This window comes from Paenibacillus sp. R14(2021) (genome assembly GCF_019431355.1).
Classification (GTDB): domain Bacteria; phylum Bacillota; class Bacilli; order Paenibacillales; family Paenibacillaceae; genus Paenibacillus_Z.
In genome coordinates this window covers 3,310,343-3,368,013 of record NZ_CP080269.1, presented here as the reverse complement: position 1 = coordinate 3,368,013, position 57,671 = coordinate 3,310,343, and the positions used below count along the sequence as shown (strand labels likewise).

The window sequence follows — 57,671 nt, the reverse complement described above, 5'->3', positions numbered from 1 at the left end:
GTGCCGCAGTTTATCATCATTAAAGAGATGGGATGGCTCGGCAGCTATAAGGCGCTGATCGTACCGGGCATGGCCAGCGCATTCGGGATCTTCTGGATGAGGCAGTACGCGCTTGCAATCCACGACGACATGCTCGAGGCGGCCACGATCGACGGCTGCAACAAATTCGGCTTGTATTGGCGAATCGCGCTGCCAATTCTTAGACCCGCGCTGGCGTTTCTGGCGATTACGATCTTCATGGGGGTATGGGAAGATTACTTATGGCCGTTAATTATTCTGACGGACACGTCCAAATTCACACTTACGCTGGCGCTGCAGCAGCTCAAGTCCGCGCATACGGCCGACTATTCCATGGTTATGACTGGCACCCTGCTTGCGACTGTTCCGCTCATTATCTTCTTCTTATTGGTGAGCCGGCAGTTTATTGCAGGCATCATGGAAGGTGCAGTTAAGAGCTAGTGCTAGACGCAGCAATCGATCCTTAGAAAACAAAGGCAGGATGATAATCATGGCGCCCAAAATCAAGGATGTCGCAAAGCACGCCGGCGTGTCCGTAACGACGGTGTCGCGCGTATTGAACGGCGAGAAGTACGTCAAAGACGATCTCAAGGAACGAGTGAAACGCGCGATCGATGAGCTGGGCTATTCACCGAGCCATATCGCAAGAAGCCTAGTGCTGAAGAAAACGAATCTGATCGGCGTCATTGTGCCCGATATTACGTCGAGCTTCTATTCCACGATCTTGAGCACGATCGAGCGGACGGCCAGCCGCAACGACTATAACCTCATGGTCTGCAACATTCTGGAGGAGACCGATAAAGAGCTTAAATATTTGCAGGTGTTTAAGCAGATGCGCGTGGACGGCATCATTATTATGCATGAGAAGCTAAACGAGGAAATCCGCGAACTGATTCAGAGCTTGGATATTCCGTTCCTGTTCTCCAGCGTGAAACCGGCGGATCAGGAGTTTGTCTCCGTCATTATCGATGATTATGCTGCATCTTATGACGTTACCCGTCACTTGATCAGCCTTGGTCATACGCGAATCGGATTTATCGGCGGGGATATGAGAGACGTAACGTCCGGGCAGAACCGCTATCTCGGCTATCGCGATGCGCTGACCGATTGCGGGCTTGCGATCGTCAGCGATTATATCCGGTTCGGTGATTACAAGACGCAAAGCGGACATGCCCTCATGAAGGAAATCTTGGCGAATGAGACGCCGCCAACGGCCGTCTTCGCGGTGAGCGACGATATGGCGGTCGGGGCAATGAACTGCATTCATGACCATGGGCTGAAGGTGCCGGATGATGTATCCATTATTGGATTTGACGGAAGCCAGCTGACGGAGCAGGTCCGTCCGCGCTTGTCCTCCATGGAGCAGCCCATATTAGAAATGGGAGAGGTCACGGTCGAAACGCTGCTGGCGATGATCAAGGGCGATCCAAACAGGACGTTTACCGACGTGATCCTACAGCATAATCTTGTTGACCGGGACAGCTGCAAGGCTTATAACGGGCAACCCTAACATACTGGGATTGGAAGAGGGAGAGCAGCTTGGAAACAACATTCGACGCAGTTGTCATTGGTGACGCTAATATTGATCTTGTGGTGGTTGGGTGCGATGAGGTTCCCCAGCCGGGCCAGGAAGTTTTTGTCGATAACATGATGATGCACGTTGGCGGGGGGGCTGCTTTATTCGCGGTCTCTCTCGCGAAGCTCGGCCTGCAAGTGGCGTTTAACGGCGTTTTGGGAGACGACGGCAATGGCCGTTTTATTCGCGAACGCTTCGCCAAATATGGTATCGATACCACAATGATTAAGACGAGTACGGTTCATAATACCGGCGTTTCGATCGCGTTTAACCCCGATAAAGACCGATCCTTCATTACCTATGCAGGATCCAATCTGGAGCTGCAGGTAGACGAGCTCGATCTGGAGCCGATCACGCGGGGCCGGCATGTCCACGTAACAGGTTATAGAGGAAGACGTAATCATGAGACATATATGGCATTCGTGCAATCCTTGAAGGAAAAGGGGGTCACCTTGTCCTGCGACGTAGGCTGGGATGATTCGGGCGAATGGGACAGCTGCATCTTCGACTATATGCGCCATTTCGACGTGTTCTTAATGAACGAGACCGAGGCGCTTCATTATACAGGATCGGATGACGTCGAAGAGAGTCTTCGGTACATGTCCACGTATTGCAGCCATGTCGTTATCAAGCTGGGAGCGGATGGCGCCATTGCCATGAAAAACGGTGTGGTGACGCGTCAATCGGCTTATCGGGTGAAGGCGGTCGATACGACCGGTGCCGGAGATTCCTTCAATGCCGGTTATCTCTATGGTTATCTGTCGGGGATGGACGTCGTAACGAGCCTTCAATATGGAAACGTCTGCGGCGCGCTTTCCGTCGGTGCATACGGCGGAAGCACAGGCACACCGAATCTGGATGGTTTGAAAGCTTTTATCCTTCGGCATGAAGCAGAAGCGGCCGTATCCGATGCGGCGATGTAAGCGAAGAGAGGGTGGAGAACGATGACGATGATCTTGCCGGATTCCGTAACGGCCTTGCTCGAAGAATCGGAAACGACGCTGGCCGCTAATCCGAAGCTGCTCCGCATGTTCAAGAATTGCTATCCCAATACGCTGGAAACGACGACGAAGCTGCTGGCCGATCAGTCGGCCTATGTGATTACGGGCGACATTCCTGCCATGTGGCTGCGGGATTCAAGCGCCCAAATCCGGCATTACCTGCCCCTCGCCGCCGGCGACGTCCGGCTGCAGGACGTATTCACGGGCTTGATTCGCAGGCAAATCGCCTACATTCAAATCGATCCGTATGCCAACGCGTTCAACGAGGAAGCGAACGATAACCGGTACGATCAGGATTTGACCGAGCTTGATCCTTGGGTATGGGAACGCAAATACGAGATCGATTCGCTCTGTTACCCCATTCAGCTGGCGTATTTATTCTGGAAGGAGACGGGGAGAACGGATGCCTTCGATGCCGCCTTCCGCAGGGCCGTGGATACGATCATTTCGCTGTGGCGGACGGAGCAGCGGCATATGGAGCAATCGCCGTATCGGTTCGCCCGCGTCGATTGTCCGCCAAGCGATACGCTGCGTAACAACCGGATGGGCATGCCGGTGAACTACACGGGGATGACTTGGTCAGGCTTCCGGCCAAGCGACGATGCCTGTACGTTCGGCTACTTGATTCCTTCCAATATGTTCGCTGTCGTAGCGCTCCGTTACATCGAAGAGATCGCCCGCGACATATGGAACGATGCGGATTGCGCCGCGCAGGCTGCCGAGCTGCGGGAAGAGATTGATTACGGCATCCAGACCTATGGGACGTACCTGCATCCGAAATACGGCAGGATCTATGCCTATGAAACGGATGGTTTCGGCAATTACAACTTGATGGATGACGCGAACGTACCGAGCCTGCTGTCAATTCCTTACTTAGGCTATACGTCCGCCGATGATCCGATTTATCAGAACACGCGCAGCTTTGTGCTCAGCGCCGATAACCCGTATTACTTCGAAGGCACGCATGCCAAGGGCATCGGAAGTCCCCATACGCCGAAAGGCTATATTTGGCCGATCAGCCTAGCGATGCAGGCACTGACGTCGCAGGACGAAGCCGAGGTACGGGAAATCTTGACGATGCTGACGGAGACGGATGCGAATACAGGCTATATGCACGAAGGCTTCGATAAAGACGACCCCGAACGCTTTACGCGTCCTTGGTTCGCTTGGGCGAATAGTTTATTCGGTGAATTGATCCATGGACTGATGAGAAACGGGCATAAGGAGTGGGTTTGATGATTCAGATCGACAAATACTGGGAAGACCTGAACGTTCTTCAGGTCAATAGGCAGTCGCCTCGTGCTTATTATATTCCTTATGCGGACGAGCAATCGGCGAAATCCGGGAAGCGGGGACAATCCCCCTATTATCAAACCTTGAACGGCAGCTGGAAATTCCAATATCACCGTACCGTTCACGCGGTGGAAGAAGCCTTCTATGAAGAGGCTGCGGATATCAGCGCTTGGGACGATTTAATCGTTCCATCCTGCTGGCAGATGAAGGGCTATGACCAGCTTCAATATACGAATTTCAACTATCCCTTCCCTTGCGATCCGCCTTATGTCCCCGAAGACAATCCGGCGGGACTTTATGTGAGGGAATTCAATTTGTCGCAGGAGATGACGGATAAAGAACGTCATATCGTCTTTGAAGGCGTCAATGCGTGCTTTTATTTGTGGGTAAACGGGAAATTTGCCGGATACAGCCAGGGCAGCCGGGTGCCGGCCGAATTCGATGTATCTGCTCTTCTTCGCGAAGGGAAGAACCGAATCGCAGTCATGGTGCTGAAGTGGTGCGACGGCTCGTACCTGGAAGATCAGGATTTGTGGCGGTATACGGGCATATTCCGGGATGTTTACATCCTTGCGCGCGACACGATTCACGTAAGGGATGTATTTAATAAGCAGACGTTCGAAGACGGCTTCCGCAAGGCGGCCTTGGCCGTGGAGCTTGAAACGACGGGCTGCATCGAGGTTCGCGGCGAGTTGAAGGATGCGCAGGGAAATAGCGTGGGCTCGGTTCGGCAGGTTGTGGATGGCAAAGGAACGCTGCGGTTCGAAGTGGCGGATCCGATACTATGGAATGCCGAGCGGCCTTACCTGTACCGGCTTTACATCCACAGCGGCGGGGAAGTCCTTTCGTTTCCTGTCGGATTCAAACAGGTTGCGATCGAAGACGGCGTGTTTCTCATCAATGGCCAAGCGGTCAAGCTCAAAGGCGTCAATCGGCATGACTCCCATCCGGTTCTCGGACAGACCATTCCGATCAACCATATGATCAAAGACCTTGCGCTCATGAAAAGGCATAACATCAACACCGTCCGCACCTCTCATTACCCGAATGATTCCCGGTTCATGGAGCTGTGCAATGAATACGGATTTTATGTCATCGATGAAGCGGACTTGGAATGCCATGGAATCGGAAGCGCAGGCGATTTTCACGGCGGGTTCCATAGGCTTTCCCGCGACCCTGAATGGAAAGCCGCTTTCGTGGAACGTGCTGTTCGGATGGTGGAGCGGGATAAGAATCACCCGTGCGTCGTGATGTGGTCGATGGGCAATGAGTCCGGCTATGAAGCCAACCATATCGCGATGGCCGAGTGGACGAGATCGCGCGATGCGTCCATTCCGGTTCATTACGAAGGGGCGGCACCGCATTACGAGGGCAGCCCGCAAGTGGATTGCTTGGATGTGGAGAGCCGCATGTATGCCTCCGTCGAGCAGATCGAAGCGTACGCCCGGGACGAGAAGCAGACGAAGCCGATGTTCTTGTGCGAATATAGTCATGCGATGGGAAATGGACCCGGAGATTTGCTCGATTACTGGAAGGTGATCTATCGGTATCCTAAGCTGATAGGCGGCTGCGTATGGGAATGGTCGGATCATGGCATCCAGGCGCAAACCGAAGCGGGCACGCCTTATTATGCGTATGGCGGAGATTTCGGCGATACCCCGAATGACGGGAATTTCTGCATAGACGGACTTGTTACGCCTGACCGCAAGCCCCATACGGGGCTGCTTGAGCTGAAGAAGGTGCTGGCTCCGATCCGGATCGAGGCGGAAAACGTGCCGAACGGCGAAATAAAAGTGACGAACTTATACGACTTCATCGATCTATCCCATGTCGGCGTTTTCTGGAAACTGGAAGCGGACGGCAAGGTGATTCGCCAAGGTCAATCGGAAGTTGCCGGGATCGCCCCGCACGCTTCTCGAATCGTACGTCTTCCTTATACGGTGCCGGCTGAGGGAGCGGAGGATTATGTGCTTACGTTGTCCTGCTGGTCGAAAGAGGAAACAGCGTGGGCGGCAGCCGGACATGAAATCACCTTCGAGCAGTTTGAATGGAAAGATGGACTTCAGCATGAGCCTGCGCCTGAACGCAAGCCGATCCTGAAGGCTTTCGTTCTTGCCAAGCAGCACGGGCAAGAATTAACCATTGAAGGTTTTGATTTCGCCCATGCATTCAATCTGATTGACGGCTCCCTGCATCGCGTATCCAGGCATGGCGTGGACATGCTGGGTGCCCCGGCCCGATTCTCGATCTGGCGGGCGCCGACGGATAATGATATGCACGTGAAGGAGAAATGGCTCGAGGAAGGCTATGACCGGGCCATTACGAAGGTGTATCAATCCGAGTGGGAACAAACAGAGGAGGGTTCCGTTGACATCAGATGCCGGTTTTCAATCGGCGCGGTGAGCCGGTTTGCCTTCCTTCGGGGAGAAGCCTGCTGGAAGGTGGACCCGAGCGGAGCGATCGATCTCTTGGTGACAATCCAAGTTCAAGAAGAGCGCGAGCTCCCGTATCTTCCGCGGTTCGGACTCCGTCTTGCCATGCCGCAGGGAATGGAAGAGGTGGAGTACGCCGGTTTCGGGCCGCATGAAAGCTATATCGATAAACGTCAAAGCGTTCGAAGAGGCCAATTCCTGACGACCGTTGACGACATGTTCGAAAACTACATCATGCCTCAAGAGAACGGATCGAGGTACGGAACGCAGTGGGCGATCGTATCCAATGAGCAGGGCATGGGCCTGCGGTTCTCTTCGCCGGAAGGTTTCTCCTTCCACGCGTCGCACTACGCGCCGGAAGATTTGACGAAAGCGGCCCATTCGTGGGAGCTGGCAAAAAGAAAAGAAACCATCGTTCATTTGGATTATAAGATGAGCGGCGTCGGTTCCAATTCCTGCGGACCGGAGCTGCTCGAGCCTTACCGACTGAACGAGAAGGCATTCCGGTTCGGTCTTCGCGTAAATCCCGTCTTCAAAGAGGATGAATAAGGCTCTATCTCAGTTAGTCCAAAGGAGGAGTATGGCTATGCAATATATGCAGATAGAAGGCGTAAACAAACCGATATCCCGATTGTTCATGGGCACGGGGGATTTGAGAAATTTGGGCGAGTCCGAGCGCAGCATGCTGGATGCTTTCGTTCAGGCCGGAGGCAATGCGTTCGATACCGCGCATCAATACAGGGGCAGGGAGCAGCTGCTCGGACAATGGCTGGAAGAGAAGAAGCTTCGGGATAAGGTCGTCATTATGACGAAGGGTGCGCATCATGATGACGGCAGCCCGGGCCCACGGGTCAATTCGCAGGCGATCCGCAAGGATCTGACGGAAAGCCTGGAGAGGCTCGGTACGGACTACGTCGATCTGTACGCGCTGCACCGCGATGATCCGACTGTAGAAGTCGGCCCAATCATGGAGGAGCTGAATGAGCATCTGCAAGCGAAACGGATCCGGGCGATCGGCGCTTCCAACTGGTCGCACCAGCGCATCCAGGAAGCGAACCAATACGCTTCGGCGCATAGCCTGAGCGGATTTGCGTTCAGCAGCCCTAACCTGAGCTTGGCAAAGCCGAACGAACCGAGATGGGCGGGCTGCGTATCCGCCGATGAAGACACCTGCGCCTGGCACGAGGCTAACCAGCTTCCGCTGTTGTCTTGGTCCGCACAAGCAGGCGGATTCTTCTCGGGGAACTTTACGCCGGACAATCCTTCGGACCCGGAAATGGTCCGCGTCTACTATAGCAGCAGCAACTGGGAACGGTTCAGACGTACCGCCGAGCTGGCGGCCGTCAAGGGGGTCACGCCTATTCAGCTCGCCCTGTCGTATGTGCTTTGCCAGCCGTTCCCGACCAGCGCCATCATTGGACCGCGCAATCCGGAGGAGCTTGCTTCTTCGATCAAATCGATGAATCTGTCATTGACCGCACAGGAAGTCGAATGGCTGGATCTGAAGCGGGAGGAGATTTGAATATGATTAAACAACAATTGGCAGCACAGCTGTATACCGTAAGAAACGAAGCGAAGAAGGATTTCGAAGGCCTGCTGCGGGAGCTGAGCGCCATGGGATGGGCAGCCGTGCAAATCGACGGGCTGCATGGCAATTCCGCCCGCGACCTGTCAGCGCTCATGAAGGAGCTTGGACTTAAAACCGCAGGCATGCACGTGGGCCTGGAGCGGATGAAGAATGACCTGAAGGCGGTATTGGAAGAAGCCGACCTGTTCGGAACCAAAGACTTCATCTGCCATTCGCTTCCGGATGGCCTGCAGAATCCCGAAGGCTACGCCAGCGTGAAGAAGGATCTGCTCGAGGTTGCCGCCAAAGTGGACGGAACCGGCTACCGGGTTGGCTACCATAACCATGATTTCGAATTCCACACGTCTATCGACGGGAAATTCGCCCTGGAGTACTTGCTGGAGAATCCGGCAGTCTATGCGGAAATCGATACGTATTGGGTGAAGAAAGCGGGTCAAGATCCGCTGTCGTTCATCCGCAATTATGCGCATCGCATGCCGATCCTTCATCTGAAGGACATGACGGCAGACGAACGGCAAACCTTCGCCGAAATCGGAACCGGCGTGATCGACTTTGCTCCGATTCTTCGATGGGGCTTGAAGAGCGGCGTCGAATGGTTTGCGGTCGAGCAGGATTACTGCCCGGGCAGCCCGCTCGACAGTCTGGCGCTCAGCCTGGAGAACTTGTTGAAGCTGGAGAAGACGCTCTAAGGTTGATTTCCCTGGAAAGGTGAGGATAACGTGTTATTTACAGAAAAGAAGCTGAGAGCGAGGCTTCGCGAGATCGACGAAACCCGCTACCGTGAACCGCTGCCGTTGACGAGCTTCTCCGCGGCCGAGGATGAGCCCGGAGCGCCCGGCACAAGGCCGCCGGAAGTCATAGAAGCGTTCGAATTGAAAACCGGCGAGTCGTGGCAGGGCCGCGACCGTTATATTTGGCTGACCTGCACCGTCGAGGTTCCGCAGGCATGGGCCGGTAAAACCGTGCTTGGACGCTTCGATTTCGGCGAAACGGGCGGCGGCGGCAACGAGGGCTTCGAATCGCTGCTCTATTGGAACGGCGCGCCTTACCAAGGCGTCGATTCCTATCATCAGGAGGTTTTCCTGCCGGAGGACGCGGCCGGGACGACCGGCAGACTGGATGTCCGCCTGTGGTCCGGGCTGGACGGGGGCGGCAAGCCCCGCGAAATGAAGCATACGATCAACCGGGCCGAGCTGTGCTGGCTGGACGAACGGGTTGACGATTTCTACTATACGGGACGTGCCGTTCTCGAGACCATTCAGGTGCTGGAGGCGGGTGACCCGGTCCGCGTAAGTCTCGTCAAAGCGCTTGACCGCGCTTTCCTGAAGGTGGACTGGTCCAAGCCGGGATCGGCGGCGTATTTCGAATCCGTGTACGAAGCAAGAGAGCTGCTGCAGGCCGAGCTGGACCGGTTCGAGAAGCAGCATCCCGTTACGGTGACCTGCGTCGGACATACGCATATCGACGTGGCATGGCTGTGGCGCCTAAAACATACGCGCGAGAAATCGGCCCGTTCCTTCTCGACCGTCCTGCGGCTCATGGAGCGATTCCCGGACTATATATTCCTGCAAACACAGCCGCAGCTCTATGCCTATATCAAGGAAGATTACCCGGACATCTATGCGCAAATCCTCGAGCGAATTCGCGAAGGCCGCTGGGAAATCGGCGGCGGCATGTGGCTCGAAGCCGATTGCAACCTGACCTCGGGCGAGTCGCTCGTCAGGCAGTTCTTGTTCGGCACCCGGTTCATGCGCGGGGAGTTTGGCGTGGAGAGCACCTACTTGTGGCTGCCCGACGTATTCGGCTACAGCTGGGCGCTGCCGCAAATTCTGCGCAAATCCGGGTTCAAGACGTTCATGACGACCAAAATCAGCTGGAACCAGTTCAACCGCATGCCGCATGATACGTTCAAATGGCGCGGCATCGACGGCTCGGAAGTGCTCACGCATTTCATCACGACGCCGGATGACTGGGAAGAAGCAAACAACTTCTTCTACACGTATAACGGCTTGATTTCGCCGGAAACCGTCAAAGGGGCATGGGACGGCTATCAGAACAAAGATATCAACCAGGAGCTCCTGCTGTCGTACGGCTACGGCGACGGCGGCGGCGGCGTAAACCGGGAGATGCTCGAAATGCGCCGGCGGCTCGAGACGATGCCCGGCCTGCCGAACGTCAAGCCAGGACGCGCGGACGATTACTTCGACCGCCTGCACGAGACGGTCGATGCGACCGACAGCTACGTGCATGTATGGGACGGCGAGCTGTATCTCGAATACCACCGAGGCACGTATACGAGCCAAGCCTATAACAAACGGATGAACCGCAAGCTGGAGCTGCGCTATCGCGAGACGGAATGGCTCAGCATGCTGGCCGTGCTGCTGCGCGCGGATTGGAGTAAATACCCGCAGGCGGAGCTGAACAAGGGCTGGACGATCATTCTGCGCAACCAGTTCCACGATATCATTCCGGGCTCTTCGATCAAGGAAGTCTACGAAGACAGCCGCGAGGAGTACGCGCAAGCAGCTGACATCGCAGCGGAAGCATGGAATGGAGCAGCTGCGCTGATCAGCAGCCATCAGGAAGAAGGCACGCTGACGGTGTTCAACAGCGCATCCTGGGAGCGCAGCGATCTGCTGGAAATTCCGGGAGAGCGCATTCCGCAGGGCGCCGTATGGACGGATCAAGACGGACGCGGCCTGCAAGCCCAGTACGCGAACGGCCGCTGGCTGGTCGAGACTTCGCAGCTGCCTTCGCTTGGCATGAAGGCGGTTCATTATGCGGCAGGCGCAGGTGCTTCGCAGCTGTCCGTCGCGTCGGCGTTCAGCCTGGAAGGGCGCACGCTGAAGACTCCGCATTACGAGATCGAGTGGAACGCATGCGGCCAATTGGTCCGCATCTACGATCTGGACCATCGCCGCGACGTATTGGCCCCTGGCGCGGTCGGTAATGAACTGCAAGTGTTCGAGGACAAACCGATGCATTTCGATGCATGGGATATCGATATCTATTACCAAGAGAAGAAGCGGGTCGTCTCCGAGCTGCTTTCGGTCGAACTCGTGGAAGCGGGGCCGCTGGCGGCTGTCGTGGCATTCAAGTGGCGGTATGCGGACTCTTCGATCTCGCAGCGGATGACCGTCTTCGCGGGAAGCCGGCGAATCGATTTCCAGACGCACATCGACTGGCAGGAGCATCAGCAGCTGCTCAAGGCAGCGTTCCCCGTTGATGTTCGTTCGACCGAGGCGACCTACGATATTCAATTCGGGAACGTCAAGCGTCCGACGCATTGGAATACGAGCTGGGATTGGGCAAGATTCGAGTCCGTCGGGCATCAATGGGCGGATCTGTCCGAGCGCGGCTACGGCGTAAGCTTGCTGAACGACTGCAAATACGGCTACGACATCAAAGACAATGTCATCCGCCTGTCGCTGCTGAAATCGGCGGTGAGCCCGGATCCAGACGCCGATATCGGCGAGCATGACTTTGTTTATTCGCTGCTGCCGCATGAAGGCGATTGGTATGCGGGAGGCACGGTTCAAGAGGCGTGGTCGCTGAACAATCCATTGACCAGCTTCAAGGGCAGCGCCGATCTGAGCGTGTTCTCCATGTTCAGCTTGTCCGCGCCTAACGTGATGGTGGATGCCGTTAAGAAATCCGAGGACGGGGAGCAGCTTGTGCTCCGCGTTCACGAGTTCGCCGGACTCCGCACGCAGGTGAACATCGGCAGTGATCTTCGTATCCGTTCGATCGAAGAATGCGATCTGATGGAACGCAGCTTGGTCGAAGAGGCCGTGCAAGGCGCCGCATTCGAGCTGAAGCCGTATGAGATCAAGACCTTCCTCGTCCGTCTTGAAGCCTAACGGGCGAACTAATCTACGATAAAGCGAGGTTGTCTGCCGATGAAGACGATTCGATTGACCATGGCACAGGCTTTGCTGAAATTTCTGGATCAACAGGTATTGTCCGTGGACGGCGAAGAGGTGAAGTTCGTCCAGGGCGTGATGGGTATATTCGGGCATGGCAACGTCACCGGACTTGGCGAAGCGCTGGAGCGCGGCGCTGGCGAGTTGACGTTCCTGCAAGGTAAGAACGAGCAGGGCATGGTTCATGCGGCTGCGGCGTTCGCGAAGCAGAAGAACCGCCGCCAGATCTACGCGGTAACGACCTCGATCGGCCCGGGTGCGCTCAATATGGTGACCGGCGCCGCAACGGCAACGGTGAACCGGATTCCGGTGCTGCTTCTGCCGGGCGACAATTTCGCTTCCCGCCAGCCGGACCCAGTCTTGCAGCAGCTGGAGGTGCCAAGCGATTATTCGATTTCCGCGACGGATGCGTTCAAGCCGGTCAGCAAGTATTGGGACCGCATCGTCCGTCCGGAACAGCTGATGACTTCGCTGCTGCAGGCAATGAGGGTGCTGACCGATCCCGTCGAGACGGGCGCCGTCACGATTGCGCTGCCGCAGGATGTGCAGGCGGAGGCGTACGATTATCCGGCTGCCTTCTTCGAGAAGCGGGTTCATTATCTGGTGCGCCGTCCTGCCGCGCCGGAAGCGATCGAACGCGCCGTGCAGCTGATGAGGAACAAGAAGAAGCCGCTCATTATTGCGGGCGGCGGCGTGCATTATGCGGACGCGGCGAAGGAGCTGCTCGCCTTCGCGGAACGCTTCGGTATTCCCGTCGCCGAGACACAGGCTGGGAAGAGCGCGATGCCGTGGCATCATCCGCTCAGCCTAGGCGGCGTCGGCACGACCGGCACGCTTGCGGCCAACAGAATCGCCGCGGAAGCAGACCTGATCATCGGCGTCGGCACGCGGTTCTCGGACTTTACGACGGCTTCCAAGTCCGCCTTCAAGCATCACGAAGCCGCCTTCTTGAACGTGAACGTCAGCGCGTTCGATGCGTTCAAGATGGATGCCGTATCCGTAACGGCAGATGCGAAGACGGCCATTGCCGCGCTGCAGGAGGCGCTGGACGAATGCGGCTACCGCTCCGGCTATTCGGAAGAGGAAATCGACAGCCTGAAATCGGCATGGGACCGCGAAGTGGACCGCCTGTACACGCTTGAGAGCGACGAAGGCTTAACGCAGACGCGCGCGGTCGGCATCATCAACGACTTCGTGGGTCCGTCAGACGTTATCGTCTGCGCTGCCGGCAGTCTGCCCGGCGACTTACACCGGGTATGGCGCTCCGCGGAGCCCAAGACCTACCATATGGAATACGGCTTCTCCTGCATGGGCTACGAGGTCAGCGGCGCATTCGGGGCCGCGCTCGCGGAGCCGGATCGAAGCGTCTATGCATTCGTCGGCGACGGCAGCTATCTTATGCTGCACTCGGAATTCATAACGGCCGTGCAAGAAGGCATCAAGATGACCGTGCTGCTGTTCGACAACCACGGCTTCCAGTGCATTCATAATCTGCAGCGCGGACACGGAAGCGACGGCTTCGGCAACGAGTTCCGTTACCGTTCCAAAGCGACCGGCCGTCTGAGCGGCCCGTATATTCCGTTCGATTTTGCCGCCAATGCCCGCAGCTTGGGAGCGGCTTCGTATACGGCCCGCACGGCGGAGGAACTGGAGCATGCGCTGTCTCAAGCGAAAGCGGAGCCTGGGCCGGTGCTCGTCGAGATCAAAGTATTGCCCGGAACGAACACGGACGGCTACGAGTCGTGGTGGCATGTCGGCGTGCCCGAAGTGTCGACGGGCAGCAAGGTGGTTGAGGCGCACGAACAGATGCGCAAGCAGGTGAAGACCGCGCGGCCTTATTGATTTAACGCCATACGTGATTAACGGCCTGAACGATGGGCCGGTGCTGCTCCCTAGCGGGGCGGGCCGGCCCATTATCGCGAAATCCGTTATAGAAAGAAGGGCTTTTGGATGGAGCAATTTTTATTTTCAGCGAATAAAGCTTTAGATTTTACGGCAATAGGCCGGTTATGCATCGATCTCAACGCCAATGAAATCAATCGTCCGATGGAAGAGACGATGACCTTCACCAAATACGTCGGCGGCTCGCCGGCGAACATTTGTATCGGGATGTCCCGCCTGGGGATGAAATCGGCGTTTATCGGCAAGGTGGCCGATGACCAGATGGGTCGGTTTATTCTAGGCTATCTGCAGAACAACGGAATCGAGACGTCCGGCATTACGACGGATCGAACAGGCGCCGTAACGGGGCTTGCGTTTACCGAAATCAAGAGTCCCGAAGACTGCAGCATCCTCATGTACCGCGACAACGCCGCCGACCTGCTGCTCGCGCCGGAGGAAGTGGACGAATCGCTTATTGCACGCAGCAAAGCGCTGCTCGTATCCGGCACGGCGCTTGCGAAGAGCCCGTCCCGCGAAGCCGTGCTGCTAGCGCTCGGCTATGCCAGAAAGCACGGCACCAAAGTCGTCTTTGACATCGACTACCGCCCGTATACCTGGGTAACGCCTGAGGAAACGGCGATCTATTATCACCTGGCCGCCGAGAAAAGCGATATCATCATCGGCACGCGCGAGGAATTCGACATGCTGGAGCGCTTCGACGGCAACACGGAACGCAGCGATGCGTTTACGGCCGCGCAGTGGTTCGGCTGCCATGCCGAAATCGTCGTCATCAAGCATGGCAAGGACGGCTCGATTGCATACGGCAAGGACGGCAGCGCCCATCGCGGATCGATTTTCCCGGCGAAGGTAATCAAGACGTTCGGCGCCGGCGATTCCTATGCAGCCGGCTTTATTTACGGCCTGATGCAGGGATGGAGCCCGAGCCGAAGCATGGCATTCGGCAGCGCTGCCGCTTCCATCGTCATTTCCAGCCATAGCTGCTCCGATGCCATGCCGACCGTCCAGCAGGTCGAAGACTACATGCTGGCTGCCAAACAAGCGTAATGCGAAAGGGGATTAACCGAAATGTCACATACCAGCACACCTGAACGCATCAGAAACTTCATCGGCGGCGAGTGGGTCGCTTCCTCGTCGGAGAAGACAGAGCCCGTCTATAATCCGGCAACGGAAGAAATCATCGCGCATGTACCGTTGTCCTCGAGGGAGGATCTTGATCAAGCGGTTCAGCAAGCTAAGAACAGTTTCAAAGCATGGAGCAAGACGCCGGTTCCGCGCCGGGCCCGGATCCTATTCAACTACCAGCAGCTGCTCATTAAACACTGGGACGAGCTCGCCAGGATCGTCACGCTGGAGAACGGCAAGAGCTACCACGAAGCGCACGGCGAGGTGCTGCGCGGCATCGAATGCGTGGAATTCGCGGCCGGTGCTCCTTCTCTGATGATGGGCAGTCATCTGCCTGATATTGCAACGAATGTGGAGTCAGCGATGTACCGCTATCCGATCGGCGTTGTCGGCGGCATTACGCCGTTCAATTTCCCGATGATGGTCCCCTGCTGGATGTTCCCGCTCGCGATTGCCTGCGGAAATACGTTCGTGCTCAAGCCGTCCGAGCGTACGCCGCTGCTGGCGAACCGTCTGGCCGAGCTGTTCAAGGAAGCAGGCCTGCCTGACGGCGTATTGAATCTCGTGCACGGCGCCCATGAGGTCGTGAACGGCCTGCTCGAGCATCCGGACGTGACGGCGATCTCGTTCGTCGGGTCCCAGCCGGTTGCCGAGTATGTGTACAAAACCGGCACGTCGCACGGTAAAAGGGTGCAGGCGCTGGCCGGCGCGAAGAATCACACCATCGTCATGCCGGATGCGGACATGGACAACACCGTCACGCAAATCGTCAACGCAGCTTTCGGCTCGGCGGGCGAACGGTGCATGGCCTGTGCCGTCGTCGTCGCCGTCGGAGAAGCAGCGGATACGCTGATCGCCAAACTGACAGCCGCTGCGGACAACATTACAATCGGCAACGGTGCGGAGAAAGGCGTGTTCCTCGGCCCAGTCATCCGGAGTCAGCACAAGGAACGCACGCTCGGTTATATCGCCTCCGGCGAGCAAGAGGGAGCGGTGCTGATCCGAGATGGCCGTAAGGACGCGGCCGCAAGCGGCGACGGCTATTTCGTCGGTCCGACGATCTTCGATCACGTCACGAGCGAGATGAAGATCTGGAAGGACGAAATCTTCGCGCCGGTGCTCTCCATCGTGCGGGTGGACAGCCTCGAGGAAGCGGTCGAGCTTGCGAACCGCTCGGAATTCGCGAACGGCGCCTGCCTCTTCACCCAGAACGGCAGCCATGTTCGCCAATTCCGAGAGACGATCGAAGCCGGTATGCTGGGCGTGAATCTCGGTGTACCTGCGCCGATGGCGTTCTTCCCGTTCTCGGGCTGGAAGAAATCGTTCTACGGCGATTTGCATGCGAACGGTACGGACGGCGTGGAATTCTACACCCGGAAGAAAATGATGACCTCCCGCTGGTAAGCGTGATTGCTAAGCAGGATCGGGCTGCGCTTCGGCGCGTCCGATCCAATGAAAGGAGATGAACAAAATGGCCATGGTTTCCATGAAGGACATGTTGAATCAAGCCGTTGCCGGCCGCTACGCCGTGGGTCAGTTCAACCTGAATAATCTAGAGTTTACGCAAGCGATTCTGCAGGCGGCGGAAGAGGAACGGGCACCGGTCATTCTTGGCCTCAGCGAGGGCTATATCGCTTACATGGGCGGTCTATCCTGCATTGCGGGCATCGTGCGTTCGCTCGTGGATTATTACCGCATATCGGTTCCGGTCGCGCTGCATTTGGATCACGGCACATCTTACGAGGTATGCGCCGAAGCGATTCACGCGGGCTTCACGTCCGTCATGATCGATGCTTCCCATCATGGGCTGGAGGAGAATATCCGCATCACCCAGAAGGTCGTTCGGGAAGCGCATCGGTTCGACGTCACCGTCGAGGCCGAGCTCGGACGCATCGGCGGACGGGAAGACGATCTCGTCGTCGACGAGGCGGAAGCGATGTATGCGGTGCCGGAGGAATGCGTGCGGCTTGCGAAGGAGACGGGCATCGACTGCCTGGCGCCTGCGCTCGGCTCCGTGCATGGACCTTACCGGGGCGAGCCGCGGCTCGGGTTCGAGCGGATGGAGCAGATCGGCCGCTTGACCGGGCTGCCTCTCGTGCTGCACGGCGGCAGCGGCCTGCCGACCGAGCAAATCCGCCGGGCGATATCGCTCGGCACCGCCAAAATCAACGTCAACACTGAGAACCAAATGGCGAATACCGCTGCCGTTCGCGCTTATCTGGCGGAGCATGGCGACGAATATGATCCGCGCAAGTATTTAGGCGCGGGACGGGATGCGGTGAAGCGCAGCGTTCGGAGCAAGATTCGCGAGTTCGGCTCTTCCGGCGCATGGCGGATGCCGCAAACGCTCTAAGCCGATTCCCTGGAAAGGTGCCTGACCGATCCCGTCGAGACCGGCGACGTCCAAGCGGCGCCGCGCGCTGCAGTTCCATTACGCGCCCGCGGGATCTGGCAAGATGTCGCCCGGCGATTACAAACGGATGTTCACGAACGAGCTCACGTCGGCGGAATGCTGATCCGCCTGCGGCGAAGCCGAAATACGAAGCCGATTATTCCTGCAGAGGAGCAACCGGCTTCTTTCTTTTGGGCCGGCAGCAAAGATGAGCGATTTTTCATTTCTGCCAACGTCCCAATTCCGGACGGCGCCGCGAATGCTGTAATTGGATAATTGATCCAGCGTGAAAGGAGCCGAAATGAAAAAATCAGCAATCGCATTAACGGCGATGATCGCACTTGCCGCCTTGTCAGGGGCGGAGGCGCGTGCCGCCGCATCGGAATATAAAGATGTTTCCGATTCAAGTCCATACCTGGCCTACATTCATGATTTGAGCGAGCTTGGCGTCGTGGAAGGTGTCGCCAAAGGCTTATTCGGCCCGGAACAGACCTTGACACGCGGCCAGTTCGCCAAATTCGTCGCGCTTGCGTTCCAGTTGAAGGATCCGGGCGGCAAGATGCCGTTCACGGACCTGAAGGACCACTGGGCCGCGCCTTACGTGCGCGCCGCCTTCAAGGCGGGCGTCGTCAACGGCACCTCCGCCACGGCGTTTTCGCCGAATATGCCGGTGAAGCGCGAAGAAGCCGCAGTCATGGTGTGGCGGTATGCCAAGCAGCGCGGACTGTCCGCGGGGGCCCTGCCGAAGTTGAGCGAGAAGCCGGACGTCTGGGCGGCGGAGGGAGTCGGCAGCGTGATTGCCCATGGGTGGCATGGGGTAGACGCCAAACAAAGCGCCGGAAGCTGGGTATATAGGCCTCGCGCTGCCATGACCCGCCAAGAGGCGGCCGCCTTGATCGATTTGGCGATGAAGGCGGTCCCCGGAAGTTTGTCCGACGCGGGGCTGATCGACCCGCTCGATGATTTGAAACGGCTCTACGGCCGCTCGAATATTTACATCGCCACGAACCATCCCGCATACTTCGGCGGGGATGCGAAACGGGTCACGCGATCGACGGCTTCGCCGGGAAGCGCCGTGTACCATACCGGGTACGTCATGACCTCCTTTCATGCCGCCAGCTACTATTTCGCCGGGATTGCCATGGAGAAGAGCCGCTATTACGCTTCAGCGGACGGAAAAACCTATACGAGCGTTTCCGTCAGCTCCTATCCGGTCGGCGTCCCGGCAGGCAATTGGCAGCAATACGCCGACGAGTCGTATTCGCTGCCGCCGCGCACGAGATACTTGAAAATCGAGCTGCGCGGCGCGGCCAAGCCCTGGTCGCCTCAGCTATCGAAGGTGCTGATCAATCGGGGCACCGCGTCCGTCGATATCAAGTCCGCCCGGTCTGCGGGCACGCTTCAGGTCGAGCTGTCCTCGCTATCGCAAGGGGCCCGAATCTATTACCGCAAGGACGGCGCCGCCGCGTTCTTGCCTTACTCCGAGCCGCTTAAGCTGACCGGGTATACGATGCTGGAAGCCTATGCCGTCAAGGACGGCAGGGAGCCAAGCCCCGTGCGGAAGTACAAGCTTAACGGAAGCGCCGATTTCGCGGTCGACGCGTTCGGCCAAATGGTTGCCGCGAATTTTCCCGAAAAGGTGACGAGCGCGGAGCAGCTTCAAGCGGACGCCGCCGCGGACGCGTCCTATTACGAAAGCCTGCATCCGCCGGCGAATCTGGACCGCTACGGCGGGCTTGCCGGCAGCTCGGCCAAGTACGGCATCCGGGGCACCGGGTATTTCGCGGTCCAGACGCTCGGCAGCCGCAAGGTGCTGAAGACGCCGGACGGCGACATCTTCTTCAGTCTCGGGATGAACGGGATCCATGCCGACGAGACGTACACGAAGGTGGAAGGCCGGGAGCAGCAGTTCGAATCCATCCCCTTGTACGAGGGCACCTACCAGCCGGCGTTCGTGCCGTCCGATCCCGGCAGCTTTTCGTTCTACATGGCGAACAAATACAGAAAGACGGGGAAGTTCAAGGCGGACGCCGCCTTCTATGCGGAAGCGGTCGGACGGCTTAAGAAATGGGGCTTCAACAGCGCGGGCGGCTATTCGCCGGAGCAGTACGGGAAGGCGAACAACTTTCCGTACGTGAGGATGCTTCCGCTCGACATCGACTGGGCGAAGCTGAACGGCATTTCGATCTTCGACATCTTTGCGCCCGGCGCCGAAACCAAGATCGATCAGGCGTTCGCGAAGGCGCTGCCGGCGAACAATAACGACCGGATGCTGATCGGGTACTTCATGGGCAACGAATACGATTTCCACAAATTCTACGACGTCGTGCCGAAGCTGAAGGCCAGCTCGGCAGCGATCAAAGGGCGCTTTGTCAAAATGCTCAAGGATAAATACCAGCGGATCGACGCGTTCAACAGCGCCTGGGGGACGAGCTTCGCGTCCTTCAACGATCTGCAGGAAGCCGAGCTGCCCGTCAAAACCTCGCCGTCCTGGAAGGATATGGACATGTTCTTCCGGTATTACCTCGATACGTTCTACGGGACGGTGTCGCGGATTTACCGCAAATACGACCCCAATCATCTTCTGCTCGGAGACCGCTGGATCACGTCTTCGTTCCACAACCCGAAGTTTCGGGACGTGATGGCGGAGGTGGAAGGGAAGTACACGGACGTCATCAGCATCAATTATTACTCGTATAAAATCGAAGCCGACATGCTTGCCGACGTATACGCGAGGTCGGGCGGCAAGCCGATTCTGTTCAGCGAATTCGGCTACGGCACCGCGGAGCAGGGCCTGGCGCCGCTTCTTCCGAATGCGGCCGTGAACCAGTTCCAGCGGGGGATGCGCTACCGGAATTACGTGGAAGGCGCAGCCGGCTTGGGGTACGTGGTGGGCGCCCATTGGTTCAATTACGTGGACCAGGCAGGATCCGGCAGGTATTGGCAGGGCGTCGGCGATTGGGCGGAGCATTACAATACCGGCCTTCTGAACGTCGCCGACCGGCCGTACAAGTCGTTCCTGTCAGGCGCCATGCAGACGAACTACGAGATCTATAAGGTGCTGCTCGGCGAGCGGCCGAAGTTTTATTACGATTTCAACAAGCCGTAATGTCCGGCACGCGTATAGAAAGAGCTGCGCTCATCCCATGAGCCAGCTCTTTTCTCATGTCCGGCGCCAAAGATAGGATAGTTCGCCCGCGAGCGGAATAAATATTAGCGTAAGCGGCTACGACAACGTCCGCACGTGCTGAATAAGATAAAGGCAAACGCGGAAAAGGGTGAGACAATCATGAAGAAACAACGGCGCGTCGACCATCATGTTTCCGATTTTTTTCCGGTGCGGGGAATTGACCATATCGAGCTGTACGTCGGCAACGCGAAGCAGGCCGCGCACTATCTGAGCAAGGGATTCGGCTTTCGGCCGACGGCGTACGCGGGCCTCGAAACCGGCGAAACGCAGAAGGCGTCGTACGTGCTGGAGCAAAATCGAGCGCGCTTCGTCGTCAGCGGCTCGCTCGCTCCCGATCATCCGGTCGCGGAATTCGTCAAGCGGCATGGCGACGGCGTGAAGGACATCGCGATGCGGATCGACGACGTCGAGAAGGCGTACCGGGAGGCGATATCGCGCGGGGGCATCCCGGTCATGGAACCGCGGGAATTTGCCGATACGGACGGAACGGTAACGATGGCCGTCATCGGAACGTACGGGGATACCGTCCATACGCTGATCGACCGCAGCCGGTATAAGGGATTGTTTCTGCCCCGTTACTCGCCTTGCGAGCTAAGCATTCCCCATCAACCGGCGGGATTGATCGGGTTCGACCATGTCGTCGGCAACGTGGAGCGCATGGAGGAATGGGTGCGATATTACGAGCAGGTCATGGGCTTCAAGCAAATGATTCATTTCGACGACAAAGACATCTCGACGGAATATTCCGCGCTGATGTCGAAGGTCATGTTCGGCGGCGGGCGCATCAAATTTCCGATCAACGAGCCGGCGAGCGGGAAGCGCAAATCGCAGATCCAGGAATACCTGGATTATTACCGCGGCGCCGGCGTGCAGCATATCGCCGTCTTAACGAACGACATCATCGCGACGGTATCCGCCCTGCAGCGCAGCGGCATCGAGTTCTTGAGCACGCCGGACAGCTACTACGACATGCTGCACGACCGGGTAGGCGCGATCGACGAAGAGATCGCCAAGCTGCGGGAACTGAACATTTTGGTCGACCGGGACGACGAAGGGTACCTGCTGCAAATTTTCACGAAACCAATCGTGGACCGTCCCACCTTGTTCATCGAGATCATTCAGCGCAAGGGCGCCGTCGGGTTCGGCGAAGGCAATTTCAAAGCGCTGTTCGAATCGATCGAGCGGGAGCAGGCGCGCAGAGGTAATTTGTAAGAGGTGTAGGCAAAGACAATGGCTTCCGGGGGGAGAGGGTTGGATCGGAAGCCAACGCGGGGGAGGGAGAACGAAGATGCCGTTCTATCATCGGATGGGGACGGTTCCGCCGAAGCGGCATACGCAATTCCGCCGGCCGGACGGCGCGTTGTACCGCGAGCAAGTCATGGGGACGAAAGGGTTCTCGGGAATACAGTCGATTCTCTATCATCACGAGGCGCCGGCGGAAATCACGAATGCGCGGCTGTTATCCCCATGCGATCCCGAGTACGAAACGCAGGGCGCGCTGAGGCACCGCCATTTCCGTACGAACGGGCTGCCCTTCCAGGGAGACGCCGTCTCCGGCAGGCAGTATCTGCTCGGCAACGACGATGTGCGGATCGGCGTCGTCCGCCCCTCGGAAGCGATGGCGTACTATTACCGGAACGGGGACGGCGACGAATTGTTGTTCGTCCATGAAGGATCGGGCAAGGTGGAAACGATGTTCGGCACGCTGCGCTACCGGCCCGGCGACTATATCGTGCTGCCGATCGGCACGATTTATCGGGTGGTGCCGGATGCCGGGCCGTCGAAGTTTCTCGTCGTTGAAACGAACAGTTGGATCGCGCCGCCGAAGCGTTACCGCAACGAGCAGGGACAGCTGCTGGAGCACAGTCCGTATTGCGAACGGGATATCCGCGTCCCTGAGCGATTGGAAATGTTTACGGAGAAAGGCGAATTCGAGATTCGGCTCCGAAAAGGAGGCTATCTTCACGCCCACGTCGCTTCCCACCATCCGCTGGACGTGGTCGGCTGGGACGGCTGTCTGTATCCGTGGATCCTCAGCATTCACGATTTCGAACCGATCACGGGGCGCATCCATATGCCGCCGCCGATCCATCAGACCTTCGAAGGAAACGGGTTCGTCGTATGCTCGTTCTGCCCGCGGATGTACGACTATCATCCGCAGGCGATTCCCGCGCCGTATTTTCACAGCAATGTCGACAGCGACGAGGTGCTCTATTACGTGAAAGGCCATTTCGGCAGCCGCAATGGAATCGAAGAAGGATCCGTGACGCTGCATCCGTCGGGCATCCCGCACGGGCCGCATCCCGGCAAGGCCGAAGCGAGCATCGGCAAGAAAGAAACGACCGAGCTGGCCGTGATGATCGATACGTTCCGCCCCCTGCGGGTCGCCCGGCTAGCGCAGCATATCGAGGACGAACGGTACGCATACAGCTGGGCACCGCGGGCGGAACCCTGATCCGCGCGGAGGACTGAAGGAGGCGCTGAACATGCGGCAGAAGCCGGTCTGGTACCCCGATCCAGCGGAGATGGAGAAAACGCGCCTGTTCCGTTTGATGCAGAAGCACGGGTTCGCCGACTATGACGCGTTCTACCGAAAGTCGATCGACGACATCGCCTGGTTCTGGGATGCGGTCATACGGGACTTGGGGATCGTTTGGGAACGCGGATACGATCGGGTTGTCGATTTGGCCTTGGGGGTCGGCAAGCCTTCGTGGTTTGCCGGCGGGCGTCTCAATGCCGCCTACAACGCGGTCGACAAATGGTTGAACGATCCGGCCGTGTCCGTCAGGAACGCGATCCTCTGGGAGGGCGAGGACGGCTCGACCCGAAGTATCACCTACGGCGAGCTCGCCGAACAGGCGAATCGCGCCGCGAACGGATTCCGCTCGCTCGGGATCGGCAAAGGCGACCGCGCGGCGATTTATATGCCGATGATTCCGGAAACCGTCGTCGCCATGCTGGCCCTTGCCAAATTAGGGGCTATCGCCATCCCCGTCTATTCCGGCTATCGCGCCGACGCGGCGGCTAAACGCATGGAAGGGGCGGGCTGCAAGCTTCTCGTGACCGCGGACGGCTACTACCGGCACGGGAAACGGATCGGCATGAAGGAAGAGGCTGACCAAGCGGCGGATGCCGCCGTCTCCGTCGTTCGCGTGGCGGTTGTCCGCCGACTGGGCGCATCGATTCCATGGCGCCCGGAGCGGGACGTGGAATGGACGGATCTGACCAGCGCCGGATTCTCTATGCCGATGCGGGCGGTGCCGATGAACAGCGCCGAACCGCTCATGCTGCTCTATACCTCTGGGACGACTGGCGCGCCGAAGGGCATCGTCCATACCCACAGCGGATTCCCGATCAAAGCGGCGTTCGACGCCGGGTACGCCATGGATTTCCGGCCCGGCGACGTCATGCTGTGGATCACCGACATGGGCTGGATGATGGGACCCTTCCTCGTATACGCCGCGCTGCTGAACGCCGGCACAATGGTGCTGTACGAAGGGGCGCCGGATTATCCCGGCCCGGACCGGGTCTTCGGCCTCGCAAGCAGGCATGGCGCGACGCATCTCGGCCTGTCTCCGACCTTGGTCCGCAGCGTCATGAAGCACGGTGACGCCTGCTTCCGGGACTGCGACTTATCTTCCCTGCGAGTGATCGGTTCTACGGGTGAGCCCTGGAATCCGGAGCCCTGGCTCTGGCTCTTCCGCGAGGTTGGCAAAAGCCGGGTGCCGATCGTCAATTATTCGGGGGGCACGGAAGTTTCGGGCGGAATTCTTGGCAACGTGCTGCTGAAGCCGATCGCGCCTGCTGGATTCAATTCCCCGATTCCGGGCATGAACGCGGACGTGTTTTCGCGCGCGGGAGAGCCGGTGAGGGGGGAGGTTGGAGAACTGGTACTGAAGAGCCCGTGGGTAGGCATGGCCGCGGGTTTTTGGCGGGAGCCCGGGCGATACGAGAAGACGTATTGGTCGCGTTGGCCCGATATTTGGGTGCACGGCGATTGGGCGCAGCTGGATGACGACGGGTTCTGGACCATCACGGGCCGCTCCGACGATACGCTCAACGTAGCCGGCAAGCGGCTCGGCCCGGCGGAAATCGAATCGCTGCTCGTCGAGCATCCGCTCGTGGTGGAAGCGGCGGTCATCGGCGTACCCGACGAGACGAAGGGGGAGGCAGCCGTTTGTTTCGTCGTGACGAACCGCGCGCTCCCGGATCAGGACGCGGCTAAAGTTCTAACGGACGAATTGGTTGCCTGCGTCGCGGACCGGCTCGGGAAAGCGTTCAAGCCGAAGACGGTTCATCTCGTGGATGGGCTGCCCCGAACAAGAAACGCCAAGGTCATGCGCAGGGTCGTTCGCGCCGCCTATTTGGCGATCGATCCGGGGGATCTGTCGGCGCTGGAAAATCCCGAAACGGTCGAGGCGATCCGGCGGTTGAGCGGCAAGCGACGCGATCCGCCCAGCAGCGGCTAAGCCGCCTGCCGCAGTGGATGAATGCTGCATGACCAATGGTCATGCAAACCAATCATCATACGTTGAAGAAACCCGCCCCCGCAGCGGGTTTTGCTGTTCCCGGATGCCTGCCCGTCTCACGGGATTCGAGCCGAGCATGTCGATGGGCAATCTGCGAAGAAGGCGTACGCTTTTGGCGAATGTTCGGAATAGAATAGAACAGCATATCCGATTTCGAGGAGGCGGTAAAATGCATCCCAGTGTTCGGCATTTCATGGAACGGCTCATCGACTACGCGGGGCTGTTCCCTCCGGCCCAATTGACTGTTGATGCGGCGATCCGCCATTACAAGCGCTATGGAGAGGATCAAGACAGCTGGATGTTAGGCCATTTCGTCGTTTCCGCCTCTCGGCTCCCCGAGCTCGTTCCCTATATGGCGTTGTTTTCGGAGGCTCGTCCATTGAAGCTGTCGGTCGTCGGGAACCGAAGCCGGAGCAGCGAAGAATGCCTGGAACGGCTCGCCAAAGATATGGAACGGATACGCACGTTCAGGAAGCAATTCCGGCAAGCCGCCGTGATCGATGCGCTCGAACTACCGCTGCCGCCGATTCCGATCCCGCCGGTTCTGCTGGAGGCGATCGGTGCGGAGAGCTCCCGCGCCGGACTGCGGCTCTGCTGCGAAACGACGCACACGCGCGATTCGCGCTGGGAATCCGGCACGCTCGAGGCGATGGATGCGATCGCGTCCGTCAACTCCGGCAGCGGGACGGCGGTCGGCGTGAAGATCAGGACCGGCGGCGTAACGGCGGAGGCCTTTCCCGCGCCGCATCAGGTCGCTTTCGTTCTGCAAGCGTGCAGAGACCGGAAGCTTCCGCTTAAATTCACGGCGGGGTTGCATCATCCCATCCGCATGTACCGGCATGAGGCAAGCGTGAAGATGCACGGATTTCTCAATGTGTTTTTCGCGGGCATGCTGGCTCACGCGCATGGGCTTGACGCCGGCGGGATTGCGGACATTGTCGGCGACGAGAACCCGGACCATTTCGTCTTTACGGACGAAGGCCTGCGCTGGCGGAACCTCACCATGACAGCCGCCGATATCCAGTCCTATCGCAAGACGGCATTCCTGGCCTTCGGGTGCTGCAGCTTCGACGAACCGCGCGAAGAGCTACGGGTGCTTCGACTACTGGAACCGAGGAGTTGATCGTATGGCGCGTTCGTTTATTCACGTCGATCCGGATTCGCATTTTCCGATCCAAAACCTGCCTTACGGCGTCTTCCGTCCACGCAGCGGCGGTCCGCCGCGGATCGGCGTCGCGATCGGCGCGTACGTGTTGGATCTGGCTGCGCTGGATCTGGCGGGCTACTTCGACCGGACGGCCGCGTCCGGCAGGGCCGTCTTCGCGCAGCAATCGCTCAATGCCTTCATGGCGCTTGGCCGCCAGGCTTGGCGCGAGATTCGCGCCATCATCGGGCGTCTGCTGGATGCGGACGAACCGGCATTGCGGGATGAGGAGGAGCTGCGCAAGGCTGCCTTGCATCTTCAATCCGACGTCGAGCTGCTGCTGCCCGCGGAGATCGGCGATTATACGGATTTCTACGCCTCCAAGGCGCACGCCGCGAACGTAGGCACGCTGTTTCGCGGCAAAGACCATGCGCTTATGCCGAATTGGCTGCATCTGCCCGTCGGCTATCACGGTAGAGCGAGCTCCGTCGTCGTTAGCGGCACCGATGTCCGGCGTCCGCTTGGACAGCTGAAGCCGCCCGATTCCGCCGTACCCTTCTTCGGACCAACGCGTCAATTGGATTTCGAATTGGAGATGGGCTGGCTGATCGGAACCGGGAACGAACAAGGCCGTCCGATCCCGATTGAAGAAGCCGAGGACCATATTTTCGGGCTCGTGCTGGTCAACGACTGGAGCGCGCGGGATATTCAAGCCTGGGAATACCAGCCGCTCGGCCCCTTCCTCGGGAAAAGCTTCGCCACCTCCGTCTCGCCGTGGGTCGTGCCGCTTGAAGCGCTTGCGCCGTTCCGCATTCCGGCTCCGGAGCAGGAGCCGGAGCCGCTGCCTTATTTGCGCCGGCGGAACCCGGACACGTTCGATATCCAATTGGAGGTTAGCTTGCAAACCGATGCCATGGAGCGACCGGAACGGATTGCGACGAGCAATTACCGCAATTTGTATTGGACGATCGCGCAGCAAATCGCGCATCATGCTTCAGGCGGTTGCAATTTGCGGACCGGGGATTTGCTCGCTTCCGGGACGATCAGCGGTCCGGTCAAGGAATCGCGCGGCTGCATGCTGGAGCTGACGTGGCGCGGTACCGAGCCCTTGCGATTGAGCTGCGGCGAAGAGCGGGTGTGGCTTGCGGACGGCGACCGTTTAAGCATGACCGGCTGGTGCCGGGGCAACGGCTTCAAAGTCGGATTCGGAGAAGTCGCCGGCCGCATCTTGCCGGCCCATCGATTGCCTTGATCGCCAGCAATAAGCGGAGGGAGTTGTTGACAGCTATGAAAATCATACCGCCACATTTAGAGCCCTACGTCGCCGAGCAGCATTACGACCGGTATACGCCCGTCGATCATGCCGTATGGCGTTACGTCATGCGCCAGAATCATCATGCCCTGCAGGATAAAGCCAACGCTGCGTTCGTGAACGGGCTGGCGCAGTCCGGCATCGAAACGGAGAAAATCCCGCGCGTGTCCGAGATGAACGAATGCCTCTCGCGGATCGGATGGGGCGCGGTCATCGTGAACGGACTGATCCCGGGCTCCGTCTTTTACGAGCTGCTGGCGGGCGGGATTCTGCCGATCGCGGCGGAAATCCGAAAATTAGCGAACATCGAATACACGCCTGCGCCGGACATCCTTCACGAAGCGGCAGGGCATGCTCCGATCCTGTTCGATCCGGAATACAGGGCGTACGTGCAGGAAATCGGGGCGATTGGCGCAAAAGCCTTTTCCGTGAAGGAAAAAAAGGAAGCGTTCGAAGCGCTTCGCCGGCTGACGATCGTCATGGAGGATCCGCAATCGACGCCCGAGCAAAGAGCGGCGGCAAAGCAAGCGGTGGAGGAGAAGCAGCGGGCGAACATCGGCATGACGGAAGCGGAGAAGGTGTCCCGATTGTTCTGGGCCACGGTCGAATACGGGCTGATCGGGGAGATGGGCCAGCCGAAAATTTACGGCGCCGGATTGTTGTCGTCCGTGGGCGAAAGCAAGCACTGCTTCACGGATGCGGTAACGAAATTGCCGTACTCCGTCGAGGCGTGCGTGGCGAGCCCGAAAATCGTGACCGAGATGCAATCGCGATTATTTGTCTGCAAAAGCTTCGAGGAATTGAATGAAGGCGCAAGATCTTTGGCGAATACGATGGCATACCGGGTCGGCGGAACAGCAAGCTTGGAGACGGCGCTGCGCTCGGGAACCACGGCCACCTTCGAATTCAATTCCGGCATCGGCATCACGGGCATCGTTCAAGCCATCTTGAAGGATCGGAACGGCGAAGCGGTCTATGTGAGCACGACGGGCGAGAGCGCGCTTTCGGTTCATCGCCGCCAATTGCAAGGACATGGAAGGGAGGCGCATGCCAAAGGCTTCGGCACGCCGATCGGCTTGCTGAGCGGCGATATTGCATTGGAAGCGTGCGGCGGGGAAGCGCTAGAACAGCTGGGCATCGTCCAAGGGAGCTTCGCCAATCTTGCTTTCGCAAGTGGCGTAAGCGTTTCCGGACGTATTACCGGCATCCTCGGAGACGATCGGCACGTCCACTTGATTTCATTCGCGGAGTGTACGGTGGCGTACGACGGCAAGGAGCTGTTCAAGAAGGAGTGGGGGGCCTACGATATGGCTGTGGGCTCGCGCATCGTTTCTGCTTATCCCGGCGCGGCCGACCCCGCCGCCTACTTCGGCGCGCCCCCTCGGCAGACCGCGTCTATGGCATTGCCCGCTTCGCCATTGACCGAATTGGAAGAGCTCTATCGGGATGTTGCGCGAATTCGCGAGGCAAACGCCTTCACGGAGGACTGCGTGCAAGAGATCGGCCGCATACATCAGACGCTTCGCCATTCTTATCCCCATGATTGGCTGCTGCGTCTGGAGCTGCTTGAACTAGCCGTGTCCGCCCCCGAATTGAAGATGATGGCAGTGCCGCTGCAAGACGAATTGAATGCGCTTGCGCAGACGGCTTCTTTGACGAATCTTATCCGCAACGGCTTGGCAATTCTATCGTGACGCCATTGGAGACAACGAGAAGCAGCCTTTCAGCGAAACAGCGGCCCTTCATGGATCGGCCGATGCCCGGCACTCACGATCATTTCGCCGAAGCCGGATTTTTTCCGAGGGGATGCGGTTCCGTGCCTCCGATGGAAGTGCGCGGACCGCCTCCCTTATGCGAATGACCGACCCGGACCAGGCATAGACATCGATGAGGGGCTACCTGAATCGTCCGGATGTTCGCGCCGGACATGCCGAAGCGACGGGGATGACGTCCTAAGGGCAAACCTGCGCCGCATATAGGACATGCAGTCGCTTCGGCTGCAACGAATCCGAGCTTACGAACGATCCGGGAACGGCAGCTTCTGCTCAATATCAAAGGCGCGTTCTTCTGCTCCAAATATGCCATGCTGGCGATGCTGGAGACCGGCGGCGGATCCATCGTCCAGATCGGTTCCACGAACGGGTACAAGGGCTCGAATGACCTTGCGGCCTAAGCCTGCTCGAAGAGAGCGCTGCTGACGTTGAACCGGTATATCGCGGGCAACTGTGGTAGCATTGGGATTTAGGGCTCGGGGAGCGGCGGCGGATAAAAAATCGGATTGCGGACTTCGGCGTCCGGCATCATCATGCCCGCAACGAGACAGGCGTGATCAAGGACCGAATTTCGGAAGCGTCACGAGCATTTAGGACGATTATCGAATAAGCAGCCAGATGACCAAGATCCAGAACGGCATCACCAGAAGCGCTCCGTTGAACAGGGCGAATTTAAAGTTTCTGCGGTCCGTCGTCTCGCTATCCGTGCCGACAGCCGCTGGGGCGGGCAGCGAGTCATGCATCCTTGTTCCTACAGGCAGCCAAGTTCCGCTGTTTAGTTTACGGTGTGCGATTTTCATCAATAACCCTTCTTTCCTTATAAAATGCATGACCATCGTCATGCAGATCAGTCGTTAAGCATTATATCGGTCAAGAGAAAGTAGGAATGAAGTCCTTTTCGGGAATATTTTTTACGAGAACATAGGGCTGTGAATCGATGACGAAAGCCTCTTGGTAGGAGCGCGTTTTCCGGCATTCCTACCGTTTTTTCCGCAATCCGCGCTATTGTGAAACAGGCGGCCGGGACAAACGGTTCATGGCCTGCCAATAGTCATACAAGGAGAGCATCCGCCTGATTATGGACGGCCTACGCATCGACCCGGATACGCGGAAAGTGTATGTCCATAGCCTGCCAGTCTTCGAAGTAGGGCATCAGCGGGAAGCAGACGGCTTTCTTGATCATGCAGTCTGCTGCAGACGGCTGCAGCCGCTGTAAATGTTAAATATTTGTTTGGAAGGAAAAAAACCATAGCAAACAGAAAAAATAGTTGTTATAATCTTGGCGTGGAAAGCGGTTTCTTTGACAGCACGAGAATTGGCTTTATTTTTTAGCTTAATATGGTAACGATTCCAGAGAACATTTTTTCAAATGGCATTCATCTTACAGAATGAAGGTGATTCGCACTTATGGAACCAAGCACCCTGCCTATGCCGAAGCTGAAACATCACGCAAGCACGTTATGGAAACGAATATTACTTCATCGCTATTTGTACCTCATGCTTCTCCCCTGCATCGCCTTCTTTATCATCTTCGCCTACATTCCGATGGGCGGCCTGCTGCTTGCCTTCAAGGAATACAAGTTCAACAAAGGGATTCTTGGCAGTCCTTGGGTCGGCCTCCAGTACTTTAAGACGTTCTTCAACTCCTACCAAAGCACCGAACTGATCAAGAACACCTTAATTATCAGCGGCATGAAATTGTTTATTTACCTGCCGTTTCCCATCATTTTGGCGCTGATGTTCAATGAGATCCGCTCCAGATGGTTCAAGAACGTCTCGCAAAGCATCCTGTACCTGCCTCATTTCCTATCCTGGGTCGTCGTCGTCGGTTTGATTCAGCGCATATTGGCGCCGGATACCGGTCTTTTCAATCAAGTCGTCGCGGACATGGGCGGAGACGGCAGTACGTTCTTCATGATGGAGCCCAAATACTTCTATCAAATCATGTTTGGCAGCCATCTGTGGAAATCGATCGGGTGGGACTCCATCATTTATATGGCAGCGATATCAGGGATCAACCCCGATATGTACGAGGCGGCCAAGATCGACGGCGCAGGCAAGCTGCGAGAAATTTGGAGCATTACGATTCCTTCCATCATGCCAACGATCGTCATTCTCTTCATTCTGTCGCTCGGCAACATATTGTCTGCCGGCTTCGATCAGATTTACCTGCTGCGAACACCCGGCAATATGCAGCTGTCTGATATTTTGGATACATACATCATCCGGATGGGCTTGCAGAGCGGTCAATATGGATACGCCACGGCCGTTGGCATGATGCAGGGCTTGATCGGTCTGGTGCTTGTCGTCATCGCGAACCGCATCTCGCGCCGCGTGTCAGAAACCTCGTTGTGGTAACGTTTCCATGGCGAAGCGGATTCTTCCTTGTCGTTGGGAGACGCCTTAGGCGTTTTTCATAAAAAAATCGTTGAAAAGGGGATAGCGCATGAACAAGCTTTGGGTCAAATTGTTCGCAATTTCACTTCTCGTGGTTGTACTGATTTCCGGCTGTACCAGCAATAATACGGGCAACGATAAGGGCAATGCGAATGCAGGGAAGGAAGCGGACGGACAAAAGAACACAGCCGCGTCAGATACAGATACGACTAAACCCGCGACATGGATCGCCGACCGCAAGATTAAAGGGCTTGTGTTCATGGGAACTGACGATTACACCGAGGATATGAACCCGGAGGTTAAAGCGAAGATCAAGGAATTAACGGGCGTAGACTTCGAGATTCAAATCATGAAAGCCGACCATTCCATCGACGGCTTGGTCGCTGGTCTGGCATCGGGCGACCTGCCCGACTTCATCGCCTTCTACTTGAACAATAGCGGCCGTCCCGAGATGCCGGTCGTGCTGAAAGCAGCACGCGAAGGCATGTTTACAGACTTGGCGCCGCTTATGAAGGACACCAAGGTATACAGCAAATATTTGCAGGACGGCTTCCTGCCGCTCGACACGCAGTTCGGCGTCATGTTCCGTCCGGAGTTTAACGGCTCGGCCTACTTCGCCCATATGAACATCAATCGCGAAGGCGGTTATACGGGCGGCGTGCCGCTCATCGGCGGTCCTTTCATCCGCAAGGATATCGCGGAAGCGCTGAACGTCGATCCGCGTACGATTACGACGACGGATCAGCTGTACGACCTCGCGAAGAAGATCAAAGCAGGCAACTTCAAAGACAAGAACGGCAAAGACGTTACGCCGATCGGCCCCGGCTATTGGGGCGGCCACGAAATCGGCAGACTGTTCCAGGACTTGGAGTGGGGCGCCGACGATCAGCGCATCATGCAGTCCAAGGACGGACAGATTCTGCACGAGGCCGAGACGCCTTATGCGCTGAAGCGGGTTGATTTCGTTAAGAAGCTGCTGAGCGAGAAGCTGCTGCAGCCGGAATTCTTCACGATGGACGAGAGCCGCGCGACAGAAGGCGCATTGAACGGCTCGTGGGCAATCATCGCCGACATGCACAGCATGCAGGACTTCGAGCAGGACGGCCACTATCTGCCGCTTGGTCCGCTTAATAACGTCGACAGCCCTTATCAGATGAAGGTTGATTTCAAATCCGGTTATTCCGCTTGGGCGATTCCAACCACGACGGAGAATCCGGAGGATATTATGAAGTTCGCTGACTTCTTGGCCAGCCGCACAGGCAAGCTACTCTGGAAATACGGCTTGGAAGGCCGCGATTACACGCTGGATGCAGACGGCAATCCGCTTGTGAAGCAAGAAGTAATCGATTTGAAAGCGAAGGACCCGAACGAAGCGAAGAAGCTCGGCTTTGACGGCGTGGGCAACAGCTGGGGCAACATTCTCGGCAGCACGGATAACGACAACACGGCCGATTTCGGTGAAGACCAATGGGGCGATAAGCTGAATCAAGGCAAGAGCAAAGGCGCGAAGGTGATCGCGGATTATTGGAACTGGGCCGACAAACGGAAGAACGCAGAAGTCATCGATGCGTATACGCCGACCTCGTTCCTGGGCGAGTTCGCGAACGGCACGGAGCTGAAGGCGGCGTTCGATAACTACAACGACAGCCTGGTTCAGGCGTATTACAGCAAGTCTGAGGACGATGCGAAGAAGATTTTGGATAACGCCTTGAAGCAGCTGAGAGCTGCCGGACTGGATGACTACCTGAAGCTGGTCGGACAGAAGAATGCCGATCCCAAAACAAAAGTGAAGTTCTAAAGATTACCCTCATCGTATCACAGCAATCGGAAAGGCGGTCTGCCTGCGTAGGTCAGCCGCCTTTCCTTCATACTTCCAGGTGCCGGGCGCGCTTCGCAGCGTAAGGCGCTAATGCAGGAGGGAAAGCATGGGCAGTGAATTTTATAAGCTCAGCAGTGGAGAGAAGCTGTTTAAGGTCATCAATTATGTGGTCATTATCGTGCTGTGCTTATCGATTATTCTTCCGTTCCTGAACATTGTGGCCTTAGCCTTCAACCCTGGCAAAGACGCGGAGAAGGGCGGGATCTTCTTCTGGCCGAGAATGTGGTCGCTGGATAACTTCAATCATGCGTTTCAGACGGCAAGCATTGGCACGGCGTTCTCGGTATCTCTGTTCCGCACGGTCGTCGGCACGGCTGCAAGCGTATTTCTAACGGCAATGGCGGCATACGCACTGAAGAGCAAGACGCTCCCCGGCGGGAAATTCTTCATGATGCTGATCTTCTTCACAATGCTGTTCGGCGGGGGCATCATTCCGTATTACATGCTGCTTAAATCGCTTCATCTGACGAACAACATTTGGGTGTACGTCATTCCAAGCCTGTACAGCGCCTGGAATCTGATCATATTCCGAACCTTCTTCCAACAGCTTCATCCGAGCCTCGAAGAATCGGCGCGCATTGACGGTTATAACGATTTTACGATTTTCCTGCGTATTATCATGCCGCTCAGCAGGCCGGTCATTGCGGTCATTTCGTTATTTTCGGCTGTGGGGCATTGGAATGACTGGTTCACTGGCGCGTTCTTCATCCGCAAGGAGAGCCTGCGGCCGTTGTCCACGCTGCTGCAAGAAATGCTGATGAGCGCGGAGGCGATGAGGGATACGCTGAATCAGTCGGCAGGGGTCAAATACGAAATGCTTGAGAAGATTCAGATCACGAGCAATTCCCTCAAGATGGCCACGATCGTCATCGTCGTCACGCCGATTATTCTCATCTATCCGTTCGTCCAGAAGTATTTTGCTAAAGGAGTAATGATCGGCTCCATGAAAGAATAAAGCAGCTTCGGAAAGGGAGGCGGCAGCCATGATAATCAATAATCCTTACGAACAAGCAGGCGTTTGGCTGAAAGGAAGCTTTCATAACCATACCACGAACAGCGACGGATGGTTTCCGCTCGAAACGGTATATAAAATGTACGGCGGCTACGATTTCCTAGGCATTTCCGATCACGACAAAATTACGAAGCACGAGGGCGAGCGGGAGATTCCCGTCGTTTTCGAAGCGATTGAAGTGAGCAGCCGGCAAACGCATATGCTGCTCGTCGAACCGCCTCACAGCATCATGGAGGGCTACAGCAATGCATTCACAATCGAGAACTACCAGCGCTTGGCGGATGCGGCGTCGGCGAACGGCGGATTCGCCGTATTCGTGCACCCGAACCGCTTCTTCTCGAATTACTGGCTGCTCGAGGATATGCTGCGCTTGGAAGGCTGCCTCGGCATCGAAGTCTATAACGGCGACGGCAATCCGGAGTACGACATTGCATTCGACAAATGGGATGCGCTTCTCTCGGCGGGACGCAGAATCTGGGGCTTCGGGAACGACGATTCCCATGTCTACGGTCAAGAGAAGCGGGCCTGGAATGTCGTTCAGGCAATCGATAACGACAAGGCGTCCATCATGGAAGCGATCAAGCGGGGCAGCTTCTACGTGTCGACTGGCTACGGCTTCGACGCGATCAGGGTCGAGGGCGATACGGTCATTGCCGACCTCCGTTCGAACGAGCTGCTGGATAAGATGTATAAATACGTAACGTTCTTCGGCAGTGACGGCCGGGTGCTCCAAGAATCGACAGGCCGGATCAAGCAGGCGAGGTATGCCTGCAGAGGCGACGAAGGCTATGTTCGGATCGCCGTTTATCTGGAAGGCGGTTATGCCGCGTTCTCCCAGCCGTTATTCGTTACGCAGGCGTAGAAACAGGAATTTCAGTACCTCTGTCGAAATTCTAGCTTCGGATGTTTAACGTGACGGATGAGGTGAAGTACGATGCAATTCAAAATCAAAGACGTGGCGAAGCTGGCCGGCGTATCTGTGACCACGGTCTCAAGGGTTTTGAACGGGGAGAAATATGTCAAGGACGATCTGAAGGCCAAGGTGAACAGGGCGATCGATGAGCTCGGCTATGCGCCAAGCCATATCGCGCGCAGCTTGGTGCGCAATAAAACGAACCTGATCGGGGTCATCGTGCCGGATTTAACGTCAAGCTTCTACGCGACGATTCTTAGCAGCATCGAGGAAGTGGCGAGCGCCAACGACTACAATCTACTCGTGTGCAACATCAGCGAGAATATCGACAAAGAGCTGAAGTATCTGAATGTGTTCCAGGAGATGCGCGTGGAAGGCATTATCATCATGCACGAGAAGATCAACGAGCCGATTCGGGCCCTTATTCATAGAATGCCAATTCCCGTTATTTTCTCCAGCGTGAAGCCGATGGATCAGAAGTTCATATCGGTCATCGTGGACGATTACAAGGCGGCCTACGACGCAACGAATTACTTGATCGAGCTGGGTCATGACGCCATCGGCTTCATCGGCGGCGACATGCGCGACATTACCTCGGGTCAGAACCGTTACATCGGCTACCGAAACGCAATGTCCGCGAGCGGCAAGAAGCTGGTGGAGGCGCATATTCGGTTTGGCGATTACAAGGTGAAGAGCGGCTACGAGCAAATGAAGCTCATGCTCGGCTCGAACAATCCGCCTACGGCGGTGTTCGCCGTGAGCGACGATATGGCGGTCGGCGCGATGAACTGCATCCGCGATCATCATTTGCGCGTGCCCGAGGATATCTCCATCATGGGGTTTGACGGCAGCCAATTGACGGAGCTGGCTCGCCCGACGCTGACTTCCATGGAGCAGCCGATCCATGAGATGGGGAAAGTGACGATGGACGTACTGCTGAAGCAAATTACGGGCGAAACGATTCCAAGCGAGGATATCATTCTCGAGCACCGCGTGGCGGCGCGCGAAAGCTGCATGAACAGGATGAAAGCGACATAAGGGACCCATCGAGATCATCACTGCCGGAGGATGTGATTCGTAGTGAAACAATATGATGTCATCGTAATCGGAGACGCCAATGTCGATTTGGTCGTAGCGGGGTGCAGCGACATGCCCGGGCCGGGGCAAGAGGTGTTTGTTCGCAATATAACGCTGCATGTTGGCGGCGGCGCGGCTTTGTTCAGCCTGTCGCTCGCCAGGCTCGGCTTAAGAACCGCCTTCAACGGCGTTCTGGGAGACGACGGCTTCGGCCAATTCGTCAAAGAACGGTTCAATCAATCTGGAATCGATACCAGGTTCATACGTACGAGCAATCGCAACAACACCGGGATATCGATTGCGATAAATCCCGAGAAGGACCGCTCCTTCATCTCGTATATGGGCTCCAATGCGGAGCTCGACCTGCAGCAGCTCGACATGCGAAGCGTCGTTCTGGGCAGGCATGTGCATTTGACAGGCTATCGCGGGAGCCGGAATCATGCGGAGTACATGGACATGACCCGGCGGATCAAAGCGCTTGGCTTGACCGTTTCCATCGATGTGGGCTGGGATGATACCGGCGAGTGGTATAAGGGCGTGTTCGAGCTGATGGAGGAAGTGAATGTCTTCTTTATGAACGAAGTCGAAGCGCAGCATTATACGGGCTGCTCATCGGCGGAGGCCTGCTTGAAGACCTTGTCGGCGCACAGCCGGCATACCGTGCTAAAGCTCGGAGCCATGGGCGCCGCGGCGGCGGTTGACGGACGCATGCTGTACAGGTCGGGCTTCGAGGTGCCGGTGGTGGATACGACCGGCGCGGGGGACGCGTTCAACGCTGGCTATATGTACGGCTTCTTGACGGGTCAGCCGCCCGAGCAATGCCTGCTGTACGCCAATGCGTGCGGCGCTATGTCCGTCAGCCAATTCGGCGGCAGCCCTGAAGCGCTGAACCATGCGGCCATGGAACAGTTCATTGCGGAGAAGGCTGGACGAACAACGGATCATTGGCAGATTGCGCAATGAGAAAAGGGGGAGCGCTTACATGAAATTCGAAATCGAAGGAGATCGTTCGACGGATACGCTGATCATGCCCATATATATCGAGGACTTGCCTCAGCTGCCGAAGCTGCGGAAGACGCCGGCCGCCGATAAAATCCAGCCTTATATGGGTGCGAGACACGCCGTCACTTGGTTTTACGGCCACAGCGGCGAGCCCGACCTCATGCTTGTCGGGTTGGGAGAGCGAACGAAGTTTCAACCTGCCGGGATCCGCGAGGCGGCGGGCAATGCGGGACGGGCGCTGCTGAAGGAGAAGCGGCAGGCGGCTGACGTATCGTTCGAGCTGCTGCAGCCTCATGGGCTCTTCGGCAGCGAGGCTGCGGACGAGATTGCCGCATGGGTCGAGGGAGCACTGCTCGGTACGTATGTGTTCGATACGTATAAGGGCCGGGCGGATGCTGACCCTGCCGTCATGCGTTTCATTGGGCAGAAGAGTCCGGCATGGACTGGGGCTGTTCGCCTCGGCGAAGTGCGCGCGCGCAGCACGATGTGGGCACGCGATCTGACCAATGAGCCGCCGAACCGGCTGCGGCCCCGCAATTTGGCGGAGCGGGCAGTGGCGCGCTTCGCGGGTACGCAGGCGCAAGTCACCGTGCATGAGGGCGAAGCGCTGGAACGCCTCGGATTCGCCGGACTGGCTGCGGTAGGCCGAGGAAGCGCGCATCCTCCCGTATTTTTGGAGATCCGTTACTGTTCTGATGCCGCGAAACCGTATACCGCTCTGATCGGCAAAGGGATCACCTTCGATACGGGCGGCATCAGCCTCAAGCGCGACAATGACATCAGCGACATGCGCATGGATATGGCCGGAGCGGCAGCGGTGCTTGGAGCCCTTGATATTCTGGTTCAAAGCGGCGCGGCAGCGAATGTGACCGTGCTTGTCCCCGCTGCGGAGAATACGCCGTCGGATCGCTCGATGCTGCCGGGCGAATTAATCCGCTACGCGAACGGGCTGACCGTTCAAGTCGGGAATACCGACTCGGAAGGGCGGCTTATCCTGGCCGATGCGTTGATTTACGCCCATCGCCTCGGCGCGGCGGAGGCGATCGATTTGGCCACGCTGACGTATTCCGTCGTCGGCGCGCTCGGCTCCAAGGTTGCCGGCATCTTGGGCGATGACCGTTTGGCGGACGCCCTGAAAACCGCAGGCAAACCGTTTGGCGAGCACGTTTGGCAGCTCCCTTTGGTGGATGAATACGAATCGTATATGGACAGCGATTATGCCGACGCCTGCAACATCAGCCGGGTAGGCGAAGCGGGAGCGATTACGGCTTCTTTATTCCTGCGTAAATTCGTTCATCCTGACCTTGCTTGGGCGCATATCGATATGAACGGTCCGAAAGACGCCTCCTCCGCCAAAGGCGAGTTCGCCGTTGGAGCGACGGGCTTCGGCGCACGCATGCTGGCCGCCTATCTGATGAAGCAGGACAAGTCGTAACAGGGTCCGTCCAAATCGATTGCGAAAAGGATGAATACAATGGATCAAACCATACAGGCTGCCGCGTTGGTAACGCCGTCCGAACGCCAGCTCGTTTGGCAGGAGATGGAGTTCTACGGCTTCATTCACTATACGGTCAATACCTTTACGAATTTGGAATGGGGTCACGGCAGCGAGGACCCGGCTGTCTTCAATCCGGCGGAGCTCGACGCCTCCCAGTGGGTAGAAGTATGCAAATCGGCGGGGATGAAGGGATTGATCTTAACCTGCAAGCATCATGACGGATTCTGCTTATGGCCGAGCCGGTATACCGATCATTCGGTCAAAAGCAGTCCGTGGAAAGCCGGCAAAGGCGATTTGGTGCGCGAGGTTGCCGACGCTTGCCGCGCTGGCGGCATACGCTTCGGCATCTATCTCTCGCCATGGGATCTGCATGAACCGACCTATGGCGATTCGGAGGCTTACAATGCTTATTTCTTGAACCAGCTCCGGGAGCTTCTGACGGAATACGGCGATATTTTTTGTGTATGGTTCGACGGCGCATGCGGGGAAGGGCCGAACGGCAAAAGGCAGGTATACGACTGGGATCGTTATTATCGCTTGATCCGCGAGCTGCAGCCGAATGCCGTTATCTCGGTATGCGGGCCGGATGTGCGCTGGTGCGGCAATGAAGCCGGCCATACGCGCACGGCGGAATGGAGCGTCGTACCGGCGTCGATGCGGGACAACGAGAAGATTCAGGAAAATTCGCAACAAGCGGACGACGGCGAATTTGCCAAGCGTATCCATTCGCAGGACGACGATCTTGGGAGCCGCGACGTCATACGGGATGCGGGAGAACTTGTCTGGTACCCTGCGGAAGTGAATACCTCGATCCGCCCAGGTTGGTTCTATCATGCCGAAGAGGATGATCGCGTCAAGACGCTCGACGAACTGCTGAACGTGTATGTTCGGTCGGTCGGGGGCAATGCTGCCTTCCTGCTGAACCTGCCGCCCGACAGGCGCGGCTTGATCCATGAGAACGATGCGAAGCGGATGGGGGAACTCGGGCAGGCAATTCGGAACATGTTCCCGGTCGATTTGTGTGCGAAAGCGACCGCTGCTGCTTCGTCGGAATTGGACGACCGTCATGGGGCAGACAAGCTGTTTGACGGCAATTCGGATACCTTCTGGCGACCGCTGGAAGGCATGGAACAAGCTGAACTCATTATCGACCTGCAGGAGAAGCAATCCTTCGATGCCATCATCCTCATGGAGCAGATCCGACTCGGTCAGCGCATTGAGAGCTTCGTTCTGACATGGAAAGACGGCGAAGAATGGAAGGCGCTGGATCAAGGAACGGTGGTTGGCTATAAGCGCATTTGCCGGTTTGGCAAGGTGAGCGCCCGTTACATCAAGCTGACCATCACGGCATCCAGATGGTTTCCGACGTTGAGAAGCTTCCAAGCGTACTTAAGTCATTAAATGGTCTTGAGAGCGAGACAAGACAAGACAAGGAGGGTTCACATGGCGCGTCCTGAATTGAAATATCGGCCAGACGGCACGTTCCATATCCTGCAATTCACGGATATGCATGTTAAAGACGGGTTTGAAATCGAAAAGGATGCTCGAACGCTGGCGCTCATAGAGCAAATCATCGCGGAGCGGAAGCCGGACCTCATTGTCCTTACAGGCGATGTGATCTCCAGCTATGACGTGGAGGATCAAGAAGGAACCTTTCGCCGCGCCATTGCCGGCGTCGTGCGATCCGGGATTCCGTTCGCCGTTATTTACGGGAACCATGATTCGGAGAAAGGCATCACGCGCCGGGAATTGAACGGCATTTTAGCCGAATTTGAATCGAGCCTGGCGGAGGACGGCCCAGAGGACATACACGGCGTAGGCAATTATCGGTTGGCCATCGCAAGCTCGACGGGCGATGCGGACGCAGCCGTGCTGTATTTCTTCGATTCGGGCGACTACGGACCGGATCCGGTTGAAGGCTACGGCTGGATTCATCCGGATCAGATCCAGTGGTACATGGCGGAATCCAGCAAATCCAGCAGGAAGAACGGCGGACCGCTGCCAGCGCTCGCCTTTTTCCATATTCCCATTCCGGAATACGAGCAAGTTTCCAAGCATGGGACGATAACAGGCCACAAAGGCGAGGAAGTGTGCTGCCCTAAGCTCAACAGCGGACTGTTCACGGCGATGCTGGAAATGGGGGATGTCATGGGAACCTTCGCCGGTCATGACCACGATAATGATTACGTCGGCGAGCTCTACGGCATCCAGCTGTGCTACGGCCGCGTGACAGGGCATAACACGTACGGCAAGCTGGAACGCGGAGCGAGGGTGATCGTTCTGAACGAAGGTGAACGAACATTCGAGACATGGGTGCAGCTGGAAAAGGAAAAATGACATTCCTCTCCTGGACGACAAGGCTTTTCAGTTCATTTTCCCGTTCTAAATAGAAAAGCGAGGCTTGAATCAACGGCATGTTCGGCTCGGGCCTCGTTGCCTCTGCCGCAATGAAGGCCACAAAGGCTGTCTGATGGTGAACTCGTCAATGGAGTTTGGCTTAACCGACAGCAAAGTAGCGGATGAGGTTGAACATATGTTTAACGATGTTGAGCTTATTCTGGAAAAAGTGATTCGGTAGGGACAAGAAGCGGGAGAGATTACAACGCGCTTCGAAAGTCGGGAACTAGCGGACTTTCTAGTCAAAAATATAAATCAACCTAATTGTTCCAGGGTGGCTCCTGCCTCTCCAAACCTCGACATGGTTCGAGGTTTTTTGTCGTGCCTAACCCGATGTGCCTAATATTATATTGTTTACATTTGCGTATGCAGCACATTAACGGACGGATCGAACATGAGTTTGCCGCGTAACTGGTATATATTCCTATTCGGTGATTCATACTATACCAACATAAGTCAGTAAGGAGGACATGCCATGCCTGGTAAGGACGAACGGGAACAAACGGTCAACTGTCTGGATCGATCCATTGCCGACAAACTTGCCAAAATCCAGAGGGAGCTTGGCGACAGCGATGATTTAATTGTAAAAAAGTTCCGCTGCTTGCAGGCCTGGCATGCCGTTGCGATTTATATTGATGGACTGGTGGACACTCAACTGCTTCATAACTCGATCCTTAAGTCGCTTCTGCTCAAACAGGAGTTCGGGGAATTGGATCCGCTAACTGACGATGACCGACTGGAATATTTGCAGCAGTATATTTTAATTGCGGCCCATAGCGGCACGTTTTGCACATATAAGGAATTATACGACCGGCTGCTCACCGGTCACGCTGTTCTGATTCTGGAAGATGAGGGGGAGGGTCTATGGATTGACGTTGCCGGATTAAAGGAGCGAAGCGTGGGCGAGCCGCAATCCCATGCGGTCGTGCGCGGACCGATGGAAGGGTTTGCCGAGAACATCCGGACCAATACGGCGCTCATCCGCAGACGCATTCGCGACCCGAGTCTATGGATTGAATCCAAACAAATCGGCAAAGTCACCCATACAAGCGTAGCTGTAATGTATATCAAAGGAATTGCTGACGAAGGGGTACTCGAAGAGCTGAGGTCGAGACTCGATCGCATCGATATTGATGGCATTCTTGAAAGCGGCTATATCGAGGAGGAAATTCAGGACAAGGTAAGAACGCCTTTTCCTACCATTTACAATTCGGAACGTCCGGATACGATCGCGGCGGGACTGCTGGAAGGAAGAATAGCCATCGTGGTGGACGGGACTCCGTTTGTCCTTTTAATCCCGGCTTTGTTCGTGCAATTCTTCCAATCGCCGGATGATTATTACCAGCGTGCAGACATCAGCACGTTGATTCGCCTTCTACGCTATTTGGCCTTCTTTATCGCCCTGCTCGCTCCGGCGATGTATATCGCCATCTCGACTTTTCACCTTGAAATGCTGCCGACAAACTTGATTATCAGCATTGCAGCGCAGCGGGAAGGGGTTCCGTTCCCGGCATTCATCGAGGCGCTGCTCATGGAATTGACCTATGAGATCTTGCGTGAAGCCGGCGTTCGCATTCCCAGAACGATCGGACAGGCGGTTTCGATCGTCGGTACGCTTGTCATCGGGCAGGCTGCCGTCGCAGCGGGCGTCGTATCCGCGGCAATGGTCATCGTGGTATCGATTACGGCGATTTCAAGCTATGTCATACCCGAAAACGGTCTGTCCAGAGCAGTGCGAATGCTGCGGTTCTGCATCATGTTTCTTGCTGCCTCGTTCGGACTGCTCGGTATTTGGCTTGGATTAATGGCTGTTCTTCTCCATTTGACGACGCTGAGGTCGTTTGGCGTGCCGTATATGAGCCCTTTCGGGCCTTTCGTTGCAGCTGATGTGAAAGACAGCATATTTCGTTTGCCTTGGAATCGGATGAAGACGCGGCCCGTTTATAATTCCACGACGGACAGGTTGAATAACCGGAACGGCACGCGGCAGAAGGTGAGCGTCTCGAGAAGGAGAAAATCATGATCCCCAAATTAATGATGGTCATGCTCCCCGTTATGATGGCTTTCATGTTGGCAGGGTGCTGGGACCGTAAGGAATTGAACGAGCTGGGCATCGCTGTCGCGATCGGCGTAGACCGCGCTCCGAAAAACCAACTCAAGGTAACGGCCCAGGTCGTTATTCCTTCGGAGGTCGCAAGCAGCCAGTCCTCCAAGAAAGGCGGACCCAGCGTTACGTTGTACGAGTCTGTTGCCCCGACCTTTATGGAGGCCATTCAGAAAATGACGGAAATCAGCCCGCGCAGGGTGTATTTGGGTCATATCAAAATGTTCATCTTCGGCGAATCGCTTGCCCGCAAAGGGATCGCCGAAGTCGTGGAAGCGATGGTTCGCGAACCCTCTACCCGATCGGACTATTATGTCGCGGTGGCCGAAGGGAGAACGGCCTCGGACATTTTGCAAATCACGACGCCTCTCGAATCGATCCCGGCCAACAAGATGTTTGCGTCATTGGATGCATCGTCCGAAACTTGGGCGCCAACCGCCAAGGTGACCGTGGATGAATTGATGAACAATTTGCTGACTTCCGGCAGTCCGGTCTTGACGGGAATCCAACTGGTTGGCGATTTTCGGGAAGGTAAAGTCAATTCCGTACACAATAATGAAACAACGAAGCCCGCTGCCCAGCTTCAATTTACCGGGCTGGGGGTTTTCAAGAAGGATCGGTTGATCGGATGGCTGAACGAGGATGAGAGCAAAGGCTATAACTTCATCAAAAACCAGACCAAGCAAACGGTAGGGCATTCTGATGTTCCCGGAGGCCGAGTCGGCGTTCATGTGCTCCGAAGCAAGACGGAAGTCAAAGCATCGGTCGTCAATGGCAACCCCGTCATTCGGGTCAAGCTGAACAGCGTAGCCACATTGACGGAAGTTCAAGGCACCGAAATAGAGATCGGCAGTCAGCAGAATATTCGATTGCTCGAGCAAGAAGGCGATAAACGGGTAACCGATCTGATGAAGCTAACGGTTGATTCGGCCCGCCGCAAATATAAGTTCGATATTTTTGGCTTCGGGCAGCTTATTCATGAAACGGATCCCAAAGCGTGGAAGCGCATGGAAAAAAATTGGGATCAAATCTTCATGAAAATGAAAATTGATTATTCGGTGCATACGAGAATCACCAAACTAGGCACGTTGCTCGATACGTTCCAGAAAGAAATGAAGGGGTGAGGGAATGCTGGGCACCGTCTTTGTCCTGTGCGTTGCCGCAGCCGTGGCTTATAGAGAGCTGCCGCGGCTGCTCCGGCAGCACCAGCGGAAGGAAGCTGCCGTATTTCTAATGATGCTGCTCGCTGGCGCTCTCTTCAGCGAGGTGGCTGTGACTGGACAGAGGACACCCAGCCCTTTAAAGCTAATCGAGATCATTTACGGACCTTTGAATCAGCTGTTAAATCGTTTGTTGGAATGATGGAGGAATCATGATGAGACTGGAAAAAGGAAGGATCGGGGTCAGGCAGCTCGTTGTGCTCGTATTTTTGTGTGCGGTCGGAGACATGTTCCAGCTCTATCCCTCCGTCGTAGCCTCCTTGGCGCATCAGGATGCTTGGATATCGGCTTTGCTAGGTATTATCGGGGGTGTAATCGTGACCGCTGTCCTGCTGCTTGCAGATCGGATCGCTTCGGACTTATCGCTGATCGAAACCTGCATCCACGTTCTTGGCGCTGTGCCGGGGTTCGTCCTTTCCATCTGGTATCTCTTTTACTTTGTTATGGTTTGTTCCTATCTGGTGAGGGAGATGGGAGGGTTTATGACAACGGAAATTTTCATGTCCACTCCTATCCAAATTGTCCATTTATTGCTAATTATGCTGATCTTGTGGGGCATGAAAGCGGGCCTTGAGGCGATCGGAAGAAGCGGCGAAATTATTCTACCGGTATTCCTCCTGGCAGCTGCCATCCTCGTCGTATGCCTGCTTCCGCAAATGCAATTCCATTATTTGAAGCCGGTTGGGGAACACGGACTTGCGCCCATCGCGCGCGGGATGGTGACAGGAACCTCGTTTCCGTTCGGCGAACTGTCCGCGGTTCTTATGATCCTTCCTTACGTTAAAAGACAGCCTCATTTGGCGAGGGAAGTTCTCTTCGGATCCATTGCAGCCGGGCTGGTCTTTTCGGTGACCACAACCGTATCGCTCGCCGTCTTGGGTCCCAACTTGACGGGCTACAGTACCTATTCGATGTACGTACTGGCTCAAAAAATAAATATCGGCAATTTTTTTCAAAGAATTGAAGCGCTTATGGCAATCGCTTATTTAATCTCGACGTTTTTTAAAGCGGTCCTCTTTTTTTACGCCTTTACGGCAGGCACGGCGCAGCTCTTTCGACTCAGGCAAATACGTCCGCTTTACCTTCCGGGGGGCTTCCTCGTTTTTGGCTTGGCGATGATCATCGCTCCGGATGTAACCTATTACCTAAAAACGATTGTTACGCCATGGATGTATTGGGATTTGACCAATGGGTTGGTGCTTCCGCTCTTCTTATGGCTGATTTATAGGATCAAGAGAAAATGGAATGATGCCCTCACCCCTACAACAAATAAGTAAATGTGATATTTACCGTCAGTATGAACACAAACGGACATAATTTATAGGTATTATTTGGGTGATTGGGCATAACCGGCAATCCGGGTAATAACATTTTGCCGCGAATCCGGGACACGCAGCGCGTATTCGAGCATCCAGTTATCACGGGTCATTAACAAGCGTTCTCGGCCCCGATTATTTGCTTCGCACCCATCGCCATAGGCATTACAACTCGATTCCTAAGCCGGGCGACTGGCATAAAGACAGCTATTGGGGCTACGCCAAAATGCGCAATCATCATCCATGGTGGGCGATGATCATGAATGTGCTCGGTACGCCGCTTTAAGTTAAAATTCGAGTTCATGCGTACAACGGCCCCGGCTTCGCCGTCATGGGATAACCAAGAACATTCGTGGTCGGCGGTGCAATTGGATGCCGATGCCGTGGAATCCGGTGTGATCGGAGTAGAAGTGTGGAACTGGCTTTCGGGTGAGATCGGCAGTTTGGCTGGTACCCAATCCGAAGATCCGGCGCGAATTCGGGTATTCGCGCTAGGGCAAACCACTGGACAAACGACAGGCAAACCATCGTTGTCCCGTCTTTGTGGGAGGATGGTTTGCCTTTTCTTTGTTCTGATTCCATGGTCCTATTCGAATGCGTTCCGCGGTGTGTTAGCATAACAATTAAGGATGTTAATTACTGGAATACGCACACGGTAACGAAGGGGGCGCGGAGCATGGAAGCGCATATGGATAAGAAGGCGCATGCGCCTCGTTCCGGCAAGACAGCACCGCCTGAGCAGGACCGTCAGGAGAAGGCGCAGGGAGCGGCGAGCCGGCTTGGGTCTGCGGCCGGCTCGAACGGCATGTCGGCTGCGCAGGCGATCGGCCTGCAGAAGCTGATCGGCAACAGAGCCGTCGCGCAGCTGATGCAGAACCGCACGCAGCCGCCGCACGGAGAGAATCGCGGCGCAGCGAGGACGGGCACGGGCGGCAAGGCGAGCCCGCCGATGCAGCTTAGAGTGATCGACCACGATATATACAGCGAGTACGACGAGAACAAGGCGAAGGAGTCGACCAAGCTCCTGTTTCTGGCGGCCGAGCAGGAGGACAGTCTGATTGCCTGGGAGCAGGCGGCCAAGCTGCTGCTTGGGAGGATCAAGAGCCTGCGGAGCAACGAGATGGTCAAGGATAAGGCGGAAGCCGGACTCGAAGCGATGACGGTCAAGCTCGGCGAGATCAGCACGGCGAAGGCGACGGCAGTAAGCGAAATGACGAAGCTGATCCAAGCATATCAGACGCATGCGAAGCCGCCTGTCATCAGGAAGGGCGGGTCTGGGTCGGCCAGGGATCGCCTGCGGGTGATAGCCGAGTTAAGGGCTAATGCGGATAATACCGTTAAACGGGCCATCCAAGGCAGCGCGGATCTTGTGCAGGAGGGTTATACCAGTATTCAGGTAAAGCATGGCGAGATGGATACGTTCGTGACCAGGCTGCAGCAGGAAGCAAGCGACAAGAAGAAAGGGAAATCGAGCTTCGAGAAGCTCCAAAGCGCGCACGGCACCGCATCGGAGCAGGGCGGTTTGTTCGAAATGGCGAAGGAGCTCCGCATTGAAGTGCCGGAGTCGATCCATGAGCTGCAGCTGGATTCGTCCGCGAAAGCAGGCGACAAGCAGTGGATCGAGGCAGGCGAGAGCGCTTCGAAGGGCTCGGCGCAGCTGGAGAAGCTGCGGAACATGGTTGATTCGGCCGCTGCGAATAAACGCAAATACGAGGAGCAGCTGAAGGAGCTTCCGTTCTGCCTGCAAGTGAAAGGGGAGCTCGAGCGGCTCAAAATCAAAGACGGCGGCGAGCTGACGGACATGCTCGATGCCAGGAAAGACGCGATGGAGGATGCCCGGAACCAGAATTGGGCAGGCGCGAAGGATAAGGCGCTTAAAGCGATGCGGCTGGCCCGCAAGCTGGACGGCCTGGCCGACCGCTTCCGTAATTATTCCCGTACCGGCGGCGTTAAAGACAAGCTGCTGGCCGGTTCAATTCGGGAAATATTCATCAAATTGAACGAGCGGCCCTCGTACACGAACGAAGAGGCGCTCGAGTATATGCAGGACATCTATGAGCAGCAGTGTGCCGTAAGCCGATATAATTGGCTGACCTTCCTCGGCATAGCCGGGAATATCATCGTCGGCAGCGATAGCAATCACTTTACGACCTTTAACGATTCCGTCCCGATGAGGGCCTCGTTTACGGTGTATAACCAAACGGCCGCAGATCTATGCGACGAGCTGTTCGGCGTCGGCAACGAGATGCTCCGCCTGCATTCAACACGCGTCGTGGGCGCGGAGCGATACCACCGTTATTGGCAGACAAGCGGCCAAGCGGATCCGATCTATTCGGCCAATGTTACGAATGACGACCTTGCGAATACGAATCCCACCGCCTACGGCGAGCTGAATGCGCGCTATGGCATCATGCGCCGCCATATGATGAAGAAGGTGGAGGAAGCGATTGAGCTGCATGGACGCGTCGGCACCAACGACCGGGGGCAGCAATTGACATACGACTAGCAGCGGGTGCAAGGCCCGCCAGGAAGACCGTCTGGCGGGCTGCCCGGACGGTTCTTTTGCATGAGTACTTCTGCTGTAAGAGGCTTGCGCGGAGGAGGGACAGATTCTTTTTGCACGCGGGCTGGTTATTATGGTTTAATTAGAAGCTTCCATTCGAAACAGGAGCTTGAAAGGAAACTCTCTAGTGATCATTGGGCAAACTAATAAGACTGCGGACTTCGATTGCGCCCGGAGGAGGACAGAGGAGATAGATGGACGTTAACGTGAACGACACGAAGGAAATCGCGGAAATTTGTTTGTTAGCCGGCAAGCTGATGCTGAGTAACGGCGCCGAAACCTACAGGGTAGAGGATACGATGATGCGCATCTCGCAAGCCTATGGATACAGCGGCGCGAACAGCTATGTGACGCCTACCGCGATTCTATTCTCCATCGAAGGGGCGGAATCGGCGCAACTGGCGCGCATATCGAATCGTACGATCCGCCTGGATAAAGTCACTGAGATCAACAGCATTTCCAGAAGGATCAGCGGCGGGGAGATCACCGTAAGCGAGGCGTTTCGGCTGCTCAAAGAAATCGAAGCGTCGCGCAAGCACTATCCGCTGTGGTTCAGCACTTCGGCAGCTGCCATAGCGAGCGGATGCTTCATGATTATGTACGGCGGTATTTGGAGCGACTTCCTGCCTGCGGCGATTGCGGGCGGCGGGGGCTACTTCTCGATTGTGATCGTGCAGCGGTATATTCATATTAAGTTCTTCACAGAATTCATTGCCTCGCTGCTGGCAGGTCTGCTCTCGATCGTGCTCGTAAGCAGCGGCTTCGGCCATCAGTTCGATAAAATCTTGATCGGCTCGGTCATGCCGCTGGTGCCGGGCTTATTGATTACAAACGCCGTTCGGGACCTGATGGCGGGGCATCTGGTTTCGGGGTTATCCAAAGGCTCGGAGGCGTTCCTCACCGCCTTTGCCATTGGAGCCGGCATCGTAGCCGTATTAAGCTGGCTGAGTTAAGGGAGGCATGTACGAATGATTGCAGCACATATAATAACGAGCTTCATCGCTTCCATGGCGTTCGGCATCCTGTTCTACGCGCCGCGCGAAGCCATTATTCATTGCGGCTTCATTGGGATGCTGGGCTGGATGACGTACCTCGTGTGCAGCTGGAGCATGGATCCCGTGACGGCAACGCTGTCCGCGTCGTTCGCGGTGACCATTACCGGCCATCTATTCGCCAAGGTGCACCGAAAGCCGATTATCGTATACAGCATCTCAGGCATTATCCCGCTCGTGCCGGGCGGCTTGGCTTACGAGGCGATGCGGCAGTTCGTGCAGAAGCAGTATCCGGCTGCGCTAGGAACGGCTGCCGAGGCGTTCCTCATATCCGGCGCAATCGCGGTCGGCCTGGTCGCCTCCGAAGTGCTGAACCAAATCGTCAAACGGGCATCGAGCGAGAAGAATTCTCTTCACAACGAATAAATGACTAGCGCCCCTGGTTTGCACGCTGCATATTCACGCCGGGTTGGGACAAGATGAGAGAATGAAGAGAGAGCGGTGAATGATGAGCGCAAGAGGTGGATAGATGTTTAAGTTGCTGCCTTTAATGCTGGAGCGGGTCGGCCTTCTGTTGATTGCCGTCTTTTTGCTGTCCCGCATGAAAGCCTTCCGCCATATGATCCATCAGGAGAAGGACGGCAAAGAGAAATGGCTATTGATTGCCATATTCGGAGCATTCGGCATTATTAGCAACTATACCGGGATCGAAGTCGAGCAGGGGCTTATTTCCGTGTACGGCTGGCAGACGGACGTGCACGAGCACAGCGCAATTGCCAATACTCGGATTTTGGGCGTGGCGCTCGGCGGGTTTCTTGGCGGTCCGATCGTCGGCTTGGGCGTCGGGGCGATTGCCGGCTTCCATCGGTTGACGCTGGGCGGGTATACGGCAGTTGCCTGCGGCATCTCGACGCTGCTGGCCGGCATCGTGACGGGGCTGATCAGCCCGTATCTTCGCTTGAACGGAAGAATCTCTTTGTGGCGGGCCGTCCCAGTCGGCATCGTGATGGAGTGCATCCAGATGGGGCTTATCCTCCTGATCGCCAAGCCCTTCGAAGACGCGCTTAAACTCGTGACCGTTATCAGCGTGCCGATGATCACGATTAACGGGTTCGGTACCCTTCTGTTTCTGCTCATCATCCAAACGATTCAGCAGGACGTGGAACGCACACGGGCGCTGCAAACGCACAAAGCGCTTTATATTGCCGACTTGACGCTTCCTTATTTCAGAAAAGGATTAAATCCGAAGGCGTGCCAGGATGCGGCGGCGATCATACTGAAATGGACGAACGCGGATGCCATATCGATTACGGATCAGCATCGCGTCCTTGCGCATGCCGGTGCGGGATCCGATCACCATATACCGCTGCAAGCGATATCCACGCTATTGACGAAGAAGGTATTGGAGCATGGAGAGATACTGACGGCGAATGCCCCGGAAGAGATTCAATGTGAAGAGAAGCACTGCCCTTTGCGAGCGGCCATCGTGCTTCCGCTGAGCGTGCATAACAAGACGGCGGGAACGTTGAAGCTGTATTTTACCGATCGGAGCCGAATGGACCAGGTGGAACAAGAGCTTGCGGAAGGGCTGAGCAGACTGATCTCCACCCAGCTGGAATGGGCGGACGCGGAGCTGCAGAGCAAGCTGCTGAAGGATGCCGAAATCAAAGCGCTGCAGGCGCAGGTGCATCCGCATTTCCTGTTTAATGCCATTAATACGATTTCCGTGCTCTGCCGGACAGACCCGGAGAAGGCAAGGCAGCTGCTGCTGCAGCTGAGCGTGTTTTTTCGCAGCAACCTTCAGGGAGCGCGCCAGATGCTGATCCCGCTGCACAAGGAACTGGAGCATGTGGAGGCGTATTTGGTATTGGAAAAGGCTCGTTTCCCCGAAAAATTCACCGTGGATACAGTCATTGATCCTTCACTCGAGCAGGTGCTGATTCCGCCTTTCACCATTCAGCCTCTGGTGGAGAACGCCATACGCCATGCCTTCTCGGCATTCGAAGAAACCAGAACCGGGCATATCTCCATTCGGGCGTACAGAGAGGACGACAAGCTGGTCTTGATCACCAAGGACGACGGAAAAGGCATTCCGGCCGACCTGCTCGCATCGCTTGGCAATCGAACGGTCAAATCGGAGCAGGGAACCGGTACGGCCTTGCATAATATTCAGCGGCGAATCGCGGAAATTTATAACGGCGAAGCCGCATTTCTCATCCGGAGCGAGGCCGGAACGGAAGTGACGCTGAGGGTGCCTATCAAATACAGCAGTCAGGGGGACTGACCTACGGATATGTTAAAGGCTTTTATCGTAGACGACGAGCCGCTGGCAAGAGAGGAATTGACGTACATCCTGCGCCGCAGCAAACGGGTGGAGGTCATCGGCGAAGCCGGGAACGTGAAGCAGGCGCTGGAGCAAATTAAGCAATTGGCGCCCGATGTTGTCTTCTTGGATATCCAGTTGTCGGAGGACAGCGGCATGGAGCTTGCGGCGGTACTGCAGAAGCTTGAGCTTCGGACAGACATCGTGTTTGCTACGGCCTACGACGAGTATGCCTTGAAGGCATTTGAGCTGAATGCCGCCGACTATATTCTGAAACCGTTCGACGAAGCGCGGATTAAGAAGACAGTCGAAAAAATCATCAGCCATCGGGAACGGCAGGATAACAAGCCTGTATCCGCCGCCCTTCATCATGCTCACTCCTCTGGGCGGATCGATAAATTGGCCATATCCGTAGAAGACCGCATCTTGCTGGTCAGCCTAAGCAGCATTCTGTACATCAGCTCGGCGGAGGGGAAGACCGAAATTGCTGTGGGCGATAACCGTAAATATACCGTGCTTGAGCCGCTTGTTGCCTTTGAGCAGAAGCTGCTAGGGACATCAATTGTTCGCGTCCATCGTGCGTATCTCGTCAATCAAGACGCCATCGTCGAAATCCAGCCCTGGTTCCATTCCACCTACAATCTGATCATGAAAGACGGATCGGCTGTACCCGTCAGCCGGACATTCATCAAGGAGCTGAAGCATAGGATCGGCTTCTAACTGAAATAGCATGAATGGCGGCATCTGCTGATTTGAAAGCGATTGCAATTCGAAGATGAATTTTTGCCTCTCGTCCCTAGAACCTTGCGTTTTGTCCTGAAAATCGATCGTTTCGCTTTTCATTTAGTATGATCGTACCAGAAGGACATCTTGTGAGAACAAGGGAGGCCAAAAGAATGAATGCGATTACAATCGTAATTGGATCTATCTGTATATTGATGATCGCTTACCGGCTGTACGGCACGTTTTTTACGAAAAAAGTACTTCGGCTCAGCGACGACACGCCGACGCCCGCGCATCTGCTGGAAGATGGCAAAGACTATGTCCCAACCAATAAATGGGTAACGTTCGGCCACCACTTTGCGGCGATAGCTGCGGCGGGCCCGCTCGTCGGTCCGATTCTGGCGGCGCAATTCGGCTATCTGCCGGGACTGCTGTGGCTGCTGATCGGAGCGGTGATCGGGGGAGCGGTTCATGATGCCGTCGTCTTGTTCGCATCGATGCGCAAGAACGGGAAATCGCTGTCCGAAGTGGCGAAGGATGAGCTTGGGCCGGTCGCCGGCATCTGTACGGGACTTGCCATGCTGTTCATTATCACGATTACGATGGCGGGCCTGTCCATGGTCGTGCTTCATGCCTTGGAGAACAACCCTTGGGGAACGTTCGCCGTTGCCAGCACGATTCCGATCGCCATGGGCGTCGGTCTTGTTTACAAGAAAACCGGTAATTTGAGATGGACATCGACGGTAGGCTTCGCGCTGATCATGGTCGCCATCGTCATCGGGCCCTCCATCCAAGGTACGGTCATCGGCGATTGGCTGACGATCGATGCCAAGACGTTGGCGCTTATCCTGCCGGTATACGCGTTTTTCGCAGCCGCGCTGCCGGTCTGGTTCCTGCTCGCGCCTCGGGATTATTTAAGCAGCTTTATGAAAATCGGCGTGTTTATCGCGTTAATTATCGGCGTCTTCATCATTAATCCAAGCGTGCAATTCCCTGCCTTCACGGACTTCATCGGAGGCGGCGGACCGATCATAGCAGGACCTGTTTGGCCGTTTATCTCCATCACGATCGCCTGCGGTGCCATTTCCGGCTTCCACGCCTTTATCGGTTCCGGTACGACGCCTAAAATGATCAACCGTTGGACCGACATCAAAGCGGTCGGCTTCGGCGCCATGCTGGTTGAGTGCGTCGTGGGCATTATGGCGCTTATCGCAGCCGTGTCGCTGCAGCCTGCCGACTACTTTGCGATCAACGCCAAACCGGAAGTGTTTCAAACCTTGGGCATGCATGTCGTTCATCTGCCGCAGCTAAGCCAAGAAGTCGGACTCGGCTTGGAAGGAAGAACGGGCGGAGCGGTTACGCTGGCCGTCGGGATGACGTACATTTTCACGAAAATCCCGTGGTTTCATCAAATGGCGCCGTATTTCTTCCAGTTTGTCATCATGTTCGAAGCGGTCTTCATCTTGACGGCGATCGATGCCGGAACGCGGGTATCCCGTTACCTGATTCAGGATTTCGTCGGTGAGCTGTACAAACCGCTTAAGCGGGTCGACTGGCTGCCGGGCACGATTTTTGCCAGCGCGCTGGCTTGTCTGCTATGGGGCTACTTGCTCTCCTCGGGCGACATTGGTTCAGTCTGGGCGTTGTTCGGGGTTTCCAACCAGCTCATGGCGACGATCGGCCTCATGATCGGCGCAACCGTGGTCTTGAATATCGCAAGCAAACGGCGTTACATGCTCACTTGCCTGATCCCGCTTGCGTACCTGTTCGTGACGGTCAACTATGCCGGGTATTGGATGGTAAAGAACGTCTACCTCAATTCGGCGTCGCCTGGCTACAATGTGCTGAACGCGGTTCTGTCCATTACGATGCTGATTCTAGGTCTTGTCATCATGGTCGCGTCGATCAAGAAATGGATGCAGATCTTGAGCTCGCCGCGGGTGAAGATGGAAGCTTTAACGTCATAATTCACACAAAAATCATGGGGACCCTGGCTCAGGGTCCTGTTTGTTTTTTCACCTGCGATTATAATTACAGTTGTGACAGAGAAAAATAACAGTAGTGGACCCGAAGATTATGCTAATTATTTGATTTCATATTGCGAAATGAGGGATTTTACCAATGCTAGTTGCGGGAATCGATATCGGCACGACGTCGATCAGCGTCGTCGTTGCTTCGGCGGAAACCGGCGAGACGCTTGCAGTCGTCACGAGAAAGAATGACGCCGCGCTTGAAACGGACCGGAGCTGGGAGCATATACAGGATCCGGAACGGATCTTTGCAATCGTCGAGGAATTAATCGCGGAATGCTCGCGCCACTGGCCGGACGTTACCGCCATCGGCGTATCCTGCCAAATGCACGGCATGCTTTACGTGAACCGGGAAGGCCGCAGCGTCAGCCCGCTCTATACGTGGCAGGACGGTCGGGGCGATCTGCCGATGAAGACCGGCGAGGATACATACTCGCTTCATCTCGGCAAACTGGAGGGCCATTCGCTGAGCAGCGGATACGGACTGGTGACGCATTATTACAACACGCTAAACGGCGAAGTGCCCCCCGATGCTGCGCACCTATGCACGATTGGCGATTACGTCGTCATGAAGCTGACCGGCTCGGCAGTTCCGGTCATGGATCCGTCCAACGCAGCGGGCTTCGGGATGTTTGCGACGCAGGCGCTGGCCTTCGAAACGAAAGCGGTGAAGCGGGCGGGTATGGACGCGGCGATGCTGCCGCGGATTTGCGAGGGTTACGCTGCGGCGGGCGTAACGCCGGACGGCAAGAAGGTAGCTTGCGCGATCGGCGACAACCAGGCGAGCTTCATCGGCTCCGTCCCGCAGCTGGAGCATATGCTGCTGGTTAATATCGGAACCGGCTCGCAGATTTCGATCTATACCGAGGGTTACGAGGAGATTGCGGGGCTAGAGACGCGGCCTTTCCCAGGCGGCGGCTTCCTTCTCGTAGGCGCGCCGCTCAGCGGGGGTAAATCCTATGCGCTGCTGGAGCGGTTCTTCAAGGAGACCTGCCGTTCGTTCGGCATCTGCATCGATGACGACGATATCTACGATCGGATGAACGAGATGGCAGGCAAAGCGCTGGAAGACGGCGCAGAGCTGCTCCGGTTCGGCACGCAATTCTACGGTACGCGCCACGATCCCCTTGTGCTGGGCCATATCGCTGGACTCCGGCCGGATAATTTCACGCCGGGGCATTTCGCCGCTGGCGTTCTCGGCGGTATCGTCGACGAGCTGATGGGTTATCTCCATCTACTGCCGGGCAGGCTGCTTAACCAGATTCAGCAGGCCGCCGGCTCGGGTAACGGTATCCGCAAAAATCCGGTCATGCAGCAGCGGCTGCAGGATCGTCTGAATATGCCGCTGTTTCTGTCGGGAGCGCAGGAAGAAGCCGCGTTCGGCGCCGCTTTGTATGCAGCGTCAGCGGCGGGCATGTTTCCGGATTTGAAAGCTGCCATGGCGGCGATGGGCAAGAATTAACACCAAAAAAACACCGTGTGACACGGTGTTTTTTTCATTCGGTTATGAAGCTGAAGGCAGCGGCAATTACTTCACGTCGTCATGATCCGTGCCGGTAATAACCTCCTGCCAGTTCGCGATATCCTGCTGGAAGTCGGCTGTTTTCTGTGCATAACGAGCGAGCGTATCGTTGCCAAGCGGCAGATGTACGGGAGGCTTCTCCGCGTTTGCCAGCTTGATGAACGCCTGCGCAAGCTTCTTCGGATCGCCAGGCTGTTTCTTGTTCGCTTCGGTGGCAAAGCTGCGCATCGCGCCGACCGTATCGGCGTAATCATCGATCACGTTGCTGGTCCGGGTTAAGGAAGAGGTATCCAGGAAGTCGGTGCGGAAGAAGCCCGGAGCGACAACCGTGGCATGAATGCCGAGCGGAGCCAGTTCTAGCGCGAGCGCCTCCGTAAGGCCTTCTACCGCGAATTTGGTGGAGCCGTATACGCCCCAGCCGGCATACGCCCCTAAGCCGCCAACCGACGAGATGTTAATAATATGCCCGGAGCGGCGTTCCCGCATGTGAGGCAGAACGGCACGGACCATATTGAGCGTGCCGAATACGTTCGTTTCGAAATTTCGGCGAACCTCATCTCCGGTTGCTTCCTCGACCGCGCTCAGCAGGCCGTAGCCGGCATTATTTACCAGCACGTCGATGGAGCCGAACGCCGCGACGGAACGGGCTGCAGTCTGCTTAGCTGCTTCTTCATCCGTGATATCGAGCACGGTGACGAGCAGGTTCGGGTTGTTGTTCAAGCGGGCGGCAAGCTCCTCGGGCTTGCTTCGAACCGTCGCGATGACCTTGTCTCCGGTTTCTAGTACGGCCTGCGCGATTTCAAGTCCAAACCCTCTTGCAGCACCGGTAATCATCCAAACTTTGCTTATGTTGTTCATGAATGTTCATCCTCCTGGTTATGTGATGGTATCGCGCTTGGCGATGAACTAAGAATACCAGAGGCGCGCGAGGTCGACTTTTCTGCACGGCTCAATTTTGTTGTTCATTTCGTTCATGGCGAGATGATGTTGACATGGGGAGATACAAGCGCTATGATTAGAACGATCATTCGATCTGCTCGCAGCGCGCGGCGATTATTGATCGAATATCGTTTCAATCGAGGTGTATCCAAGTGTTCGACAAGTATAATAAAGTGCAGCGTGCCGTCTTGGAGACGACCCTGCGCATCATTATCCAGAAGGAGCTTCAGGCGACATCCATGGCGCTGATCGCCAAAGAATCCGGCGTGTCGACGGGCAACATTTATCACTATTTCAAGAGCAAGGAAGAGATCATCAACGAGCTGTATAAGGCGATCGTTGCCCATAACGGCGATCTGGTAATCCCAGGCGTGAAGCAGCCGGGCACGATTCAAGAACGATTCTTTCGGGCCTGGGAGCAGGTTCTCTTCATCAGCCGGAAGTACCCGGAAGGCTTTCAATTCATCGAACAGTATTCGTTCTCGCCCTATATTTCGGAGGAGTCCAAGAACGAAGCGTACATCAGCGGATGGTGCGGTCCTGTGGATGACCTGTATCAAGAGGCGATCG

At 56.4% G+C, this 57,671-nt stretch carries 45 protein-coding genes (2 of these 45 running past the window's edge); 43 read left to right on the top strand and 2 right to left on the bottom strand.

Going from position 1 to position 57,671, the window contains the following annotated elements; translation table 11 throughout:
- The 20 genes from KXU80_RS15615 to KXU80_RS28475 all read left to right on the top strand — a co-directional run.
- On the top strand, positions 1 to 459 hold the 3' portion of the coding sequence (locus KXU80_RS15615; RefSeq protein WP_219834187.1) for a carbohydrate ABC transporter permease. It extends 357 nt beyond the left edge of the window; the window shows 459 of its 816 coding nt (coding positions 358-816); its start codon lies off the left edge, out of view; it ends in the stop codon at positions 457 to 459.
- Between the two features lie 49 nt (positions 460 to 508).
- Complete coding sequence (locus tag KXU80_RS15610) at positions 509 to 1,528, top strand: LacI family DNA-binding transcriptional regulator (protein ID WP_219834186.1); 1,020 nt, start codon at positions 509 to 511, stop codon at positions 1,526 to 1,528.
- 29 nt (positions 1,529 to 1,557) lie between these two features.
- The gene (locus KXU80_RS15605; protein ID WP_219834185.1) at positions 1,558 to 2,517 is read left to right on the top strand and encodes a carbohydrate kinase family protein; all 960 of its coding nucleotides are present in this window, start codon (positions 1,558 to 1,560) and stop codon (positions 2,515 to 2,517) included.
- Between the two features lie 21 nt (positions 2,518 to 2,538).
- Entirely contained in the window at positions 2,539 to 3,831 is a 1,293-nt protein-coding gene (locus KXU80_RS15600) for a glycoside hydrolase family 125 protein (RefSeq protein WP_219834184.1), read from the top strand.
- Positions 3,831 to 6,869 carry a glycoside hydrolase family 2 TIM barrel-domain containing protein gene (locus KXU80_RS15595; protein ID WP_219834183.1) on the top strand — a complete coding sequence of 1,013 codons (3,039 nt, stop codon included), beginning with the start codon at positions 3,831 to 3,833 and terminating at the stop codon, positions 6,867 to 6,869. Before KXU80_RS15600 ends, KXU80_RS15595 begins: the two co-directional genes overlap by 1 nt.
- Positions 6,870 to 6,906: 37 nt before the next feature.
- Positions 6,907 to 7,842, top strand: a complete 936-nt coding sequence (locus KXU80_RS15590; RefSeq protein WP_219834182.1) for an aldo/keto reductase — start codon at positions 6,907 to 6,909, stop codon at positions 7,840 to 7,842.
- A 2-nt stretch (positions 7,843 to 7,844) separates the two neighbouring features.
- Positions 7,845 to 8,597 carry a sugar phosphate isomerase/epimerase family protein gene (locus KXU80_RS15585; RefSeq protein WP_258171026.1) on the top strand — a complete coding sequence of 251 codons (753 nt, stop codon included), beginning with the start codon at positions 7,845 to 7,847 and terminating at the stop codon, positions 8,595 to 8,597.
- A gap of 30 nt (positions 8,598 to 8,627) precedes the next feature.
- Entirely contained in the window at positions 8,628 to 11,768 is a 3,141-nt protein-coding gene (locus KXU80_RS15580; RefSeq protein ID WP_219834181.1) for an alpha-mannosidase, read from the top strand.
- A 39-nt stretch (positions 11,769 to 11,807) separates the two neighbouring features.
- Complete coding sequence (gene iolD, locus KXU80_RS15575; protein WP_219834180.1) at positions 11,808 to 13,673, top strand: 3D-(3,5/4)-trihydroxycyclohexane-1,2-dione acylhydrolase (decyclizing); 1,866 nt, start codon at positions 11,808 to 11,810, stop codon at positions 13,671 to 13,673.
- Between the two features lie 108 nt (positions 13,674 to 13,781).
- Positions 13,782 to 14,777, top strand: a complete 996-nt coding sequence (gene iolC, locus KXU80_RS15570; protein WP_219834179.1) for a 5-dehydro-2-deoxygluconokinase — start codon at positions 13,782 to 13,784, stop codon at positions 14,775 to 14,777.
- Positions 14,778 to 14,798: 21 nt separating this feature from the next.
- Entirely contained in the window at positions 14,799 to 16,259 is a 1,461-nt protein-coding gene (locus tag KXU80_RS15565; RefSeq protein ID WP_219834178.1) for a CoA-acylating methylmalonate-semialdehyde dehydrogenase, read from the top strand.
- Positions 16,260 to 16,326: 67 nt separating this feature from the next.
- On the top strand, positions 16,327 to 17,208 hold the full coding sequence (fba, locus tag KXU80_RS15560) for a class II fructose-1,6-bisphosphate aldolase (RefSeq protein WP_219834177.1): 882 nt from the start codon (positions 16,327 to 16,329) through the stop codon (positions 17,206 to 17,208).
- Positions 17,209 to 17,548: 340 nt separating this feature from the next.
- Positions 17,549 to 20,356 (top strand): S-layer homology domain-containing protein, encoded by a 2,808-nt coding sequence (locus tag KXU80_RS15555; RefSeq protein WP_219834176.1) that lies wholly within the window; start codon positions 17,549 to 17,551, stop codon positions 20,354 to 20,356.
- A gap of 180 nt (positions 20,357 to 20,536) precedes the next feature.
- Entirely contained in the window at positions 20,537 to 21,649 is a 1,113-nt protein-coding gene (gene hppD / locus KXU80_RS15550) for a 4-hydroxyphenylpyruvate dioxygenase (protein WP_219834175.1), read from the top strand.
- 76 nt (positions 21,650 to 21,725) lie between these two features.
- Positions 21,726 to 22,892, top strand: a complete 1,167-nt coding sequence (locus KXU80_RS15545) for a homogentisate 1,2-dioxygenase (RefSeq protein WP_219834174.1) — start codon at positions 21,726 to 21,728, stop codon at positions 22,890 to 22,892.
- Between the two features lie 31 nt (positions 22,893 to 22,923).
- Positions 22,924 to 24,906: an AMP-binding protein gene (locus KXU80_RS15540; protein ID WP_219834173.1), complete on the top strand. Its 1,983-nt coding sequence runs from the start codon at positions 22,924 to 22,926 to the stop codon at positions 24,904 to 24,906.
- A 229-nt stretch (positions 24,907 to 25,135) separates the two neighbouring features.
- Positions 25,136 to 26,089: a hypothetical protein gene (locus tag KXU80_RS15535; protein ID WP_219834172.1), complete on the top strand. Its 954-nt coding sequence runs from the start codon at positions 25,136 to 25,138 to the stop codon at positions 26,087 to 26,089.
- Between the two features lie 4 nt (positions 26,090 to 26,093).
- Positions 26,094 to 27,362 (top strand): fumarylacetoacetase, encoded by a 1,269-nt coding sequence (fahA, locus tag KXU80_RS15530; RefSeq protein WP_219834171.1) that lies wholly within the window; start codon positions 26,094 to 26,096, stop codon positions 27,360 to 27,362.
- A gap of 26 nt (positions 27,363 to 27,388) precedes the next feature.
- A complete protein-coding gene (locus KXU80_RS15525; protein WP_374987706.1) occupies positions 27,389 to 29,116 on the top strand; it encodes an aromatic amino acid hydroxylase in 1,728 nt (575 codons plus the stop codon).
- A 389-nt stretch (positions 29,117 to 29,505) separates the two neighbouring features.
- Positions 29,506 to 29,595, top strand: a complete 90-nt coding sequence (locus KXU80_RS28475; protein WP_374987705.1) for a hypothetical protein — start codon at positions 29,506 to 29,508, stop codon at positions 29,593 to 29,595.
- A gap of 198 nt (positions 29,596 to 29,793) precedes the next feature.
- Here the strand turns inward: KXU80_RS28475 and KXU80_RS15515 are convergent, their stop codons facing one another.
- Positions 29,794 to 29,994, bottom strand: a complete 201-nt coding sequence (locus KXU80_RS15515; protein WP_219834169.1) for a hypothetical protein — start codon at positions 29,992 to 29,994, stop codon at positions 29,794 to 29,796.
- 278 nt (positions 29,995 to 30,272) lie between these two features.
- Here KXU80_RS15515 and KXU80_RS15510 point away from each other — a divergent pair, with 278 nt between their 5' ends.
- From KXU80_RS15510 to KXU80_RS15405, 22 genes are all read left to right on the top strand, one after another.
- Positions 30,273 to 30,410: a hypothetical protein gene (locus tag KXU80_RS15510; protein WP_219834168.1), complete on the top strand. Its 138-nt coding sequence runs from the start codon at positions 30,273 to 30,275 to the stop codon at positions 30,408 to 30,410.
- 191 nt (positions 30,411 to 30,601) lie between these two features.
- The gene (locus tag KXU80_RS15505; RefSeq protein WP_258171025.1) at positions 30,602 to 31,552 is read left to right on the top strand and encodes an ABC transporter permease; all 951 of its coding nucleotides are present in this window, start codon (positions 30,602 to 30,604) and stop codon (positions 31,550 to 31,552) included.
- Positions 31,553 to 31,640: 88 nt separating this feature from the next.
- Positions 31,641 to 33,389 carry a type 2 periplasmic-binding domain-containing protein gene (locus tag KXU80_RS15500; RefSeq protein WP_219834167.1) on the top strand — a complete coding sequence of 583 codons (1,749 nt, stop codon included), beginning with the start codon at positions 31,641 to 31,643 and terminating at the stop codon, positions 33,387 to 33,389.
- Positions 33,390 to 33,516: 127 nt separating this feature from the next.
- Positions 33,517 to 34,425 carry a carbohydrate ABC transporter permease gene (locus tag KXU80_RS15495; protein ID WP_219834166.1) on the top strand — a complete coding sequence of 303 codons (909 nt, stop codon included), beginning with the start codon at positions 33,517 to 33,519 and terminating at the stop codon, positions 34,423 to 34,425.
- A gap of 28 nt (positions 34,426 to 34,453) precedes the next feature.
- The gene (locus KXU80_RS15490; RefSeq protein WP_219834165.1) at positions 34,454 to 35,344 is read left to right on the top strand and encodes a CehA/McbA family metallohydrolase domain-containing protein; all 891 of its coding nucleotides are present in this window, start codon (positions 34,454 to 34,456) and stop codon (positions 35,342 to 35,344) included.
- Positions 35,345 to 35,416: 72 nt separating this feature from the next.
- Complete coding sequence (locus KXU80_RS15485; RefSeq protein WP_219834164.1) at positions 35,417 to 36,433, top strand: LacI family DNA-binding transcriptional regulator; 1,017 nt, start codon at positions 35,417 to 35,419, stop codon at positions 36,431 to 36,433.
- Positions 36,434 to 36,475: 42 nt separating this feature from the next.
- Complete coding sequence (locus KXU80_RS15480) at positions 36,476 to 37,435, top strand: carbohydrate kinase family protein (RefSeq protein WP_219834163.1); 960 nt, start codon at positions 36,476 to 36,478, stop codon at positions 37,433 to 37,435.
- A 19-nt stretch (positions 37,436 to 37,454) separates the two neighbouring features.
- Positions 37,455 to 38,909: a leucyl aminopeptidase family protein gene (locus tag KXU80_RS15475; protein WP_219834162.1), complete on the top strand. Its 1,455-nt coding sequence runs from the start codon at positions 37,455 to 37,457 to the stop codon at positions 38,907 to 38,909.
- 39 nt (positions 38,910 to 38,948) lie between these two features.
- The gene (locus KXU80_RS15470) at positions 38,949 to 40,373 is read left to right on the top strand and encodes an alpha-L-fucosidase (RefSeq protein WP_219834161.1); all 1,425 of its coding nucleotides are present in this window, start codon (positions 38,949 to 38,951) and stop codon (positions 40,371 to 40,373) included.
- A gap of 42 nt (positions 40,374 to 40,415) precedes the next feature.
- Positions 40,416 to 41,309, top strand: a complete 894-nt coding sequence (locus tag KXU80_RS15465) for a metallophosphoesterase family protein (protein WP_219834160.1) — start codon at positions 40,416 to 40,418, stop codon at positions 41,307 to 41,309.
- Between the two features lie 535 nt (positions 41,310 to 41,844).
- A complete protein-coding gene (locus KXU80_RS15460; RefSeq protein ID WP_219834159.1) occupies positions 41,845 to 43,392 on the top strand; it encodes a spore germination protein in 1,548 nt (515 codons plus the stop codon).
- Positions 43,389 to 44,597, top strand: a complete 1,209-nt coding sequence (locus KXU80_RS15455; protein ID WP_219834158.1) for a Ger(x)C family spore germination protein — start codon at positions 43,389 to 43,391, stop codon at positions 44,595 to 44,597. Before KXU80_RS15460 ends, KXU80_RS15455 begins: the two co-directional genes overlap by 4 nt.
- 4 nt (positions 44,598 to 44,601) lie before the next feature.
- Positions 44,602 to 44,835, top strand: coding sequence for a hypothetical protein (locus KXU80_RS15450; RefSeq protein WP_219834157.1), 234 nt, complete (start codon positions 44,602 to 44,604; stop codon positions 44,833 to 44,835).
- A gap of 10 nt (positions 44,836 to 44,845) precedes the next feature.
- Complete coding sequence (locus KXU80_RS15445; RefSeq protein WP_219834156.1) at positions 44,846 to 45,970, top strand: GerAB/ArcD/ProY family transporter; 1,125 nt, start codon at positions 44,846 to 44,848, stop codon at positions 45,968 to 45,970.
- A 341-nt stretch (positions 45,971 to 46,311) separates the two neighbouring features.
- Positions 46,312 to 46,629 (top strand): hypothetical protein, encoded by a 318-nt coding sequence (locus KXU80_RS15440; protein ID WP_219834155.1) that lies wholly within the window; start codon positions 46,312 to 46,314, stop codon positions 46,627 to 46,629.
- A gap of 56 nt (positions 46,630 to 46,685) precedes the next feature.
- On the top strand, positions 46,686 to 48,515 hold the full coding sequence (locus KXU80_RS15435) for a hypothetical protein (RefSeq protein WP_219834154.1): 1,830 nt from the start codon (positions 46,686 to 46,688) through the stop codon (positions 48,513 to 48,515).
- Between the two features lie 251 nt (positions 48,516 to 48,766).
- Positions 48,767 to 49,525, top strand: a complete 759-nt coding sequence (locus tag KXU80_RS15430; RefSeq protein WP_219834153.1) for a threonine/serine exporter family protein — start codon at positions 48,767 to 48,769, stop codon at positions 49,523 to 49,525.
- Between the two features lie 15 nt (positions 49,526 to 49,540).
- Positions 49,541 to 49,990, top strand: a complete 450-nt coding sequence (locus tag KXU80_RS15425) for a threonine/serine exporter family protein (RefSeq protein WP_219834152.1) — start codon at positions 49,541 to 49,543, stop codon at positions 49,988 to 49,990.
- 103 nt (positions 49,991 to 50,093) lie between these two features.
- On the top strand, positions 50,094 to 51,848 hold the full coding sequence (locus tag KXU80_RS15420; RefSeq protein WP_219834151.1) for a sensor histidine kinase: 1,755 nt from the start codon (positions 50,094 to 50,096) through the stop codon (positions 51,846 to 51,848).
- A gap of 9 nt (positions 51,849 to 51,857) precedes the next feature.
- Positions 51,858 to 52,607, top strand: a complete 750-nt coding sequence (locus KXU80_RS15415; protein ID WP_219834150.1) for a LytR/AlgR family response regulator transcription factor — start codon at positions 51,858 to 51,860, stop codon at positions 52,605 to 52,607.
- A 176-nt stretch (positions 52,608 to 52,783) separates the two neighbouring features.
- Complete coding sequence (gene cstA / locus KXU80_RS15410; RefSeq protein ID WP_219834149.1) at positions 52,784 to 54,577, top strand: carbon starvation protein CstA; 1,794 nt, start codon at positions 52,784 to 52,786, stop codon at positions 54,575 to 54,577.
- A 154-nt stretch (positions 54,578 to 54,731) separates the two neighbouring features.
- Complete coding sequence (locus KXU80_RS15405; RefSeq protein ID WP_219834148.1) at positions 54,732 to 56,102, top strand: sedoheptulokinase; 1,371 nt, start codon at positions 54,732 to 54,734, stop codon at positions 56,100 to 56,102.
- Positions 56,103 to 56,168: 66 nt separating this feature from the next.
- Here the strand turns inward: KXU80_RS15405 and KXU80_RS15400 are convergent, their stop codons facing one another.
- The gene (locus KXU80_RS15400; RefSeq protein WP_219834147.1) at positions 56,169 to 57,020 is read right to left on the bottom strand and encodes an oxidoreductase; all 852 of its coding nucleotides are present in this window, start codon (positions 57,018 to 57,020) and stop codon (positions 56,169 to 56,171) included.
- A 233-nt stretch (positions 57,021 to 57,253) separates the two neighbouring features.
- Between KXU80_RS15400 and KXU80_RS15395 the strand changes: the two genes are divergently transcribed.
- Positions 57,254 to 57,671, top strand: the 5' portion of a protein-coding gene (locus tag KXU80_RS15395) for a TetR/AcrR family transcriptional regulator (protein ID WP_219834146.1). The gene runs 164 nt beyond the window's last position; only the first 418 of its 582 coding nucleotides appear in the window; it begins with the start codon at positions 57,254 to 57,256; its stop codon lies off the right edge, out of view.

Coding starts and splice junctions, on each gene's coding strand:
- KXU80_RS15610 (WP_219834186.1), top strand. CDS start 509: ATGGCGCCCAAAATCAAGGATGTCGCAAAGCACGCCGGCGTGTCCGTA.
- KXU80_RS15600 (WP_219834184.1), top strand. CDS start 2,539: ATGACGATGATCTTGCCGGATTCCGTAACGGCCTTGCTCGAAGAATCG.
- KXU80_RS15595 (WP_219834183.1), top strand. CDS start 3,831: ATGATTCAGATCGACAAATACTGGGAAGACCTGAACGTTCTTCAGGTC.
- KXU80_RS15590 (WP_219834182.1), top strand. CDS start 6,907: ATGCAATATATGCAGATAGAAGGCGTAAACAAACCGATATCCCGATTG.
- KXU80_RS15585 (WP_258171026.1), top strand. CDS start 7,845: ATGATTAAACAACAATTGGCAGCACAGCTGTATACCGTAAGAAACGAA.
- iolD (WP_219834180.1), top strand. CDS start 11,808: ATGAAGACGATTCGATTGACCATGGCACAGGCTTTGCTGAAATTTCTG.
- iolC (WP_219834179.1), top strand. CDS start 13,782: ATGGAGCAATTTTTATTTTCAGCGAATAAAGCTTTAGATTTTACGGCA.
- KXU80_RS15565 (WP_219834178.1), top strand. CDS start 14,799: ATGTCACATACCAGCACACCTGAACGCATCAGAAACTTCATCGGCGGC.
- fba (WP_219834177.1), top strand. CDS start 16,327: ATGGCCATGGTTTCCATGAAGGACATGTTGAATCAAGCCGTTGCCGGC.
- KXU80_RS15555 (WP_219834176.1), top strand. CDS start 17,549: ATGAAAAAATCAGCAATCGCATTAACGGCGATGATCGCACTTGCCGCC.
- hppD (WP_219834175.1), top strand. CDS start 20,537: ATGAAGAAACAACGGCGCGTCGACCATCATGTTTCCGATTTTTTTCCG.
- KXU80_RS15545 (WP_219834174.1), top strand. CDS start 21,726: ATGCCGTTCTATCATCGGATGGGGACGGTTCCGCCGAAGCGGCATACG.
- KXU80_RS15540 (WP_219834173.1), top strand. CDS start 22,924: ATGCGGCAGAAGCCGGTCTGGTACCCCGATCCAGCGGAGATGGAGAAA.
- KXU80_RS15535 (WP_219834172.1), top strand. CDS start 25,136: ATGCATCCCAGTGTTCGGCATTTCATGGAACGGCTCATCGACTACGCG.
- fahA (WP_219834171.1), top strand. CDS start 26,094: ATGGCGCGTTCGTTTATTCACGTCGATCCGGATTCGCATTTTCCGATC.
- KXU80_RS28475 (WP_374987705.1), top strand. CDS start 29,506: ATGCTGGCGATGCTGGAGACCGGCGGCGGATCCATCGTCCAGATCGGT.
- KXU80_RS15515 (WP_219834169.1), bottom strand. CDS start 29,994: ATGAAAATCGCACACCGTAAACTAAACAGCGGAACTTGGCTGCCTGTA.
- KXU80_RS15510 (WP_219834168.1), top strand. CDS start 30,273: ATGGACGGCCTACGCATCGACCCGGATACGCGGAAAGTGTATGTCCAT.
- KXU80_RS15505 (WP_258171025.1), top strand. CDS start 30,602: ATGGAACCAAGCACCCTGCCTATGCCGAAGCTGAAACATCACGCAAGC.
- KXU80_RS15500 (WP_219834167.1), top strand. CDS start 31,641: ATGAACAAGCTTTGGGTCAAATTGTTCGCAATTTCACTTCTCGTGGTT.
- KXU80_RS15495 (WP_219834166.1), top strand. CDS start 33,517: ATGGGCAGTGAATTTTATAAGCTCAGCAGTGGAGAGAAGCTGTTTAAG.
- KXU80_RS15490 (WP_219834165.1), top strand. CDS start 34,454: ATGATAATCAATAATCCTTACGAACAAGCAGGCGTTTGGCTGAAAGGA.
- KXU80_RS15485 (WP_219834164.1), top strand. CDS start 35,417: ATGCAATTCAAAATCAAAGACGTGGCGAAGCTGGCCGGCGTATCTGTG.
- KXU80_RS15475 (WP_219834162.1), top strand. CDS start 37,455: ATGAAATTCGAAATCGAAGGAGATCGTTCGACGGATACGCTGATCATG.
- KXU80_RS15470 (WP_219834161.1), top strand. CDS start 38,949: ATGGATCAAACCATACAGGCTGCCGCGTTGGTAACGCCGTCCGAACGC.
- KXU80_RS15465 (WP_219834160.1), top strand. CDS start 40,416: ATGGCGCGTCCTGAATTGAAATATCGGCCAGACGGCACGTTCCATATC.
- KXU80_RS15460 (WP_219834159.1), top strand. CDS start 41,845: ATGCCTGGTAAGGACGAACGGGAACAAACGGTCAACTGTCTGGATCGA.
- KXU80_RS15455 (WP_219834158.1), top strand. CDS start 43,389: ATGATCCCCAAATTAATGATGGTCATGCTCCCCGTTATGATGGCTTTC.
- KXU80_RS15450 (WP_219834157.1), top strand. CDS start 44,602: ATGCTGGGCACCGTCTTTGTCCTGTGCGTTGCCGCAGCCGTGGCTTAT.
- KXU80_RS15445 (WP_219834156.1), top strand. CDS start 44,846: ATGATGAGACTGGAAAAAGGAAGGATCGGGGTCAGGCAGCTCGTTGTG.
- KXU80_RS15440 (WP_219834155.1), top strand. CDS start 46,312: ATGCGTACAACGGCCCCGGCTTCGCCGTCATGGGATAACCAAGAACAT.
- KXU80_RS15435 (WP_219834154.1), top strand. CDS start 46,686: ATGGAAGCGCATATGGATAAGAAGGCGCATGCGCCTCGTTCCGGCAAG.
- KXU80_RS15430 (WP_219834153.1), top strand. CDS start 48,767: ATGGACGTTAACGTGAACGACACGAAGGAAATCGCGGAAATTTGTTTG.
- KXU80_RS15425 (WP_219834152.1), top strand. CDS start 49,541: ATGATTGCAGCACATATAATAACGAGCTTCATCGCTTCCATGGCGTTC.
- KXU80_RS15420 (WP_219834151.1), top strand. CDS start 50,094: ATGTTTAAGTTGCTGCCTTTAATGCTGGAGCGGGTCGGCCTTCTGTTG.
- KXU80_RS15415 (WP_219834150.1), top strand. CDS start 51,858: ATGTTAAAGGCTTTTATCGTAGACGACGAGCCGCTGGCAAGAGAGGAA.
- cstA (WP_219834149.1), top strand. CDS start 52,784: ATGAATGCGATTACAATCGTAATTGGATCTATCTGTATATTGATGATC.
- KXU80_RS15405 (WP_219834148.1), top strand. CDS start 54,732: ATGCTAGTTGCGGGAATCGATATCGGCACGACGTCGATCAGCGTCGTC.
- KXU80_RS15400 (WP_219834147.1), bottom strand. CDS start 57,020: ATGAACAACATAAGCAAAGTTTGGATGATTACCGGTGCTGCAAGAGGG.